The organism is Streptosporangium sp. H13245, assembly GCF_055690525.1.
In genome coordinates, this window is record NZ_JBSZKT010000002.1 from 628836 (window position 1) to 686506 (window position 57671).

Annotated in this window: 47 protein-coding genes and 2 pseudogenes (2 of these 49 cut by a window edge); 20 read left to right on the forward strand and 29 right to left on the reverse strand. The window is 71.5% G+C overall.

Annotated elements, in window-relative coordinates; genetic code table 11:
- Positions 1-1261: the 3' portion of a peptidase domain-containing ABC transporter gene (locus tag ACW9TB_RS06745; RefSeq protein ID WP_472747048.1), read on the forward strand. 878 nt of this gene lie to the left of the window's left edge; 1261 of the gene's 2139 nt are visible here — the last part of the coding sequence; its start codon lies off the left edge, out of view; the stop codon is at positions 1259-1261.
- A 14-nt stretch (positions 1262-1275) separates the two neighbouring features.
- On the opposite strand, the gene ACW9TB_RS06750 is transcribed toward ACW9TB_RS06745, so the two are convergent.
- From ACW9TB_RS06750 to ACW9TB_RS06760, 3 genes are all read right to left on the reverse strand, one after another.
- The gene (locus ACW9TB_RS06750; protein WP_472747049.1) at positions 1276-4521 is read right to left on the reverse strand and encodes a S8 family serine peptidase; all 3246 of its coding nucleotides are present in this window, start codon (positions 4519-4521) and stop codon (positions 1276-1278) included.
- A gap of 88 nt (positions 4522-4609) precedes the next feature.
- Positions 4610-5509, reverse strand: coding sequence for a hypothetical protein (locus tag ACW9TB_RS06755; RefSeq protein ID WP_472747050.1), 900 nt, complete (start codon positions 5507-5509; stop codon positions 4610-4612).
- Positions 5506-6057, reverse strand: coding sequence for an RNA polymerase sigma factor (locus ACW9TB_RS06760; protein ID WP_472747051.1), 552 nt, complete (start codon positions 6055-6057; stop codon positions 5506-5508). The genes ACW9TB_RS06755 and ACW9TB_RS06760 overlap by 4 nt, the downstream gene beginning before the upstream one ends.
- A gap of 309 nt (positions 6058-6366) precedes the next feature.
- Here ACW9TB_RS06760 and ACW9TB_RS06765 point away from each other — a divergent pair, with 309 nt between their 5' ends.
- The 4 genes from ACW9TB_RS06765 to ACW9TB_RS06780 all read left to right on the forward strand — a co-directional run bounded on the left by ACW9TB_RS06765 (position 6367) and on the right by ACW9TB_RS06780 (position 9916).
- Positions 6367-7956, forward strand: coding sequence for a hypothetical protein (locus tag ACW9TB_RS06765; RefSeq protein WP_472747052.1), 1590 nt, complete (start codon positions 6367-6369; stop codon positions 7954-7956).
- A 124-nt stretch (positions 7957-8080) separates the two neighbouring features.
- Positions 8081-9280, forward strand: coding sequence for a helix-turn-helix domain-containing protein (locus ACW9TB_RS06770; RefSeq protein ID WP_472747053.1), 1200 nt, complete (start codon positions 8081-8083; stop codon positions 9278-9280).
- 94 nt (positions 9281-9374) lie between these two features.
- Complete coding sequence (locus ACW9TB_RS06775) at positions 9375-9614, forward strand: hypothetical protein (protein ID WP_472747054.1); 240 nt, start codon at positions 9375-9377, stop codon at positions 9612-9614.
- On the forward strand, positions 9611-9916 hold the full coding sequence (locus ACW9TB_RS06780; protein WP_472747055.1) for a hypothetical protein: 306 nt from the start codon (positions 9611-9613) through the stop codon (positions 9914-9916). The genes ACW9TB_RS06775 and ACW9TB_RS06780 overlap by 4 nt, the downstream gene beginning before the upstream one ends.
- Before the next feature lie 350 nt (positions 9917-10266).
- On the opposite strand, the gene tgmC is transcribed toward ACW9TB_RS06780, so the two are convergent.
- The 4 genes and pseudogenes from tgmC to ACW9TB_RS06800 all read right to left on the reverse strand — a co-directional run.
- On the reverse strand, positions 10267-11397 hold the full coding sequence (gene tgmC, locus ACW9TB_RS06785; protein WP_472747056.1) for an ATP-grasp peptide maturase system methyltransferase: 1131 nt from the start codon (positions 11395-11397) through the stop codon (positions 10267-10269).
- Positions 11394-12353 carry an ATP-grasp ribosomal peptide maturase gene (gene tgmB, locus ACW9TB_RS06790; protein WP_472747057.1) on the reverse strand — a complete coding sequence of 320 codons (960 nt, stop codon included), beginning with the start codon at positions 12351-12353 and terminating at the stop codon, positions 11394-11396. The genes tgmC and tgmB overlap by 4 nt, the downstream gene beginning before the upstream one ends.
- 28 nt (positions 12354-12381) lie before the next feature.
- A complete protein-coding gene (tgmA, locus tag ACW9TB_RS06795) occupies positions 12382-12654 on the reverse strand; it encodes a putative ATP-grasp-modified RiPP (protein ID WP_472747058.1) in 273 nt (90 codons plus the stop codon).
- Between the two features lie 200 nt (positions 12655-12854).
- Positions 12855-13028: pseudogene (locus ACW9TB_RS06800) on the reverse strand (DUF397 domain-containing protein); the annotation flags it as partial.
- A 158-nt stretch (positions 13029-13186) separates the two neighbouring features.
- Between ACW9TB_RS06800 and ACW9TB_RS06805 the strand changes: the two are divergent.
- Positions 13187-13321 (forward strand): annotated as a pseudogene (locus tag ACW9TB_RS06805) (IS30 family transposase); the annotation flags it as partial.
- Positions 13322-13494: 173 nt separating this feature from the next.
- On the opposite strand, the gene gatB reads toward ACW9TB_RS06805, so the two are convergent.
- The 5 genes from gatB to gatC form a co-directional block, all read right to left on the reverse strand.
- On the reverse strand, positions 13495-15000 hold the full coding sequence (gene gatB, locus ACW9TB_RS06810; protein ID WP_472747059.1) for an Asp-tRNA(Asn)/Glu-tRNA(Gln) amidotransferase subunit GatB: 1506 nt from the start codon (positions 14998-15000) through the stop codon (positions 13495-13497).
- Positions 15001-15045: 45 nt separating this feature from the next.
- Positions 15046-15615, reverse strand: a complete 570-nt coding sequence (locus ACW9TB_RS06815; RefSeq protein WP_472747060.1) for a hypothetical protein — start codon at positions 15613-15615, stop codon at positions 15046-15048.
- On the reverse strand, positions 15612-16700 hold the full coding sequence (locus ACW9TB_RS06820) for an AAA family ATPase (protein ID WP_472747061.1): 1089 nt from the start codon (positions 16698-16700) through the stop codon (positions 15612-15614). Before ACW9TB_RS06820 ends, ACW9TB_RS06815 begins: the two co-directional genes overlap by 4 nt.
- A 61-nt stretch (positions 16701-16761) precedes the next feature.
- Positions 16762-18252, reverse strand: a complete 1491-nt coding sequence (gene gatA / locus ACW9TB_RS06825; RefSeq protein WP_472747062.1) for an Asp-tRNA(Asn)/Glu-tRNA(Gln) amidotransferase subunit GatA — start codon at positions 18250-18252, stop codon at positions 16762-16764.
- A complete protein-coding gene (gene gatC, locus ACW9TB_RS06830; RefSeq protein WP_329085297.1) occupies positions 18249-18548 on the reverse strand; it encodes an Asp-tRNA(Asn)/Glu-tRNA(Gln) amidotransferase subunit GatC in 300 nt (99 codons plus the stop codon). Before gatC ends, gatA begins: the two co-directional genes overlap by 4 nt.
- A gap of 442 nt (positions 18549-18990) precedes the next feature.
- On the opposite strand from gatC, the gene ACW9TB_RS06835 reads away from it, so the two are divergent.
- A complete protein-coding gene (locus ACW9TB_RS06835) occupies positions 18991-20439 on the forward strand; it encodes an ATP-binding protein (RefSeq protein WP_472747063.1) in 1449 nt (482 codons plus the stop codon).
- 20 nt (positions 20440-20459) lie between these two features.
- On the opposite strand, the gene ACW9TB_RS06840 is transcribed toward ACW9TB_RS06835, so the two are convergent.
- The 3 genes from ACW9TB_RS06840 to ACW9TB_RS06850 form a co-directional block, all read right to left on the reverse strand.
- Positions 20460-22541: a putative bifunctional diguanylate cyclase/phosphodiesterase gene (locus ACW9TB_RS06840; RefSeq protein WP_472747064.1), complete on the reverse strand. Its 2082-nt coding sequence runs from the start codon at positions 22539-22541 to the stop codon at positions 20460-20462.
- A gap of 127 nt (positions 22542-22668) precedes the next feature.
- On the reverse strand, positions 22669-24849 hold the full coding sequence (gene ligA, locus ACW9TB_RS06845; protein WP_472747065.1) for an NAD-dependent DNA ligase LigA: 2181 nt from the start codon (positions 24847-24849) through the stop codon (positions 22669-22671).
- A gap of 175 nt (positions 24850-25024) precedes the next feature.
- On the reverse strand, positions 25025-26029 hold the full coding sequence (locus tag ACW9TB_RS06850) for a methionine synthase (RefSeq protein ID WP_472747066.1): 1005 nt from the start codon (positions 26027-26029) through the stop codon (positions 25025-25027).
- Positions 26030-26294: 265 nt separating this feature from the next.
- On the opposite strand from ACW9TB_RS06850, the gene ACW9TB_RS06855 reads away from it, so the two are divergent.
- The 3 genes from ACW9TB_RS06855 (at position 26295) to ACW9TB_RS06865 (ending at position 30236) form a co-directional block, all read left to right on the forward strand.
- Positions 26295-27467: a S8 family serine peptidase gene (locus tag ACW9TB_RS06855; RefSeq protein ID WP_472747067.1), complete on the forward strand. Its 1173-nt coding sequence runs from the start codon at positions 26295-26297 to the stop codon at positions 27465-27467.
- A gap of 148 nt (positions 27468-27615) precedes the next feature.
- Complete coding sequence (locus ACW9TB_RS06860) at positions 27616-29877, forward strand: serine/threonine protein kinase (RefSeq protein ID WP_472747068.1); 2262 nt, start codon at positions 27616-27618, stop codon at positions 29875-29877.
- A 29-nt stretch (positions 29878-29906) separates the two neighbouring features.
- Positions 29907-30236, forward strand: a complete 330-nt coding sequence (locus ACW9TB_RS06865; RefSeq protein ID WP_472747069.1) for a YbaB/EbfC family nucleoid-associated protein — start codon at positions 29907-29909, stop codon at positions 30234-30236.
- A 100-nt stretch (positions 30237-30336) separates the two neighbouring features.
- Here the strand turns inward: ACW9TB_RS06865 and ACW9TB_RS06870 are convergent, their stop codons facing one another.
- From ACW9TB_RS06870 to eccCa, 3 genes are all read right to left on the reverse strand, one after another.
- Complete coding sequence (locus tag ACW9TB_RS06870) at positions 30337-31260, reverse strand: WXG100-like domain-containing protein (RefSeq protein ID WP_472747070.1); 924 nt, start codon at positions 31258-31260, stop codon at positions 30337-30339.
- A complete protein-coding gene (locus ACW9TB_RS06875) occupies positions 31257-31640 on the reverse strand; it encodes a hypothetical protein (protein WP_472747071.1) in 384 nt (127 codons plus the stop codon). Before ACW9TB_RS06875 ends, ACW9TB_RS06870 begins: the two co-directional genes overlap by 4 nt.
- A gap of 87 nt (positions 31641-31727) precedes the next feature.
- On the reverse strand, positions 31728-35693 hold the full coding sequence (gene eccCa / locus ACW9TB_RS06880; RefSeq protein WP_472747072.1) for a type VII secretion protein EccCa: 3966 nt from the start codon (positions 35691-35693) through the stop codon (positions 31728-31730).
- 364 nt (positions 35694-36057) lie between these two features.
- Here eccCa and eccD point away from each other — a divergent pair, with 364 nt between their 5' ends.
- On the forward strand, positions 36058-37443 hold the full coding sequence (eccD, locus tag ACW9TB_RS06885) for a type VII secretion integral membrane protein EccD (RefSeq protein WP_472747073.1): 1386 nt from the start codon (positions 36058-36060) through the stop codon (positions 37441-37443).
- Between the two features lie 52 nt (positions 37444-37495).
- Here the strand turns inward: eccD and ACW9TB_RS06890 are convergent, their stop codons facing one another.
- The 3 genes from ACW9TB_RS06890 to ACW9TB_RS06900 form a co-directional block, all read right to left on the reverse strand.
- On the reverse strand, positions 37496-37903 hold the full coding sequence (locus ACW9TB_RS06890; RefSeq protein WP_472747074.1) for a YbaB/EbfC family nucleoid-associated protein: 408 nt from the start codon (positions 37901-37903) through the stop codon (positions 37496-37498).
- Entirely contained in the window at positions 37900-38709 is an 810-nt protein-coding gene (locus tag ACW9TB_RS06895; protein ID WP_472747075.1) for a hypothetical protein, read from the reverse strand. The genes ACW9TB_RS06890 and ACW9TB_RS06895 overlap by 4 nt, the downstream gene beginning before the upstream one ends.
- Before the next feature lie 80 nt (positions 38710-38789).
- The gene (locus tag ACW9TB_RS06900; RefSeq protein WP_472747076.1) at positions 38790-39092 is read right to left on the reverse strand and encodes a hypothetical protein; all 303 of its coding nucleotides are present in this window, start codon (positions 39090-39092) and stop codon (positions 38790-38792) included.
- 204 nt (positions 39093-39296) lie between these two features.
- Between ACW9TB_RS06900 and eccB the strand changes: the two genes are divergently transcribed.
- The 5 genes from eccB (at position 39297) to ACW9TB_RS06925 (ending at position 43387) form a co-directional block, all read left to right on the forward strand.
- Positions 39297-40724 carry a type VII secretion protein EccB gene (gene eccB / locus ACW9TB_RS06905; protein WP_472747077.1) on the forward strand — a complete coding sequence of 476 codons (1428 nt, stop codon included), beginning with the start codon at positions 39297-39299 and terminating at the stop codon, positions 40722-40724.
- A 108-nt stretch (positions 40725-40832) separates the two neighbouring features.
- The gene (locus tag ACW9TB_RS06910) at positions 40833-41147 is read left to right on the forward strand and encodes a WXG100 family type VII secretion target (protein WP_472747078.1); all 315 of its coding nucleotides are present in this window, start codon (positions 40833-40835) and stop codon (positions 41145-41147) included.
- Between the two features lie 22 nt (positions 41148-41169).
- On the forward strand, positions 41170-41478 hold the full coding sequence (locus ACW9TB_RS06915; protein ID WP_472747079.1) for a WXG100 family type VII secretion target: 309 nt from the start codon (positions 41170-41172) through the stop codon (positions 41476-41478).
- 117 nt (positions 41479-41595) lie between these two features.
- A complete protein-coding gene (locus tag ACW9TB_RS06920; protein ID WP_472747080.1) occupies positions 41596-41967 on the forward strand; it encodes a hypothetical protein in 372 nt (123 codons plus the stop codon).
- 4 nt (positions 41968-41971) lie between these two features.
- On the forward strand, positions 41972-43387 hold the full coding sequence (locus tag ACW9TB_RS06925) for a hypothetical protein (RefSeq protein WP_472747081.1): 1416 nt from the start codon (positions 41972-41974) through the stop codon (positions 43385-43387).
- Positions 43388-43548: 161 nt separating this feature from the next.
- Here the strand turns inward: ACW9TB_RS06925 and ACW9TB_RS06930 are convergent, their stop codons facing one another.
- A complete protein-coding gene (locus ACW9TB_RS06930; RefSeq protein WP_472747082.1) occupies positions 43549-43962 on the reverse strand; it encodes a nuclear transport factor 2 family protein in 414 nt (137 codons plus the stop codon).
- Positions 43963-44052: 90 nt separating this feature from the next.
- On the opposite strand from ACW9TB_RS06930, the gene ACW9TB_RS06935 reads away from it, so the two are divergent.
- Both ACW9TB_RS06935 and ACW9TB_RS06940 read left to right on the forward strand, forming a co-directional pair.
- Positions 44053-44580, forward strand: coding sequence for a MarR family winged helix-turn-helix transcriptional regulator (locus ACW9TB_RS06935; RefSeq protein ID WP_472747083.1), 528 nt, complete (start codon positions 44053-44055; stop codon positions 44578-44580).
- Between the two features lie 25 nt (positions 44581-44605).
- Entirely contained in the window at positions 44606-45247 is a 642-nt protein-coding gene (locus tag ACW9TB_RS06940) for an MBL fold metallo-hydrolase (protein ID WP_472747084.1), read from the forward strand.
- Positions 45248-45335: 88 nt separating this feature from the next.
- Here ACW9TB_RS06940 and mnmA read toward each other — a convergent pair whose 3' ends face one another.
- Positions 45336-46406 (reverse strand): tRNA 2-thiouridine(34) synthase MnmA, encoded by a 1071-nt coding sequence (mnmA, locus tag ACW9TB_RS06945; protein ID WP_472747085.1) that lies wholly within the window; start codon positions 46404-46406, stop codon positions 45336-45338.
- Between the two features lie 198 nt (positions 46407-46604).
- On the reverse strand, positions 46605-47768 hold the full coding sequence (locus tag ACW9TB_RS06950; RefSeq protein WP_472747086.1) for a cysteine desulfurase family protein: 1164 nt from the start codon (positions 47766-47768) through the stop codon (positions 46605-46607).
- 111 nt (positions 47769-47879) lie between these two features.
- On the opposite strand from ACW9TB_RS06950, the gene ACW9TB_RS06955 reads away from it, so the two are divergent.
- Positions 47880-48386 carry a TetR/AcrR family transcriptional regulator gene (locus ACW9TB_RS06955; protein ID WP_472747087.1) on the forward strand — a complete coding sequence of 169 codons (507 nt, stop codon included), beginning with the start codon at positions 47880-47882 and terminating at the stop codon, positions 48384-48386.
- A 184-nt stretch (positions 48387-48570) separates the two neighbouring features.
- Positions 48571-49761, forward strand: a complete 1191-nt coding sequence (locus ACW9TB_RS06960) for an MFS transporter (protein WP_472747088.1) — start codon at positions 48571-48573, stop codon at positions 49759-49761.
- Positions 49762-49852: 91 nt separating this feature from the next.
- Here the strand turns inward: ACW9TB_RS06960 and ACW9TB_RS06965 are convergent, their stop codons facing one another.
- The 5 genes from ACW9TB_RS06965 to ACW9TB_RS06985 all read right to left on the reverse strand — a co-directional run.
- On the reverse strand, positions 49853-50806 hold the full coding sequence (locus tag ACW9TB_RS06965) for an electron transfer flavoprotein subunit alpha/FixB family protein (RefSeq protein ID WP_472747089.1): 954 nt from the start codon (positions 50804-50806) through the stop codon (positions 49853-49855).
- 18 nt (positions 50807-50824) lie between these two features.
- Positions 50825-51607 (reverse strand): electron transfer flavoprotein subunit beta/FixA family protein, encoded by a 783-nt coding sequence (locus ACW9TB_RS06970; protein ID WP_472747090.1) that lies wholly within the window; start codon positions 51605-51607, stop codon positions 50825-50827.
- 328 nt (positions 51608-51935) lie between these two features.
- On the reverse strand, positions 51936-53339 hold the full coding sequence (locus tag ACW9TB_RS06975; protein ID WP_472747091.1) for a serine/threonine-protein kinase: 1404 nt from the start codon (positions 53337-53339) through the stop codon (positions 51936-51938).
- Between the two features lie 86 nt (positions 53340-53425).
- Complete coding sequence (locus ACW9TB_RS06980; RefSeq protein WP_472747092.1) at positions 53426-55393, reverse strand: serine/threonine-protein kinase; 1968 nt, start codon at positions 55391-55393, stop codon at positions 53426-53428.
- Positions 55393-57671: the 3' portion of a serine/threonine-protein kinase gene (locus ACW9TB_RS06985; protein ID WP_472747093.1), read on the reverse strand. Its footprint extends 70 nt past the window's final position; only the last 2279 of its 2349 coding nucleotides appear in the window; its start codon lies off the right edge, out of view; it ends in the stop codon at positions 55393-55395. Before ACW9TB_RS06985 ends, ACW9TB_RS06980 begins: the two co-directional genes overlap by 1 nt.

The window sequence follows — 57671 nt, forward strand, 5'->3', positions numbered from 1 at the left end:
CGTGTACGTCTGGGATCCCGTCTTCGGGCTGGCGCTGACCGGGGTGGTCGCGGCCCAGGGGCTCCTGGTCCTGTCCACCACCCGGCGGATCAACCTGCTCACCCAGCAGGAGCTGGCCGCCTTCTCCGCGTCGCAGAGCAGCCTCATCCAGGCGATCACCGGCATCGAGACGCTGAAGGCGTCCGGCGCGGAGAGCCGGGCGGTGGAGCAGTGGTCGGCCCACTTCACCCAGCAGCTCAACGCCGACGTACGCAGCGGCCTCACCCAGGGCCTGGTGGAGGCCGCGCTGTCCGCGATCCGGGTGGTCGCCCCCCTCGGCCTGCTGTGGCTCGGCACGTGGCGGGTCCTCGACGGGGAGCTGACCGTGGGCGCGCTGATCGCGCTCAACGCCATCGCGCTCGGCGCCCTGACCCCGCTGGGCTCGCTGATGACCGGCCTGCAGAGCCTGCAGCAGGCGGGCGCGCACTTCGACCGCCTGTCCGACATCCTGGCCTCGGAGCCCGAGCCCAGCGACGGCATCGAGGTGCTGCGGCTGCGCGGCGCGGTGGAACTGCGCGGCGTGGGCTTCCGGCACGACCCCCGGGGCCCGTGGGTGGTGCGGGACGTCTCGGTCTCCATCCGGCCTGGGCAGAAGGTCGCGCTGGTGGGCGCCTCGGGGTCGGGCAAGAGCACGCTGGCCAGGCTGCTGCTCACCCTGCACGCCCCGGTGGAGGGCGAGATCCTGTACGACGGCGTCCCGGCCTCCGAGCTCAACCTGCGCAGCCTGCGCCGCCAGTTCGGCGTGGTCGGCCAGGACCCCGCCCTGTTCAGCGGCTCGATCCGGGAGAACATCGCGCTGAACTTCCCCGACGCGCCCCTGGATCGGGTGGTCGCCGCGGCCGAGGTGGCGGCGCTGCACGAGGAGATCATGGCCATGCCGATGAAGTACGAGACGATGCTGACCGACGGCGGCGGTCTCTCCGGCGGCCAGCGCCAGCGGCTCTCACTGGCCCGCGCCATCCTGCCGAGGCCGAAGATCCTGCTGCTCGACGAGGCCACCAGCAGCCTGGACAGCGCCACCGAGGCGACCATCGAGTCCAACCTGTTCTGGCTCACCCAGACCCGGATCGTGATCGCCCATCGGCTGAGCACGATCCGGGACGCGGATCTTATCCTGGTGGTCGACTCCGGCCGCGTCGTCGAACGCGGCACCCACGACGAGCTGATGGCCGTCGGCGGCACGTACGCCAACCTCGTCGCAACCCAGGCCACCCCCGCCTGACGAGGGTTACGTGCTCACCCGACGGCGTAGGCGCGGGTGATCGTCTGGGTGAGGCCGGCGCCGGAGGTGTCGGTCACCGTCGCCCGCAGCGAGACGAATCCCGGCGTGTTCGGGTTGGGCACCGTGGCGGTCCATCCCGAGGCGGCGGGAACGACCGGAATCCGGTGCCAGCTCACGCCGTCGTCGGAGGACATCTCCAGCCGGACGGATCTCACCGCCGCCTTGGCGGCGCCCGGGTTGCGCTCGATCCACATGGGCAGCCTGGTCCGCGCGCCGGGCTTGGCGTGGTTGAGGTCGTCGAGCCCGTCGGGGGCGTAGCGGACCGCCATCAGCGGCAGCGGCCGTTCTTTGGCGGTGTTCGCCGAACGGAACGTCCAGGTGGCGTCCACGGCCGTCGACAGCGTCGAGTGCGGCACCTGCCTGCGCATCGACGCGCTCAGCGTGTACGCGGCGGATTCCGCGGGCAGGTCGGCGCGGAGCTCGCACGTCTCCGGCCGGTAGTGGGCGCACTCGGCGAGGTCGCTCTCGGCGATCACCTGCCCGTTCCTGGCGAGGGTGGCGGTACCGGTGGCCGCGCTGTCGGTCCCGGTCCTGCCGGCGGCGCCGTCGGCGAAGAGCGTGCCGGCGGAGAGGGTCAGCTCGTCGCCGGTACGGCTGCCACCGGGCATGGCGAACGAGGGGCCGGTGACCGCGGCGTTCCACGTCTCCCGGGTGTGCCCGCGCCTCAGGGTTCTGCCGCTGTCGGCCAGCACGGACGTGCCGACCTCAAGCATGCTTTCCCAGACCTGTCCCGGCGTCCGGTACTGGATGAGCGTGCCGGGCAGGCTCATATTCCGCCGAAGCGCCGTGAGCATCGCGCCGTACGTGCTGTCGGTGTCACGGAACCGGGGCCCGGCGAGCGGGGTGCCCTGGGCCGCCACCCCGGACGCCCGGTAGGTCGCCGTCACCTTCGCGAGATCCCGCTGCCTGGCGGCGTACGTGGGATCCTCGGGGATCCCGTCGGTCCGGCGGTCGACGAGGTGGTAGACGTACGGGCTCGGCGACACGTCCTTGCTCTCCCAGACGGTGTCGAGCATGTAGCTCAGTCCCGCCTTGCGTACGGGAACGACGGAGACCTTCGCTTCGGCGGAACCCGTGAGGAACAACCAGCTGAGCGTCCACGGCCCGTAGCCCATCTGGAACCCGAGGTAACCTCGGGGCGCCGCGGTCGGGTCGTCGAGCGTGAACCGCGCCCGCTTTCCCTGACGTGCGTCCACCGTCACCCGCTGGTCGGCGTCGTCGACCTTCACCGTGGTGTGGCTGATCGTGATCCCGGCCGTCCGCTCGTCGATGTCCGCGTAGAGGTTCCACTCGCCCTTGGGCAGCCGGGCCCTGCCCACTCCGTCCCTGAAGACCAGTGCACGGGTGGCACCGGTGCCCGGGTCGTAGAGCTGGGCGTATGCGTCGACGGGCTGGCCCTGACTGTCGAGAGCGGTGACGGTCACGTCGTGGGACTCCGGCTCGACGTACGCGCCGGCCAGGGTGCGGATCACGGTCTCGCCCGATCGGGCGGTGACGGTCCCGGGGTAGTCGCCCGGAGCCTTGCCGCTCGCGTCGATGGTGAGCGTGACCGACGTCTGTCCTGCCGCGGGCACCTCGATCCGCTGGGCCGACAGCTTCAGCACCTCACTCTCGGCGGTGAGGTCGAGGGTGACCGGGGCGTCGCCGGAGTTGGCGTAGGTGATGGTCCTGGTCGCCGTCCGCCCATCCTGTTCATCCTGGCTGTCCCGGCGGTCTTGGCCGTCCTGCCTGTTTTGCCTGTCCTGGCCGTCCTGGCCGTTCCAGGGGAAGGCGGCCCACACGTTGCCCGGTTCGGCCACGACGGGCTGGGCGAGCGCACGCACCAGGTCCACCCGCCCGGCGCCCTGCTGGTAGGTCGTGGTGCCGGGTGAAGGGGCGGCGCTGCCGATGAGGGCGGCCTTGAGCCGCTCACCGCTCCAGCCGGGGTGGCGCTGGGCGAGGATCGCGGCGGCCCCGGCCACGTGCGGGGAGGCCATCGAGGTGCCGCTCATCGCGACGTGGGAGCCCTCGGCGGTGCCCGCGGCAGCCGCGGCCACGATGTCCACCCCCGGCGCCGTGACGTCCGGCTTGATCGCGTGGTCGCCCTCGCGGGGGCCGGTGCTGGAGAAACCGGCCAGCCGGTCCTCACGGTCGACGGCGCCGACCGTGAGGGCCGCGTCGGCGCTGCCGGGACTGCCCACCGCGTTCGCGCCTCTGTTTCCCGCGGCCACGACGAACAGCGTGCCGGTCTGGGCCGACAGCGTGTTCACCGCCTGCTCCACGGGATCGATCTCCACCGTGTCCGGCGCACCGAGGCTCATGTTGACGACCTTGGCCTTGACCTCGACGGCGGCCCATTCCATCCCGGCCAGGATGGCGGAGTCGGTGGCGCCGAGGAAGGTGCCCACCTTTCCGATGGCGAGTTTCGCGTCCGGCGCCACGCCCCGGTACCTCTCCCCGGCCCCGGCGACGGTCGAGGCGACATGGGTGCCGTGGCCGACGGTGTCGCGGATGTCGGGATCCTCGGTGAAGTTGCGCTCCTGCGCCACCACGCCCTTCAGGTCGGGGTGGTCGGGGTCGTAGCCGGAGTCGAGCACGGCGACCGTGACACCCTTACCGGTCATCCCCTGCTTCCACGCCTCGGTGGCACCGATCTGCTTGACGCTCCGGTCGAGGCTGAAGGACCGGCGGCCGTCCAGCCAGATCTTCGTCGTCCCCGCTGCCAGGGCGCGGGCACCGCCCGTCAGGTCCTTCCACGCCTGGCCCGCGCTCGCCTTGGGCACGCGCAGCGCGCTCACCCCGAGGGAGACGAGCCGCCGGGTCTGCCGCGCCCCCGGCGGCAGGGGAGCCGTCCCCTCGGGCGACTGGGCGATCAGCGGGATGTCGGCCGTGTCGGCGTCGCCGTAGCGCCACGCCAGCAGCTGGGTGACGTCGAACAGCCGCCGGTCCAGCACCCCCTCGGCGACCAGCGCCCTGGCGTCGGACGGGATCACGTACAGATGGCCCTCGCGCACCTGCTTCATGAACCCGACCTGCCTGCCGGGGCCGGGCTCCACGCGATACCCGCCACCGGTGACCACGACCCGGTCACCGGTGATCAGGGTCACGCTGCTCGCTTTTTCCTTCTCCGGTGGCTGGGCACCGGCCTGCCGGCCTTGCGCCGGTGTGATGCCGAGCGTTCCCGCCAGCAGGGCGGCGGCGAGTACGTTGCCTAAAATCATGAACTTCCTCTTCGGTAGCAGAGAGTGATTCACTTCTCGGGCTGTTTCAGGGGCTGCGTCATCCCTCCGGGACCCGGGGCTCACCGGGTCAGCCCGTCGCGCAGCCCTGCTTCTCGTTCAGAATCTTCACCCTCTCGGCGGGCATCGGCGCGTCGGCGACCAGGAGGGAGGTCTTGCCAAACTCGCTCAGAAAGCCGTTGGTCACGTACATGGAGCCGGGCACCGACGTCCTGGCCTCCGGGTCCTGACCCCGCTTGTCGGGGTCGGGGTCGACGACCAGGAACTCGTCGACGACCAGTCCGCGCTGCTTCAGCGTCGCCAGCACCTCGCTCACGAGTTTGTTGCGGAACGGCACGCAGTGCATGGGTTCGCCGCGGAAGTCGAAGTTGGTGATGACCTGGTACTTCTCGCCGGGACGGCCTTCTCTGCCGAGAATGACCTCCACCGAGCCGGTGAAGTTCTTGAGGACCTTCACACCGATCGGACAACCGGCCGGCTTCTCGCACTGTCCGGACCGGTCAATGGTCTTGATCTTGTCCTGGTGGACGAAGCCGTCCCGGAGGTCGCCGCCGGGCGGCCTGGGGACGATGTCGCCATCGGGCGAGTTCTGGACGATGTCGCCGACACTGCTCGGCGACACGGGCACGACCCTCAGCGAGATGTCGAGACCGGCACCTCGAAGCTGGCTCTCATACACCTCAGGCTTGGTGTACAGGTCCTTGACCTCGATGACGTAGTAGTCGCCCTCCTCCTTGATGTCGAGCGCGGAGGCGGGCGTGGTGCTCAGGATCGAGGGGATCGCCCAGCCCGCCGCCATGACCGCCGCGGCGAGCGGGAGGGCGAGGAGCGGGCGCCACCTCCCGCGGGGAGTGGCGGGTACGGGCTCCGCGTCCATGATCATGCTCATCATCTCCCGCGCGGCCGGGGTCAGGCCGGGGCCCGGGTCGGGGGCGAGACGCTTGACGACTTCGCCGACGTCGGTGTTCACGTGTTCTCCCCTGCGAGGCTGACGGCTCGCGAGCCGTATTTGTTGAGATCGACGTCGGCGGCTGCCAGCTCGACGGCGAAACGCTTGCGGGCGCGATGCAGGCGCTGCCGTACGGCCATCCGCGAGCAGCCCAGCACCCTGGCGATCTCGGCAGTGTCGAGCCCCTCCCAGCCGACGAGCGACAGCAGCTCCCTGTCGTCGCCGGACAGGCGCATGAAGGCTTCGCGGGTGACCTCGGGTGCCTGGTTCACCACCGAGCCGGTCCAGGCGGTGAGTTCCTCGCGCAGGCGCAGCGTCAGGGCCGTCCTGCGTGACTCGCCCCGGCGGTGGTTGGCCAGGGTGCGCCTGGCCACGCCGTACAGCCAGAGTCTGGCCCCGTCACCGGACGGCACGTCGGCGAGCCGCCTCCACGCCGTCGTGAACGTTTCCGCGATCACGTCGGCGGTGGCGTCGGGGTGGTCGGTGCGCCGCCGGACGTAGCTGGAGACTGCCGCGTAGTGCTCCGTGTAGATCTCCTCGAAGCGCCGCCGGGACTCCGGTACTCCCACGTCGTCGTCCTTCCGGTACAGGAATGTCACATGAGAGCAGATGTCCGGATATTTCATGTTGTGACAGCAATTCAGGCAGGCAACAGCAAGCACCGAGGATGCGCGTCACCTCAGCGGCGGACCCGCCCGGCACCTGCGGACGATCGGTGCCGCTCCCGGCGGGATCGGCACGTTCGCCGAGGCGCTGCCGGAACGGGGAACGGTTCTCGCCGTCGGCCCGTGTGGGGCGGCCCATGATTGCGATCCGGACGCCCGATAGGTCATCATGGCGGGCATGACCTACAGGAAGGGCGGCCACCGCCCCAGCCGGTGAACCCCGGCACGTGGAAGCTGGGCGACGATCCTCTCGGCGATCGCCCCACCTTCCTCGCTCACGCACTCGCGATGTCCCTGCGGTACGGCCCCGGCCCGTGGCCCGAGGACGCCCACCGGCTCCCCGACGACCAGCCCCGCCCCACCGGCGACGAGCCGTTCATCAGCGGCGTCGTCATGGACGGCATCCAGACCCATCACTTCGGCGTCAAGCCCGACGGCGACGCCGTCATCGAGATCTCCGACCTGCTCGACAGGCTCGTCACCGGCGACCCCGCCCACGACGAGCTACTGCGGCTGCACGATCGGCTGAGCGCCGTCTCGGCGCTCGGCATCGCCGACGATCTCATCGACCGGATCCGGCGACGACGACTTCCCCGAGACAGGATCGGCGCGGTCGGACGGCATCTGGCCGAGTACGGCACCCACCGCGACGCCGTCAAGATCGGCATTGTGCTTCTCGGCGCCTGCGGGGACGAGCGGGACCGCGAGCTGCTGCTCCTGCTCGGCACGCTGGAGGAACTCACCCTGTACGCGGCGGTGGCGCTGCGGCGCACCCAGCCCGACCGCCAGCGCGTCACCTACGAACTGGCCCGCCGAGTGCGGGGCTGGGGTCGCGTCCACGCGGTGGAACGGCTCAAGGGGTGCGACGATCCGCAGATCAGGGCCTGGTTGCTCCGCGACGGCTTCCGCAACGGGATCATGAACGAGTACCTGGCCCACCTCGCGGCCACGACCGGTGACCTGTACTCGGCCCTGCTGGAACCGGAGGTCGACGACGCCTTGCTGGACGGCGCCGCGGACATCCTGGCCGCCCTGGCGTTGGGTGGCCCGGCCGAGGACATGGGCGACTACGACGACGCCGTACCGGCCATGCGTCGCCTCGCCGACCTCCTCACCGACCGGCGGGCCACGCTCGGCAGGCTGGACGCCGTACTGAGAATCCTGGCCTTCCTGCGCGAGCCCGGCGACGATCCGCCCTGGCCGTCCGACGCGATCGCGCGGCTCCGCCACCGCTACGAGGAACTCGTCGCCCGGCCCCGGTGGAACGACCTCGTACTGGAGTGCCTGGCCGATCCGCACCATGCCGATTTCGGCCGTGCGATGTGGGTCGCCGACGTACTCCACCTGCCGGTGGTCGCGCAGATCGTCGCCCGCCTGACGACCGATCCACTGGACGAGTTCGCCTGGCACCACGCCATGCGGCTCGCCACCGCCGAGGAGGCCGAACAGCTCGTCCACCTGGCCGGACGGCTCCTCCCCCTGGCCGAACTGTCCAATATGGCCGGTACGGCCGATGGGCCGGGGGATCACCTCGGCATCGGCGAGGAGTACCGGCCGGACAGGGCTCTGGAGTCCGTCGTGCGCGGGCTGGAGTCCTTCCCCGGCACCGGCCCGGCACTGATCGACGTGGCACTGCGCAACCGGGTCACCAGGGTCCGGCGCGCGGCCCTGACCACGCTGACCACCTGGCCGCCCTCGGCCGTACCGGACGAGGCGAGACAGTGGGTACGGCGGGCGGCATCGGTCGAACCACACGAGGAGACCAGGTCCGAGATGATCGATTTCCTTCGACATCGGCCCTGACGCGAAGGCCCGAACGCAGCCCGATCACCCTGGGCCCGGGGAGTCGTGACCGCACATGCCCGCGCGCGTCCTCGCACGGCGCGTACCGTGGGAGTGCTGCCGGAACTACCCACGAAGGCCGATCATGACCGCACCTGCTGACGACGGGGCACGGCGAATCGGCGAGAACGTTCGCGTCGCACGCCGTGCCAGGGGCACCAGCCTGGAGACGCTCGCCGGACTCGTCGGGCGCTCCAAGGGCTGGCTGGGCAAGATCGAAAATGGCCGGGTGCGGCTCGAACGGCGCTCGGACATCGCGGCACTGGCCGAAGCGCTCCAGGTCTCCGCCGATTTCCTCCTCGGCGGGCCCGCCCCGGAAGTCCGGCCGGAACGGCGCCACTACAACCTCGTACCGCTCCAGAGAACCCTGCTGGACTTCGCGCCCGACGATCCTCCCGACGTGCCCGCGCGCCCCGTCGAAATCCTCCGTACCGAGGTCGGCGAGGCCGACATGGCCCTGCGCCGGGGTGACTACGCGACGATGGCCCGGCTCCTGCCCGCCGTCGTCGGGGAGTTGTACGTCCACGTGGCGACCGGCGTCGAGCCCGCGAGAAGCGAGGCGCTGAAACTGCTCGTGATGGCCTGCGGGTCTGACGGAACGTGCATGCTGCGACACCTGGGAGAGACGAACCTCGCCTACATCAGCGGCGAGCGCGGGCAGCAGGCGGCCGACCTGCTCGGCGACCCGGTGTGGCGGGGGGCCGCCGCGTTCGGCCGGGCACACGCCCGAAGCTCGGCGAACAAGCCGAAACCCCTCATGGTCGCACCACGAATCGCCGACGAGGTGGAACCCCACATCGGCGATGATCTGTTCGCCCACCAGGTGCACGGCATGCTCCGGCTGAGCGCGGCCCTCTCGTACGAGATCCAGGGCGACCATCTGGGCGCCGACGACCAGGCCCGCGAGGCCGCCCGGCTCGCCGAGCCACTGGGCGACGCCCCCGACGCCTTCGAGCTGTTCGGGGTCGCCAACGTGGGCGTGTGGCGAACCTCCCTGGCCGTCGAAGCGGGCCGGCCGGGTGACGCGCTGGAGCACGCGGCGAGGGTCGATCCACGCGCGCTGGCCTCCGACAACCGGCGGGCCGCCCTGCGGATGGAGAAGGCACGCGCCCACGCGATGCTCGACCGCGACGCCGACGCCGTACGGGAGCTGCGGAAGGCCGAGCGGCTCGCTCCCACACAGGTGCACAACCACCCCCTGATCCGGGACCTGGTCGCCGACCTGCTCGACCGCTCGGGAGGCCGCGACCTGCGCGGCCTGGCATGGCGCATGAGCCTGATCTGACGAGGGTTTCCGAACGGAAACAACCCGCCTCTCGTTCGGACCTACCGTGTCGGTCGCACTACTCAACGTGACGCGACGCGGGAGGTCAACGACCATGCCGGACATCGAGAGTCCGCCTCTCCTGCTGACCCCGGACCAAACCGACGCGCTCGCTCACGCGTTCCCGTCCTGGACAATTTGGCAGGCCAACGGCATCTGGTACGCCACCGGCCCGTGCCCGGTGCCGGGGTGCGTCTGCACCCGTACGCTGCACGCCCCCGCCCCGAGCGGCCTGTGCCGCCAGTTCGACGAGCACGAACGGCGAGCCGGGGCCCTGCGGGAGGCTTCGCGGTGACAGGTCCGGAGGGACCCGCCCCGCGAGGGCCGCAGTTCTCCGAGGAGGCGGCGGAACTGGCCGAACGACGGCTCGCCGCGCTCCGGCAGTCCTATCCCGGCTGGGAGATCGTCTGCGTGGCCGACCTCGGCGTCCCCGTCTGGTACGCCACCTTGCGCGCCGCGATCACCCAGCGGCAGCGGCGGGCCGGTGTCCGGGAGGCGTTCATGCGCTTCTCCCCCGAGGCGCTCGCCTCGGAGCTGTCCGTCCAGGTCGAAAGGCTGCACAGCGCGCGGGCCCTGCACACCTTCACAGCCCCGTGAACGGCTTCGACGACACGGAGTCGTACCGACCTCCCGCGAGCGGTGGTGCGCACACCAGGGGCCGCTCGCGGGTCATGCGCGACCGGACAGCGCTCCGGGTCTGACGCCGTCGTACGCCGGTCGCGGCGGTGCCCCCGCCAGGAGGGGCGGGGGCACCGTTCACATCGTCAGCGCCTCCCCCAGGGAAGATCGCCTGAGAGGCAGGCCCGGAGCCGGGGCGGCGAGGATCTGCGCGAGGGCCCCGGAAAAGCTCCCGCCGGGAATCCCGGCTCCCCGAAACCCGGCGCAGGTTTCCCGCGTACAGCGAACGGCGAAAAGGCCCCGCCGGGGGCTTTGTATTGCTCGGTTGCCTATCCTGGAAGGTCCCAGCTCGGCCCGGTGGGGTCACCGAGCCAGACATGCTGGCGTTCCTGTGTGACGGTGAGCCCGAACCCGGACTGGTGCGGGCTCCCGGCGTCCTGCCAGGTCAGGATGACGTCTTCGACCGCGTCCCACAGCTTGACCGGCCCGTGCTGATGCACCGTCCAGCCGCCAGCGGGATCCGGCCTGACATCGGCCCGTGACCCTGTGCCAACGTCCAACAGGATCGTCGTGTCCTCACTTGACGCCCGCTGCGCGGCCGGTACGGCGAGCTGGGCGGCGAAGAGAGCGGCCTCCTCGTTCAGGATATTCGGATCGATCAGGCTCGCTCTGGCGTCTCCGATACCGGTCATGACGGGTGGTCGCGGTGGCGGGAGGTGCGATCGGGCGGTCATGAAGTAGAGGTCGTTCTCCAGGAAACGCCCGCTGGCGCTACCGTCGACGGCCATCGTCAGGTGCGCGAAGGCGACCCCGCCCATCCAGCCCCACATCGGCGCGGTGATGGTTCCCCCGTCGTGTACCTGCCACATCCACGCCGGAGGGATCACGCGCACCGAGCACGTCGCGATGAGCCGGTCGTATTCAGCGTTTTCTTCGTAGCCGTGGAGGCCCTCACCAACAACCAAGGTCGGCGTGTACCCAGCCTCGACGATCGCCTTCCCGGCACGAGCGGCAACCTCCTGGTCGTACTCGATCGAGGTGACGGCTTCTTGACCAAGCCGATGACACATCAGCGATGTGGAGTACCCGGTGCCCGTACCGATTTCCAGTACGGTGTCCCCCTCGGCGATCTGGGCGGCCTCCAACATCAGCACCACGAGGCTGGGATAGGTGGAGGAGGAACTGGGCGATCCCTTCACAACGCCGGTCGCCTCGTCCGCGAGAACGCCCCCGACCTGGGTCACCCACGTCTCGTCGGCGTAGGCCAAGGCGAGCCATTCGTCCTCGCCGACCTCGGCGCGGCGGACGGGTGCCCACAGATCACCGCGGGTCTTGTCGGGCCGGTAGACGGCGTCGCCCAGGAACAGCTCACGCGGCGTCGCCTCCAGCGCCTGCCGCCAGCCGGGAGAGCCGATACTGTCCGCCAGCGCCTGGCGGCGGAGTCTGGCCGTATCTGTCACGGCCACCATCCTTTCAACAGCACCTCGGCGAAGGCGTCTGCCATCGCGTCGGAGTCGGGCAGCCAGCCCCACTGCCCGTTGGGGTTGCACTCGATGAAGGTCCAGCGGTATTGCTCGGCGCTGTCGCTGGCCGGTTCGAGGGCGAAGTCGAAGCAGCCGAAGACCAGCCCGAAGTGGTCGAGATACGCGTAAAGGCGGTTCTTGATCACCGAGGACACGTCAATGGCCTCGTAGGCCAGCTCGTCCCAGTCACCCATGCGCCAGTCAAGCGCGCCATCGGGTGTGGTGATCCTGCTGGCGAACACACGCCGACCGATCACGGTCACCCTGGCGTCGGCGACCTTGTCCACCTCCTGTTGAAACAGGTGGGCCGTCATCGACAACGAGTCGTCAAGGTCTTGCTGGGTGATCCGCTGTGTCCATATCGCAGCGACGTATCCATCCAGCGAGGGCGGGGCACCCCGGAACGACTTGTAGATGGCCGGCTCGTGCTCAACGACGAACTTTCTGATCGCGTCCAGATCGTTCGAGATCAGCGTCGCAGGCACGGTAAACCCCACCTGTGCGGCCACCTGCAATTGTGCGGGTTTGAGATCACTTTTGGTGAGATTGGCAGGATGATTGACGTAGTGGCAGTTCGGCAGGTTGGTGAGCAAGCCGCTCAGGCCGTACCGGGCTTCGGTGACAGCGAAGTCGCGCGCTTGCGGCTCCAGTTCCTTGAACCGCCACGGAGACGGACGGCGGTAATACACCGCGCGCACATGCTCCAGGACGATGTCCCGGCTTGGGGTGCGCAATTGTCCAGACCACTGCGTCTCGTCCCCGCCCATCTGGGCACTGAACAGCAGATCGGACCCGATATCGGCGGGATCGACCCGGGCAACCGGCACCCGGCGCTCATTCAGCGCTTCGATGACCAGGTTGGCGGTGACATCCTCCGCCGAAGTGATCACCATTACACAGTTTCGCGCGGACCGCATCACACTAGTCCGGCGTGGTGTCGCCGTTGGAGTCGTCCGCCTCCTGCGCAGCCCCGCTGGACCCATCTCCGCCGCCGCCCTTGGACATGGTGACGGTAACGAACTTTCTGCTGGTGGCGTCCTTGCCCATGTCCACGATCGCGCCGTTGGCGTCGTAGAAGGTCGTGAGCTGGGTTTCGGGGTCGAGCTTGAAGGTCTCGTACGGCGCCGGGCCTTCCGGAAGACGTGCGGTCATCCGTGACAAGCCCCAAGGTCGCATGATCCGAGCGTTCGGCATGTCAGGCGCTCCTTCGGCAGGCGGCGCGCGAGGCGCCGATGAACAGGTCCCCGTGTGGGGAACCGATCTCCACCGAGGTTAGGCGTGAGCAACTGGACAGGCTAGATGTCGGCCGTGTCTGTCCTATGGCAGACAGTTGTGCGATCCAACAAAAGGCCCCCGGAAGTAGGGCGCCGGGGGCCTTTTCAGTTCGAGGAGGGTTAGAAGTCGAACTCGCCCTTCTTGGCGCCGTCCATGAAGGCGTCCCAGACGCCAGGGCTTACTACGAAGGGAGCCTTCTCCGGTGCTTCGGTGTCGCGGATGCCTACTCGGCCGCCGGACAGCGGGGCGACCTCGATGCAGTTGCCGTCGTTCGATCCGCTCTTGGTGGCCTTGCGCCAGGCAGCGGTCGCTAGTTCAGCGGGTCAGGTCGTCCATACCTTCACCATCGTCTCTCGTATGAGCTGGGCCCTACCGGGGGCACAACGCAAAAATGCCCCCGGCCGGCTTCCGTTCTAGTAGTCGTCGCAACACCCCAGCTTGAAAGGGTGCGATGGACTTCGAGATCCGGAAGGGCCGGGGACCACAGGGGCCACGAGCCCTGATTCGTGAGCGGGAGGAATACTTCCGGCTCATGGATCAGGGCTTCAGTACGCGCGAGGCGGCCCGGATCGTGGGAATCAACCTGTGAACCGGCAAGAAGCTGCCGAACTCAACAGCCGCCCACGCAAAACGCTCGGCTGGGAAACCCCAGCCGAGCGTCTCGCTATGCCGCTGACCGCAGCCGGTTGATCAACCAGTGTTGCAACGCCCCCTGGAATGCGCCGAGTGGCAGGGCCTTTTCGGGTGAGCCGTGGCGAGCTACCCGGAGACGCCGAGGCGCTCCAGGATGAGTTCGCGGGCGCGGCCCGCGTCGGCCTTGCCCCTGCTCGCCTTCATGACGCCGCCGACCAGGGCGCCGACGGCGGCGACCTTGCCGTTGCGCACCTTGTCGGCCGCGTCGGCGTTGCTCGCCAGGACCTGGTCGATGATCTCCATCAGCTCGCCCTCGTCGTTGACGATCTGCAGGCCGCGGGCGGCCACCACCTCGTCGGGAGAGCCCTCGCCGTTCAGCACGCCCTCAAGCACCTGGCGGGCCAGCTTGTCGTTCAGCGCTCCCCCGGCGACCATCGCGCACACCCTGGCGATCTGGTCGGGGGTGATGCTCAGCGCGCTCAGCGGGAGCCCGGCCTCGTTGGCGCGGCGGGCCAGCTCGCCCATCCACCACTTGCGGGCGTCCGCGGGCGGGGCGCCCGCGGCGACCGTCGCCTCGACCAGGGCGATGGCGTCGGCGTTGTGCATCGCCGCCATGTCCAGGTCGGAGACGCCCCACTCCTGCTGGAGCCGCTTGCGGCGGGTGCCCGGCAGCTCGGGAAGGGCGGCCTTGAGCGTGGCGACCCACGCCGGGTCGGGGGCGATCGGCACCAGGTCGGGCTCGGGGAAGTAGCGGTAGTCCTGCGCCTCCTCCTTGGACCGTCCCGAGGTGGTGGTGCCGGTGTTCTCGTGGAAGTGGCGGGTCTCCTGGATGATCCGGCCGCCGTCGGCCAGGATCGCGGCCTGGCGCTCGATCTCACCCCGTACGGAACGCTCGACGCTGCGCAGCGAGTTGACGTTCTTGGTCTCGGTGCGGGTGCCCCACTCCGAGGAGCCGCGCGGCATGAGGGAGACGTTCACGTCGAAGCGCATGGAGCCCTCCTCCATGCGGACGTCCGAGACGCCGAGGCCGCGCACCAGCTCGCGCAGCTCGATGCCGTAGGCGCGGGCGACCTCGGGGGCGAGCCTGTCGGTCCCCGGGATCGGCTTGGTGACGATCTCCACCAGCGGGATGCCCGCCCGGTTGTAGTCGACGATCGAGTAGTCGGCGCCGTGGATGCGGCCGGTCGCGCCGCCCACGTGGGTGGACTTGCCGGTGTCCTCTTCCAGGTGGACCCGCTCGATCTCGATCCTGACGATCTTGCCGTCGACCTCGACGTCGAGGTAACCGTCGAAGCAGAGCGGCTCGTCGTACTGGCTGATCTGGTAGTTCTTCGGCATGTCCGGATAGAAGTAGTTCTTCCGGGCGAAGCGGCACCACTCGGCGATGGAGCAGTTGAGCGCCAGGCCGATGCGGATGGTCGCCTCGATCGCGGCGGCGTTGGCCGTCGGCAGCGAGCCGGGCAGCGCCAGGCAGACCGGGCAGACGTGCGTGTTCGGCGGGGCGCCGAACGTGGTCGGGCAGCCGCAGAACATCTTCGACGCCGTACCCAGCTCGACGTGCGTCTCCAGGCCCAGCACCGGCTCGAAGCGCTCCAGCGCCTCGTCGTACGGCATCAACGTCTCAGCGCTCACTGTCGTTCACCACTCCCTGCTTCATGGAAGACGTCGTAGAAAACGTCATAGATAACCAAGTCCCTTCAACGCGTTTCTCGTCTCGGCCACCCAGTTCGCGTAGGCGGGCACCTGGGCCAGAACGGCGAGGTCGATGTTGCGTCCTATGTACTCGAAGTAGTCGCGGGCGGGCTTGCCACGCTGGGGGACGGTGGTGGCCAGCACCCCGGCGGGGTCGGAGATCCTCTCGACGTCGCGGGGCCGTGCGGGCAGCCTGCTGAGGTCGCTGCCCTCCAGTTTCGCCCACGCGGCGGGGTCGGCGAGCATCCAGCCCTCCGTCTCGCCCAGCCCGAGCACCGGCACCAGGTAGTGCGAGTGGTAGCGGACGCCGTCCCTGCGGCGGCGCTCCCGCTCGTCGTCGTGCGTGAAGAGCAGGTGGCAGTCGGCCGCGAGCTCCTCCAGCGCGGTGACCATGTGCTCCCGGTCGCAGGAGACGACCTCCGTCGCCTCGACGTCGACGGCGTACGGCGACATCCAGGTCAGCTCGCGCAGCTGCCTGGAGATCACGATGCCGAGGAAGCCCTCGTCGGCCTCCCCCTCCGCGATGAGTCCCGGGACCAGCGGGCGGCTGCTCATGCCGCCGCGCCCAGGTACTTGCGGACCTGCCGGGGCGAGACGAACGTGCCCGGCTCGCCGTCCGGCTGGATCGGCTTGGCCACGGTCACCCGCGACACCCGGTCGTTGTCGGGGTCGACGCGGACCGCGGTGTCGAGGAACGTCAGCGCGTCCGGCTCGGTCCGGTAGACCTCCGCGACGACGATCGGGGACTGGCTGGTGAGGATGAGCTGCCGCAGCGGCTCGGGACCCCCCGGCGCGGTGACCCGGCGGCGCACCCGCCGGAGCAGCTCGCCGAGGCGGGCGGGATGGACGCCGTTCTCGATCTCCTCCACCAGCAGCGTGCCCGGGTGGTCGGGGTCGTGCAGGGCGGCGAGCAGGCCGAGGATCCGCAGGGTGCCGTCGGACAGCAGCGCCGCCGGGACCACCCCCTGGCCGTCGACGAGCAGGTCGAAGGAGCACTCCCCGCGCTCGACGCGCGGCACCAGGCCGGTGACGTCGGGGACCACCCCGGCGAGGTCGGCCGCGAGGTCGGACAGCGCCTCCGTACCGGCCATCCGCCCGAGCACCGCGGCCAGGTTCGCGCCGTCGGCCGCGAGCGGCCCCCGGTTCGCCGAGGGGCACCGGCGGCGCATCGCCGCCGGTGACGGCGAGTATCGGCGCCACGACTGGACCGTACGGCGCGGCGTGCCCTCCGGGTCGGGGTCCTCGACCATGAGCTCCAGCAGCTCGTCGGGGATCCGCTGGACCACGTGGCTGACGACGGCCCCGCTGGACCTGGGGATCTTCAGCACCATCTCCGCGCCCACGTCGAACCTGATCGGCACCACGGAGCCCGGCTCCGGGGTGACCAGCGCCTCCACCGAGACGACGAACCCGGGCACCGCCGAACCGTGGGCGACCCGGTGGAACTGCTCGCCCGGCAGCCCGCGGGTCGCCCCGAACAGCCCGCCGGAACCTTCGATCTCGGCCGCCACGAACCCCACGGCGTCGAAGAGGTTCGACTTGCCGCTCGCGTTGGGACCGACCAGCGCGAGGAAGGGCGGCACATCGAGATCGAAGCTCAAGAAGGACTTGAACCCGTCGATCTCGATCCGAGTGATCATGCCGCCGTTCTCCCTGTCACCTGTCGCCCCCTCGCCCTCGCCCCACGATCCCGGAAAAGCCCTACAGCTCCGGGGCTCTGGACAGCAGGTCGCCGCCCCACCGGCTCTGGAGGGCCTTCTCGACCGCGGCGCCGACCCGGTAGCAGCGGTCGTCGCCGAGCACCGGGGCCATGATCTGCAGCCCGACCGGCAGGCCGTCCTCGTCCGCCAGGCCGCACGGCACCGAGATGGCCGCATTGCCCGCCAGGTTGGTCGGGATGGTGCACAGGTCGGCGAGGTACATCGCCATGGGGTCGTCGGCGCGCTCGCCGATCGGGAACGCCGTGGTGGGCGTCGTCGGCGAGATGAGCACGTCCACCTGCTGGAAGGCGGCCTCGAAGTCGCGCGCGATGAGCGTGCGGACCTTCTGCGCCTGCCCGTAGTAGGCGTCGTAGTAACCGCTGGACAGCGCGTACGTGCCGAGGATGATGCGGCGCTTGACCTCGGGGCCGAAGCCCTGGGCCCTGGTCAGGGCCATGACCTCCTCGGCGCTGCGCGTGCCGTCGTCGCCGACGCGCAAGCCGTACCGCATGGCGTCGAAGCGGGCCAGGTTGGAGGAGCACTCCGAGGGGGCGATGAGGTAGTACGCCGGGAGGGCGGTGGTGAACGACGGGCAGGAGACCTCGAAGACCTTCGCGCCCAGCGACTCCAGCAGCTCCACGGTCTCGTGGAAGCGCGCGAGCACGCCCGCCTGGTAGCCGTCGCCGCCGAACTCCTTGACCACGCCGATGCGCAGCCCCGCCACGTCGCCGTTGCGCGCCGCCTCGACGACCGAGGGCACCGGGGCGTCGACGGAGGTGGAGTCCATGACGTCGTGCCCGGAGAACGCCTCGTGCAGCAGCGCCGCGTCGAGCACGTTGCGGGCGAACGGGCCGGGGGTGTCGAGCGAGCTGGCGAAGGCGATCAGCCCGTATCGGGACGAGCCGCCGTAGGTGGGCTTCATGCCCACGATGCCGGTGACCGCGGCGGGCTGGCGGATCGAGCCGCCGGTGTCGGTGCCGGTGGACAGCGGGGCCTCGTACGCGGCGACCGCGGCGGAGGAGCCGCCGGAGGAGCCGCCGGGGATGCGCGACAGGTCCCACGGGTTGTGGGTGACGCCGTACGCCGAGTTCTCGGTGGAGGAGCCCATCGCGAACTCGTCGAGGTTGGTCTTGCCGAGGATCACCAGCCCGGCCTCGCGCAGGCGGCGGGTCACGGTCGCGTCGTACGGCGGCTTCCAGCCCTGGAGGATCTTCGATCCGGCCGTGGTCGGCATGTCCCTGGTGGTGAAGACGTCCTTGTGCGCGATCGGCACCCCGGCCAGCGGGCCGAGCTCCTCGCCGGAGGCCCTGCGGGCGTCGACGGCGCGCGCCTGCTCCAGGGTCGTCTCGGCGTCGATGTGGAGGAAGGCGTTGACCTTCGGCTCGACGGCGGCCATCCGGTCGAGGTGGGCCTGGGCGACCTCGACGGCGGAGACCTCGCCGCTCGTGATCAGCGCGCCCAGGTCGGCGGCGGACTTGCGGATGAGGCTCATGCTTCCTCCCCGAGGATGCGCGGGACGCGGAAGCGGCCGTCCTCGACCGCGGGGGCGCCGGACAGCGCCTCCTCCGGGGTCAGGCTGGGCCGTACCTCGTCGGGGCGGTAGACGTTGGTGAGCGGGAGCGCGTGCGAGGAGGGCGGGATGTCGTCGGCCGCCACCTCGGCGACGCGGGCGACCGCACCGATGATCACATCGAGCTGGGCGGCGAAGTGGTCGAGCTCCTCGTCGGCCAGCGCCAGCCGGGACAGCCGGGCGAGGTGAGCGACCTCGTCGCGGGTTATGGCGGACATGAGTCGTTGAACCCGTTTCGTGGAATGGCAATTGGACACTGTCATCCTATGGCTCGCGACCTGAGGGTCCCGACTCATTAACACCGCCGCAACCAAGCGAAGATCTCTTACTCAAAGCGGTCAGACCGCCTCCGGGCCGTCGAACCCGGAGAAAGCGCCCCCGAAGCCACCCCGGCGGCCCCGGACGGGCCCGCGATGATCCCCGGCCGGTGAATCACCTTCCAGCGCGGACCGTACGCGCCGACGGACGCCGTCGCTCCCGGACGGTCTCTCACCCGGGTTCTTCCACCGGCTCCGAGGAAGATCCGCGGGCCGTACTCCGGCCGCCGCGGATATAGAAGCGTACTTCTAAGAAGTACGCTTCTATATTCACTGGAGATACTATCGCTGGCGATAGTATCTCTGGCAGAAGTATCGCTGCTGGAAGTATTCGGAGGAGCGCGTGGGCCAGTTCATCGGCAGGGAGCACGAGCTGGCGGCCCTGAGCTCCCTGCTCGACCGCGTCCGGGCGGAGGCGGCGACCGGACGTCCCGGGCAGTGCGTGCTGATCCGGGGACGCAGAAGAATCGGCAAGTCGGCCCTGGCCGAGGAGTTCATCGGCCGCAGCGGCCTGCCGTCGCTCTTCTACACCTCGGCGCGGGCGGACGCCCAGAGCGAGCTCCACCAGCTCACGGCGGATGTCGCGATGTCGGACCTGCCGGGCCGGAACGCGTTCTCCGAGATGGCGCCCAGCACCTGGAACGGAGCACTGCAACTGCTGGCGGACGCCCTTCCCGACGACAGCCCGTCCATCGTCGTGATCGACGAGGTTCCCTATCTCATGGACCGCGTGGACGCCTTCGAGGGACTGCTCCAGCGCGCCTGGGACCGGTTCCTCAGCCGCAAGCCCGTCCTGCTGATCCTCATCGGATCCGACCTGTCCATGATGGAGGCGCTGAACAGCTACGAGCGGCCCTTCCACCAGCGCGGCACCGAGATGGTCGTCGGGCCGCTCAACCCCCGTGAGATCCAGCAGATGCTCCGTCTCACGGCCGCCGACGCGTTCGACGCGGCCCTCGTCACCGGCGGCCTTCCGCTCGTCTGCGGGGAGTGGCCTCGCGGGGCGTCGCTGTGGGAATACCTGCACGTCGCGCTGACGAACCCGGTCTCGGCCCTTCTGGTGTCCGCCGAGCGCTCCCTCGCTGCCGAATTCCCCTCCACCGCCCAGGCGGGTGAGGTGCTGCGGGCCATCGGCAGCGGCGAGCGCACGTTCACCAACATCGCCAGAAGCGCGGGCGGGATTTCCCACAGCACCCTCTCCAGGGCGGCCGAGCTTCTGACCTCCAAGGGAATCGTGACCGGTGAGCTGCCGCTGTCCACCCGCCCTTCCAAGGACCGCCGATACCGCGTGACCGACGCCTACCTGCGTTTCTGGCTCCACTTCCTCCGGCCGCACATGCCCGAGATAGAGCGCCGCAGGGGTGACCTGACCGTGCGGCGGGTCGCCTCGCAGTGGAGCACCTGGCGGGGCCGGGCCGTGGAGCCTCTCATCCGCGAGTCACTGGCCCGGCTGCTCCCCGACGACAGGTTGCCGGAGGCACCCGCGATCGGCTCCTACTGGACCAGGAGCAACAACGTGGAGATCGACATCGTGGGCGCGGACAGGGGGCCGATCGCCCGGCGGCTGTGCTTCCTGGGATCGATCAAGTGGCTGGAGAACGCCGCGTTCGACGACCGCGACCTCGCCGCGCTGGCCAGGCACCGGGCGGCCCTGACGGACGAACTGGTCCCGCTCGTCGCGGTCTCGCGCGCGGGGGTCTCCTGCTCCGGCCTCACCGCCGCGTACGGCCCCGACGATCTCATCCGGGCGTGGAACCAACCGCCTCGGCCCGGGGCCGAGCCGAGCGCCTGAACGTCCGGACGGTATGACCGCTAGGCCCTCTGCGGGTCGAGGATCTCGGTGGGGCGTAGGAAGCCGAAGTCGTGCGTGGCGAGGGCCCGATGTTTGCGCAACCATACGGTCGCGTCGGCGGCGCACATGGGCTCGGCGAACAGCCAGCCCTGGCCCAGGTCGCAGCCCATGGCGGCCAGGCGTTCGGCCACCTCCGCCGACTCGACGCCCTCGGCGACCGAGCGCAGGCCGAGGGAGCGGACCAGGTCGACGATGGAGCGGACGATCCGCTCGTCGTCCTTGGACTCGCCGATGCGGCGGACGAACGAGGAGTCGATCTTGACCTCGGCGACCGGCAGGCGCTGCAGGCGGACCAGCGAGGAGTAGCCGGTGCCGAAGTCGTCCAGCGCGAGCGGCACCCCCAGCGCGGTCAGGGCCCGTACGGCGCCGTCGGTGTAGGCCTGGTCGGTCATCAGGATGCGCTCGGTGACCTCCAGCTGGATCGCCTTGGGCGGCAGCCGGTATCGCGCCAGGCCCTCTCCCAGCTGGTCGGAGAGAGCGCAGTCGAGCAGGTCGCGGGCCGAGACGTTGACGGAGATCTGCTCGTGCAGGCCGGTGTGCCACCAGTGGGCGGCCTGCTCCAGCGCGGCGTCGATGACGTATCCGGTGAGGTGGCGCATCAGGTAGGACTGCTCGGCCATCGGCACGAACTCCTCGGGGGAGATCATTCCCCGCTCCGGATGGCGCCACCGCAGCAGCGCCTCCACGCCCCGGACCTGCCCTCCGGTCAGGTCGAGCTTGGGCTGGTAGTGCAGCCGCAGCTCGGAGCGGTCGATGGCCCTGCGCAGGTCGCCGAGGAGGTTGAGCCGCTCGGGACTGTTGCGGTCCTTGTCGGCGGCGTAGATCTCGACCCCGGTCCTGCCCTCCTTCGCGAGGTACATCGCCACGTCGGAGCGCTGCAGGAGCATCTCGAAGTCGGGCGCGTGGTCCGGGTAGATGGCGATGCCGAACGAGGCGTCCAGGTCGAAGCTCATGCCCTCCAGCCGGACCGGCTCGGTGATCGCCACCCGCAGGCGCGCCGCCACCTCCCTGGCCGCCGCGGCGTCCCTGACCGAGGGCAGCAGGACGGCGAACTCGTCGCCGCCGAGCCTGGCCACCACGTCGCCGGGACGGACGCTGTGGGTGAGCCGGTGCGCGACCAGCTGCAGGAGCCGGTCGCCGACCGGGTGCCCGAGGGTGTCGTTGATCTCCTTGAACCGGTCGAGGTCGAGCAGGAACAGGCCGACCCGCTCGCCGTCCCTCGCCTCGGCGAGCGCCTCCTCCGTGCTGAGCACGAGCATCTTGCGGTTGGGCAGCCCGGTCAGCCCGTCGTGCATCGCCTGGTGGTCGCGGCGGACCGACATGGTGGCGGTGAAGTAGACCGCCACCATCGGCGCCAGGAACAGCGGCACCAGGGCCGGTGAGTGGTTCATCACCACCACGACGAGCGGGGCCAGGCCGAGCAGCCCGGCGTAGACGAGGCTCTGGTGGCCGATCGTGGTCTTGATCACCCGGTGGATCGACCTGCGCTCGTGCAGGGCCACCGCGCCGGAGACCAGCAGGGCCCGGACCACGAAGTAGGCGAGCCCGGCCAGGCCGATCACCAGCAGGTCGGACCCCTCCGGCACCCCGGAGGTCACCGTGACGGGCCGGTCGCCGAACAACCCGAGCAGCAGCCCGGCCGCGCCGCAGGCCAGCGTCACCTGGGCGATGTTGAACATGACCCGGTGGCACGCCTTGCGGGTGACGGCCCCGTTGACGACCATCGCGACCGCCTGCATCAGCACGGCGACCGGCAGGCCGTAGTGGAGCAGCGCGGCGAAGGTGAACATGGTCGACGGGTAGGTGCCGCCCACCGTCATCGACGACGACAGGACCACCGGCCGCAGCTCGCCCAGCACGACCAGGGCCGCGAGCATCCAGAACAGCGGGCTGCGGACGAGCTCCGCGGCCTCGGCCACGTCTATGCGCAGCTGGGACACGACGAGGGCGGTGAACCCGATCGTGATGACCGCGGCGAGGTAGGCCCACAGGGGCGTTCCCGGTCGCGGTCCGGTGTCGCGGGTGTCGGTTGGGTCGGCCATGAGTAACAAAACCCCCATTAGTTCACTATGGGAGAGTACGGCCTACGGGCCACTTCGCGAAACCGATTGCGCACGTTCTGTCACTGACAATTCGCACGTTTTTGAGACACAAGCATGTGACGGTCCGCTACTCCTCGGGCCTCACCGTAACCGCCGACGCCGCCTCGGGTCCCTCACTCAGCAGGACCCGCAGCCCGGCCTCGTCGAGGATCGGCACGCCGAGCTTCACCGCCTTGTCGAACTTGGAACCGGCGTTCTCCCCCACCACCACGAAGGACGTCTTCTTCGACACCGACGCCGAGACCTTGCCGCCCCGCCCGGCCAGGGCCTCGCCCGCCTCGTCGCGGGTGAGGTCGGCGAGCGTGCCGGTCACCACGAAGGTCAGCCCGGCCAGGGTCTGCGGGAGCTGCTCGGCCGGGGGGTCGTCGACCATCCGGACCCCGGCGGCGGCCCACCGGTCGACGATCTCCCGGTGCCAGCCGACCGTGAACCAGTCGTGGATCGCCGCGGCCACCCGCGGGCCGACGCCCTCGACCGCGGCGAGCTCCTCCTCGGAGGCCGCCGCGATCGCGGGGATCGAGCGGAACTCACCGGCGATCGCCTGGGCCGTCGGGGGGCCGACGTGCCGGATGGAGAGCGCGACGAGCACCCGCCAGACCGGCTGGTCCTTGGCCTTCTCCAGCTGCTCCAGCATCTTCTCGGCGTTCTTGCTCGGCTCGCCGCTCTGGTTGGCGAAGAAGGTGACGACCTTCCGCTCACCGCTCTCGGGATCGGACTTGGGCAGGCCGGTGTCGGGGTCGCGGACCACCGACCTGATCGGCAGCAGCTGCTCCATCGTCAGGTCGAACAGGTCCGCCTCGGTGCGGACCGGCGGCTCCTGCGGCGGCAGCGGCTGGGTCAGCGCGGTGGCCGCCACGTAGCCCAGCCCCTCGATGTCGAACGCCCTGCGCCCGGCCGCGAAGAAGATGCGCTCGCGGAGCTGCGCGGGGCACGCCATGGTGTTGGGGCAGCGCAGGTCGGCGTCGCCCTCCTTCTCGTACGCCAGCCCGGTGTCGCACTCCGGGCAGCGCTCCGGCATCACGAACTCGCGCTCGGTGCCGTCGCGCAGGTCGGCGACCGGGCCGACGATCTCGGGAATGACGTCGCCCGCCTTGCGCAGCACCACGGTGTCGCCGATCAGCACGCCCTTGCGCGCCACCTCGGAGGCGTTGTGCAGCGTGGCCCGCTCGACCGTGGACCCGGCCACGACGATCGGCTCCATCACGCCGTACGGGGTGACCCTGCCGGTGCGGCCCACCGCGACCTGGATGTCGAGGAGCCTGGTGTTGACCTCCTCCGGCGGGTATTTGTAGGCGATCGCCCAGCGCGGGGCCCGGCTGGTGGAGCCCAGGTTGTTCTGCAGCTCGATGCGGTCGACCTTGACCACGACACCGTCGATCTCGTAGGCCGGGTCGTGGCGGTGCTCGCGGTAGAACTCGATGAAGGCGTTGATGCCGTCGAGGTCGTCGACGACCTTGTAGAGGTCGCTGACCGGCAGGCCGAACCCCCTGAGCCGCTCGTAGACCTCCGACTGGGTGCGGGGCGCGGCGGCGCCCTCCCACCTGCCGATCCCGTGAACGATCATGTACAGCGGGCGCTGCGCGGTGACGCGCGGGTCCTTCTGCCGCAGGGAGCCCGCGGCGGAGTTGCGCGGGTTGGCGAACGGCGCCTTGCCCGCCTCGACCAGCTGCTCGTTGAGCTTCCCGAACTCCTCGACGGGGATGTAGACCTCGCCCCTGACCTCCACCACGTCGGGCACGTCGTCGCCGGTCAGGCGGTGCGGGATGTTGGCGATCGTGCGGACGTTGGCCGTCACGTCGTCTCCGACGCGGCCGTCGCCCCTGGTCGCGCCCCTGGTCAGGCGCCCCTTCTCGTAGAGCAGCGCGATCGCCAGGCCGTCGATCTTCAGCTCGCACAGGTAGGGGGCGGGGTCGCGCTCGGCCAGCCGCTCGGCCCTCGCCTGCCAGGAGGCGAGGTCGTCGGCGTCGAAGGCGTTGTCGAGGCTCTCCATGCGCTGCAGGTGCTTGACCGGGGTGAAGTCGCTGGAGATCGGCGCGCCGATCTTCTGGGTGGGCGAGTCGGGCGTGCGGAGAGTCGGGCTCTCCTCCTCCAGCTCGCGCAGCTCGCGCATCCACCCGTCGTACTGGGCGTCGCTCACGGTGGGCGAGTCGAGCACGTGGTAGCGCCAGTTGGCCTCCTCGACCAGCTCGCTCAGCTCCGCGTGCCGCTCCAGCGCCGACACCGGCACACCCTCGACCTCAGCGCCCATCGTCCGCTTCTCCCATCGTCGTGGCCCAGGACAAACGTATCTTCGAACACCGACAACGCGACCCCGCCATTGCTCCGAGTTGGACAAGCCCACGCCGCTCCCGTACGGCACCGCCCGGGCGGCCCCGCGGCAGGCGGCCGGAGCGGCGCGGGTGGTCACACGGCGGCGTACGGGGTCACTCGCCCGGGTCGTCCTGCAGCACCCGGGCGGCCTTGCGGCAGGCGGCGAGGGCCGCCCTGGCGTAGGCGGGCGAGGCCCCGGCCAGGCCGCAGGCGGGGGTGAGCACGACCTGCGAGGCCAGGGTCGAGGCGGGGAAGCCGAGGCGGCGCCAGAGCCCGACGGCGGGTTCCGCGACCACGTCGACGTCCGGGATCCTGGAGTCCGTCCCCGGTACGACACCGAGGAACAGGGCGGTCCCGGCCTCGACGGTCTCGCCGATCGCGTCCTCGTCGCGCCTCCTCATGAGGTGGGTGTCCAGCGAGACGCCCCCCACGCCCGCCGTGCGCAGAACCCCGAAGGGCACGCCGGGGGCGCAGCAGTGCACGATCGTGAACGTCCCCTCGGGGAGCACCGCCCCGAGCCGGTCGGCGACGATCTGGCGGTCGACGGCGGCCAGCCGCCCGAAGCCCGAGGCGGTCGGCACCGTGCCCATCAGGACGCCGGGCAGCCCCGGCTCGTCGATCTGGACCACGATCCGCGACGCGCCCGGCACCCTGCGGCGCACGTCGGCGACGTGCGCGGCGATCCCCTCGGTCAGGGAGTCCACCAGGTCGCGCACCGCCCCCGGGTCGGCGAGCGTCTTGTCGCCGTACCGGAGCTCGATCGCCCCCGCCAGCGTCCACGGCCCGCACACCTGGATCTTGAAGGGCCCCACGTACCCCTGGGCCACCTCCTCCAGCCCGTCGAGGTCGCGGACGAGGTGGTCGCGGGCGCGCTTGAAGTCGCGGCCGGGCCGGTCGGCGAACCGCCAGCCCGACGGCTGCACCTCGACGGGCAGTTCCAGCAGGAGCGACGCGGTGCGCCCGATCATGTCGGCGCCGACACCACGGGCGGGCAGCTCCGGCAGGTACGGCAGCGCGGGCGACTCCCCGAAGGCGACCCTGACCGCCTCGGCGTGGTCCTCCCCCGGATGCGACCCGATGCCGGTCGCGGTCGCCTCGCCCCATGGGTACTGGCTCAAGACTGCTCCTGGTTTCGCGTCGGGACGTGGGCGGGAACCACCGGCGCCTGCCCGGTTCGCCCGCCCACGCCAGCTTAGGACCGCCGGATCGCGCCTCCGGCCGGGGGAATCCCGCCGCGCCGTGACGGCGTGCGATCAAGCTGAGTAGGGTGCTGCCCGGTATTCACCCTTTTCTGGGGCCTCATCGCTCCGGAGGCGTCGCGGCGTGGGGGCCGTCTCGCTCGGGGACCTTTTGTTCTGGCTTGTTCTGTTCTGGGGGCGTTTCGTGATCGGTCGGATGCTCGTCACGGTGCTGGTGCTGGCGGCGGTCACGGCGCCACCGGCCGTGGCGAAGGTTACGGGAGCGGAGACGGCGGGGACGGCCGCGCCCGTCAGGTGCAATCCCAAGCGCGGCACGACCAGCATCGGGGAGTCCTGGGCCCAGCGGCGGCTCAGCCTCTCCGAGGTGTGGGAGCTGACCAAGGGGGCCGGAGTGACCGTCGCGGTCGTCGACAGCGGGGTGGACACCGGGCACCCCCAGCTGAGGAGGACCCGGTCGATCGACCTGACCGCCACCGGGACCCGCGACTGCCTCGGCCACGGTACGGCGGTGGCGGGCATCATCGCGGCGGCCGAGATGAAGGGGGTGCCCTTCACCGGGGTCGCGCCGAGGGCGAGGCTGATCTCCATCAAGCAGACCTCGGACGGCACCGGCGACGTGGCCCGGCTGGCCGCGGCCATCGTGCGGGCCGCCGAGCTGGGCGCCGACGTGATCAACGTGTCGGTCCAGGCGAGCGACCAGGCCGACCTGCGCAACGCGGTCAACTACGCCCTCGCCATGGACGCGGTCGTGGTGGCCGCGGCCGGCAACGTGCAGAAGGAGGACGGCACCCCGGCACCCGCCTACCCGGCCGCCTACGAGGGGGTCCTCTCGGTCGGGGCCGCCGGTCCCGACGGGGCGAGGGCCGACTCCTCCAACGCCGTCACCCCCGTCTCCGTCCTGGCCCCCGGCCGGAACGTCACGAGCACCTGGGCCGGTCGGGCCTACCGGGAGGACCTGGAGGGCACCAGCTTCGCCGCCCCGTACGTGGCCGGGGTGGTCGCGCTGGTCCGCGCCCGCCACCCCGGGCTGGACAACGTGCGGGTACGGCGGCGCGTCGAGCTGACCGCCGACGGCGGCGCGGGGACGGGCACCGGGGCGGGGATGGTCAACCCCCTACTGGCGGTCTCGGCGATCCTGCCGTCCGAGCAGGTGGCGCTCGCGCCGCGCCAGGCGGCTCCGCTGCCCGGGAACGCGGTGCGGCCCGCGCCCCCCGAGGACTCCCGGGCCATCTCGATCTCGCTCTGGGTCGCGATGGGAGCACTCGTCGTGGGCGTCCTGGTCACCGTGGCGGGAATCGCCGTCCCGATGGGGCGCCGCAGGGGCTGGCGACCCGGCTCCGTCGAGAACCAAACGTAACGAACGGGACTAAAAATACGATCCGGTGCGCCAAATTTGGTTGGATGGTGCCCGATTAGCTTAAAGCGGCTTTATTGACAGCTGTGCTGGAAGGAATGCAATGGGGTATTTGCACCCATTACTGCCTGAAGATCCCAAGCGTATCGGTGTGCACATCCTGGTCGGCCGGCTCGACCCGGATCCAGGACACGCCGTCTACCTGGGACATCTTCCCGACGACGACACCATCCGCGTCATCCGCCTCCTCGCCGCCGAGCCGGAGTCTCCCGACCCCCGGACCCGGGAGCGGATCACCAACGAGCTGCACGCCGCCAAGCGCGCGTCCGGGGCGCACACCGCGAGGCTGCTGGAGGTCGGCTGGTTCGACGACCGCCCGTACGTGGTCCGCGAGCACGTCGAGGGGCCCACGCTGCGGCAGGCGGTGGCCTCGGACGGACCGCTCACCGGGGACGCGCTGGAGCGGTTCGCCACCGGCACGCTCACCGCGCTGACCGCGCTCCACCTGTCCGGCCTCGCCCACGGCTCCCTCACCCCCGACACCGTGCTGCTCGGCCCGGACGGTCCCCGCGTCTTCGACATCGGGCTCGAACCGGTCACGGGCGAGCGGGAGCCGGACTACCGCGCCCCCGAGCAGATCCGCGAGGAGGCCGCCTCCGGCACCGCCTCGGCGGAGGCGGGCAGGCCCGCCGACCTCTTCTCCTGGGCGGCCACGGTCGTCTACGCGGCCACCGGGCGCCCGCCCTTCGACGGACGGCCGGAGAAGGTCCTGGAAGGTCCCGCGGACCTGACCGGCCTGCCCGCCGACCTGCGGTCCCTCCTCGCCTCCTGCCTGGACAAGCGGTCGCAGGAACGCCCGGACGCCAAGGCCGCGATGCTGCGCCTGCTGGGCGAGCCCGAGGTCCCGGACGCGCCCGCTCTCCCGCTTCCCGGACTTGTCTCCGGCGTTCCCGATGTCCCCGGCACCGTCTCGGGTACCGGAACGGACCTCGGGGCGCAGGGCACCGGCGTGGAGGCACGGCCGGACACGGGGACCACGGGGACCACGGGCGGGGACGACTCGCCACGGGGTGAGAACATCCCGGACGTCGCCGTACCGCGGCAGGCGGGGCCCGCGACGTCGGTCTGGGGGGCTCCGCAGCTTCCCCAGGGCGCGTCCCCCGCTCCCGGAGCCACGGACCCGGCACCCGCGAAGGCCGTCAGGGACCGCCCGAGGACGGGCAACTTCTCGATGGCGCTCGCCGCCTGCGTCGGCGTGATCGTCCTGCTCTCCGGGCTCGGGCTGTGGGCCGCCGGGCGGTACACCGCCCTGAGCGACCTGGAGCGGGCCTCCGCCAACGGCGCGCTGCCCGAGGTGTCGCTCGGGCTGGCCGACCAGTCGCGAGACGCGCCGCAGGGGCAGGACCCGGTGCAGGACACCGGGAACAACCCCTCGGGCAAGGTGACCGTCCCCTGGGGGACGACGCCCGCCCCCGAGGTCGCGGAGGTGGGACCGCTGCAGCTGCCCAGCGACGCGCCCACCGGGCTGCCCCAGGTCCCGACCATCGGCCCGTACACCAACCCTCCGCCCGTGCCGACGACGCCGTTCACCACGGCTCCGGCCGTGCCCGGGACGCCGACTCCCACGGCCGGGGTGCCCTCCGCCACCTCGCCGGTCCAGCCGACCCCGACGCCGACGCCGACCCCGTCGTTGACCGTCGAGCCGGAAGGGCCTCCGAGCGGGACCCCGACCCCGACGCCGACCCCCACCCCGGCACCGCCGGGCACCCCGGAGCCCACTCCGACGCCGACGCCCACCCTGACGCCGACGCCGACGCCGCCCCCGGGAACCCCCGGCCCGACTCCCACGCCCACCCCCACGCCGACGCCGACTCCGACCCCCACGCCGACGGCGACCTCGACGCGGCAGGCCGCGAAGCCGACGTCGTCACCGACCAGGCCGTCCTGGAGGCCCTCTCACACGGCGAGGCCTTCTCACACGGCGAGGCCCTCGCAGCCCGCCAGGCCCTCGTGGACGGCCCGGCCGACCGTCAGGCCGACGATCTCCCCCACGTCCACGAGGCCGTCGTCGCCCCCTCCCACGCAGCGCACCAACCCCTACACCCCGGAGAAGGTCTGCGGGCCGGGCTTCTCGGTGCAGCGGCAGGCCCCGTTCAACGGCGGGACGACCTACCAGCTCTTCAACAGCGCCACGAAGAGCACCTGCGTGGTCGCCCTGAAGAGCGCGAACGTGGGAGTCTCGTCCCCGCTCTGGGCCACCCTTGAGGTCCAGGGCAGCCCGCCCAAGACCGACCGGGGCAACTACGAGTACTACGCGGGCCCGGTCGTCCTTTCCTCCCAGGGCAAGTGCGTGCGCTTCAACGGTGGCGGCCCGGCCGGGACCTCCGCCCTCGATTGGGGGAACTGCGGGTAATGCGCGGCGAGCGAGGGAGCACGCCGGGCATGCCTGGCGAACCGTACTCACCCACCGGGGATCCGGAGGCCGACCGGCTCCTCGCGGTGATCGGTGAGCAGACGACCCGGATGGAGGAGGTCGGCCAGGAACTGGCCGAGGCCAGGGGCCGCGGTGAGGCGGCCGGTGGCCACGTGTCGGTGGAGGTGCTGGCCAGCGGCGCGCTGGCGGCGCTCCGCATCGACCCGCGCGCCCTCCGCCTGGGCTCCGAGGCTCTCGCGGAGGCGATCCTGGAGGCCTCGGCTGTGGCCACCAGGGACGCGGCCGCGCAGACCGGCGAGTTGCTGAACTCGCTCCTGGAGGACCCCTTCCGGTACTGACCGGCCTCCCCCGAGCGCAGAATCCGGCCCCGGGCTTTCGCCCGGGGCCGGACTTCGTGGAGATTCTCGCCCCGACGGGCCCGGACCGCTCCCGGCCGGTTCAGGAGGGCGGTCTGGCCGTACGGGAGCCGTGCACGATGAGTTTGGAGACCCACTGCTCCCAGGTGGGGAGGTCGGGGTTTCCCTGGAGCGTGTTGTCGGTGACGGTGTACGTCCCTGAGCCCGCCAGCCGGGACATCAGGTTGCCCACCGCGTTGGGCGGGAAGGCCCTGCCCCAGGGGCCGATCTTGGTCAGGTCGTAGACGCCGTTGAAGGCCATGTTGGCGGCGAAGCCCCGGCCGAACTGCTTGGCGTTCTCCCCCGCGCCGGTGACGTCGTTGCCGGTGAGGTCCTTCTCGACCCCGGCCAGCTCGAAGACGCTCCACTGGATCACCTGCTGGCCGCCCGCGTAGAGGAGGCTGTCGCCCAGGTAGTAGAACGAGTTATAGATGATCTTCTCGACGCTGATCTTGAAGAGCTTCTTCTGCAGGACGGCGCGTCCCTTGAGGAACCTGTCCATGATCTGCTTCTGCACGGCCGCGCCGACGCCCGCGGTGGCCCAGGCCCACGCGACCGTGTAGACCATGTTCACCCAGGCCTGGACGGCGAGCACGATGAGCACGTACTGGGTGATCTCCACGGCGCGGGCGTACTCGCGGCAGGCCGTGGCGATCGCGCGGCAGTAGGTGGCGACGTTGCCGGGATAGGGCCGGAAGGTCTCCGTCCACAGTTTCCGGAACTCCTCCACGGCCTGGCCGCTGTTCTGTTTCCAGACCTGTTCGGCGATGCCGTTCGCGTCGCCCCCGGTACGGTCGATGGCGTCGGCCAGGCCGTCCCAGATGTCCGCGGCCTTGCGCAGCTTGTCCGGGTCGCCGTCCGGCCAGGCCACGCCGAGCATCGCCGTGACGAACCCCGCGGCGCCGAGGGAACCGGCGCCCATCGCGGTCTTGACCGGGTTGGCCCTGACAAACCCCAGCACGCTCATTCGAGTTCCGCCTTGGTGGCGGGAACGCTGATCTCGGGGCCGGTGATCGCGGTGACCAGCGCCCCGACCGTGGACCAGTTGGCCCCGGTGAGGTTGTCACCGGCCAGGGCGAGGTTGTCGCCGATCTTGTCGTAGCCCTCCCTGATGTGCTCGACGTGGGTCTTGGCCTCGTCCCTGGCGGCGAAGTAACCCGTGCCGCCCTCGGTGCCCGCGAACTTCTGCCCGGCCTCGTCGGTGCCCCAGAAGTTACCCAGGCCGTCGAGGGCGGCCATGGCGTCGGTGAAGGCCTTGGCGAGTTCGTCGCGCTCGCCGTGGAAGTCTTCCTTGCGTTTCTTCAGATTGGATGGGCTGACGTCCGTCGGCTCCGGAGGTATTGACAAGAGAGCCCCCTAAACGTGACACACGTTAAGGGGGTGACGCTAGCCATCCATTGTTACGAGAAACCACTCTCTATTGTTTATTTCCGTTCACTTCGCGGAGTCGGGCTGGGGAACGAAAGCGGTCTGGACGAGGCGCACGCCGTTCCTCCGGTCGGAGAGATAGGCGCGTCCCGGCGGCAGCGGGTGCGGGCGCACCCCGAACAGCACGCCCTCGTCCTTGTGGCCCGACATCATGACGGCCGGGGTGGCCATGTCCTTGAGCCGCTGGAGCACCGGGTCGAACATGGCCCGTCCCGCGCCGCCCATCGCGCGGGCCAGCACCAGGTGCAGGCCGATGTCGCGGGCCTGGGGCAGCAGGTCGAGCAGCGCCCCGAGCGGGTTGGCCCCCGAGGCCACCACGTCGTAGTCGTCGACCACGATGTAGATGTCCGCCCCCTTCCACCAGCCGCGCGACCGCAGCTCCTCGGGTGAGAGGTTCGCCGGGGGGAGCCGCTTGACCAGCGACTCCCTCAGCTCGCCGATGAACTCGGCGGCGGCGGTCGAGGAGGCCGCGTACCCGATGCGGTGCTCGGTGTAGGCGGCGTCCAGCAGTGAGCGGCGGTAGTCGATGACGACGAGGCGGGCCTCCACGGGCTGGTGCCGGGCCACGACCCCCTCGGCCACCAGGCGCAGCAGGTTGGACTTGCCGCTCTCGTTGTCGCCGATGACGACCAGGTGCGGGTCCGCGTCGAAGTCGGCGAACACCGGCGACAGGGTGCTCTCGTCGATGCCCAGCGGGATGCGCGCGCCGGACTCCTCGGGTCCCGGCAGGCTCTCGGGCGCGAGCACCGAGGGCAGCAGGCGCACCCTGGGGGCGGGCGGCCCCTGCCAGGCCGTGGCGACGGACTCGATCATCGCCCGGGTGGCGACGGGCAGGTCGTCGCTCTGGCCGCCGCCGTCGACGCGCGGCAGCGCGCTCAGGAAGTGCAGGCCGTCGCGGGTCAGGCCGCGCCCCGGCACGCCCTCGGGAACCGCCATCGCGGTCCTGCGGTTCACCTCGGACTCGTAGGCGTCGCCCAGCCTCAGCTCCACGCGGGAGCCGAACAGGTCGCGGATGGACGGCCGGAACTCCGACCACTTGTTGGTCGCGGCGACCACGTGGATGCCGTAGCTCAGCCCCCGGGCGGCCAGCTCGGTGATCACGGGCTCCAGCGACTCGAACTCCTGGCGGACCGTGAGCCAGCCGTCGACCACGAGGAACACGTCCCCGAAGCCGCCGGGGTCCACGGTCCCCCCGGCGATCTGGCGCCGGTAGGTGGTGATCGAGTCGATGCCCCGCTCGGCGAACTCCCGCTCCCGCCGCGCGAGCAGCGCGGTGACCTCGGCGACCGTACGGCGGACCCGGTCGGCGTCCAGCCGGTTGGCCACCCCGCCGACGTGCGGCAGCCCCTCCAGCGAGGCGAGGGCGCCGCCGCCGAAGTCCAGGCAGTAGAACTGCACCTCGGCGGGGGTGTGGGTGAGGGCGAGACCGGCGATCAGCGTGCGCAGCACGGTGCTCTTGCCGCTCTGCGGGCTCCCGGCCACGGCCAGGTGCCCGGCGGCGCCCGACAGGTCGAGCCAGTACGGGTCGCGCCGCTGCTCGAAGGGGCGGTCGACGACGCCGAGCAGCGCGTGCAGCCGCCCGCGCCCCTGCCACTGCGCGGTCGTCAGCCCGTGCTCGGGGGTGACCGAGAGGGGCGGGAGCAGCTGGTCCAGCGAGGGCGGCTCGGCCAGCGGCGGCAGCCAGATCCGGTGCGCGGGCGGGCCCTGCCCGCCCAGCTTGCGGACCACGACGTCGAGCAGCGTGTCGCGCCCCGTGGTGACGGCCTCGGGCTCCCCCTCGGGCTCGGCCTCGACGGGAGGCGCGATGTAGGCGGGACCGTAGGGGACGATCTGCCGCCCCTCGGCGCGCTCGCGCCGCACGACCCGCCGCTCGGGGGCGTAGGGCCCGGAGACGTACGCGGCCTTGAAGCGGACCATCCCGGTGGTGTCGAACTTCAGGAACGCGTTGCCCGGGGCCGAGGGCAGCTCGTAGGCATCGGTCACGCCGAGCACCACCCGGCTCTCCATCGCCGAGAAGGTCCGCAGGCCGATCCGGTACGAGAGGTGGGTGTCCAGGCCGCGCAGCCTGCCCTCCTCCAGCCGCTGCGAGGCCAGCAGCAGGTGCACCCCCAGCGACCTGCCGAGGCGGCCGATCATCACGAAGAGCTCGATGAACTCGGGCTTGGCCGACAGGAGCTCGCTGAACTCGTCCAGCACCACGAAGAGGGTCGGCATCGGGCGCAGGTCGGTCCCCTGCTCCCTGGCCTGCTCGTAGTCGCGCAGCGAGGCGTAGTTCCCTGCGGCGCGGAGCAGCTCCTGGCGCCGTACCATCTCGCCGTGCAGGGCGGCGTGCATGCGGTCGACCAGCGGCAGCTCGTCGGCGAGGTTGGTGATGACGGCCGCGACGTGCGGCAGGGAGTCCATGCCCAGGAAGGTCGCGCCGCCCTTGAAGTCGACGAGCACGAAGTTCAGGACCTCCGACGAGTGCGCGACGGCCAGGCCGAGCACCAGCGTGCGCAGCAGCTCGCTCTTTCCCGAGCCGGTGGCGCCGATGACCAGGCCGTGCGGGCCCATGCCGCCCTGTGCCGACTCCTTGATGTCCAGCTCGACCGGGCGCCCGTCGGTACCGACGCCGATCGGCACCCGCAGCCGGTTGCGCGGCGCCCTGGGACGCCAGAGCAGCGCCGGGTCCAGCCCCGCGGCGTCGCCGAGTCCCAGCAGCTCGGCCAGCGTGGTGTCGGCCGCGAGCGCGTCGCCGCCCCCCGCCCCGGCCGGGGAGCCGCGCAGCGGGGCCAGCCGCCTGGCGAGCCCGTCGGCCTGCAGGTACGAGAACCGGTCGGGCCTGCCGAGCGGGGTGACGACCTCCTTGCCCGCCTGGTCGGTGGTGACCCGGCTGAACAGGTCCTCGGTGACGCGCAGCCTGAGCATCGTCTTCTCGCCCGCCGGGGTGGTGGTCCCGTCGAGGTCGATGAGGGTGACCCCCTCGATCGCGTCCGCGCCCAGCGGGGAGTCCTGCGGGACGTGCCCGCCGTCGACGATCACGACGTGGTACGGGAGCGCCTCGGCGGAGACGCCCGGCCTGAACCGGGCCCGGTTCTTGAAGTCGGCGCCCAGCAGCCGGTCGAGCTCGCCCAGGTCGTCGGTCATGAGGCGGACGGGCCCCGCGGCGTCGGCCTCGTTCGGGTGCAGGGCGTGCGGGAGCCACTTGACCCACTCCCAGTGGGCCATCCACTCCTTCGAGGCGCACACCGCGATCCTGAGTTCGTCCGGCGAGTGGAAGACGGCCAGCTGGCCGACGAGCGCCCTGACCATGTCGCGGACGGCCGCCTCAGGGCCGGTGGGCCTGACCCTGGCGAAGGAGTGCAGCGAGATGGCGATGGGCAGGTCGGCCACCGTCGAGTGGGCGCGGACGAAGCGGCGCAGCGCCCCGGCGGACATGGCGTCCAGGTCCTCGACCGGCTTGGACTCCGGTGGTACGAGCTGGACGGCCAGGCGCTGGGAGCCGGTGCCCACCCGGACGGCGCCGAAGTCGGCGTCCGAGGGGCGCCGCTCCCACAGGCGGGCGCTCAGCGCGATCGCCCAGAGGGCGTCGGGGGCGGGGCCGTTCCAGTTGAGCGCCTCGCGCTGCCTGCCCGCCGCGCGCCTGACCTTGGCGCGGGTCTGGGACAGGTAGCGGAAGTAGTCGCGGCGCAGGCCGTTGATGCGCTGCTTGCGCTCCCCGCCCGCCCGGCCCATCTGGCCGATGGTCATGCCGACCATGGAGAGCGCGAACATGCCGCTGGCCACGTACATGATCGGGTTTCCGCCGCCGCCCCCGGCGAACATCAGCCCCATCGCGGCGCCACCGGCCACCATCGGCAGGTACATGAGCACCTGCGTGAACCCGGCCGAGGTGGTCTCCGGGATCTCCGGCGGCGACTCCAGGAGGATCTCACCGCGCGGTGACGCCGGAGGCGGACGCCTCTCGGGACGCCGGACGACCACGATGCCCACTTCGCCCCCGAATGTGAGTTAAACAAATATTGCCCCGTCCGGATTACCGTAGCGAAACCGTCCCTCACGGTCGACGGAATCCCCGGGAACGACTCGGCGTCGATTACCGGGCGGGCACGGGGGCGGCACGTGTGCCGCGACCGGGGGTGCGAGAACGTCGTGGACCGGGTGATCGCGAGGTGAACACCGCGGACACCGTGAACAGCGCGAACTCTCGTGACCCCGGCGGTGTCAGGTGACCACCGCGTGAACACGGCGGACTCCACGCCCCGGGACTTTTCCAGGTGATCACAAGGTGAACACGGCGTCCCTTACGGACCCCGCCGGGTGCCGGGTGATCGCGGAGGTGGCTACCATGCGCCCTGTGAACCAGGTGACCGCAATCCCCCTGTGCCGCATCACCGTCGTCACCCCGCACCGCCGGGTCGACCTGGCGGTGCCCTCGGACCTGCCCCTCTCCCACCTGCTGCCCGACCTGCTCGCCGCCACCGGCGAGAGCGCCGAGGAGGTCGCGCCGACCGGCGGCTGGGTGCTCCAGCGAATCGGCGCGGCCCCCATGCCCCCCGGCGCGGGCCTGAACGAGCTGGGCATCAGGGACGGCGAGGTCCTCTACCTGCTGCCCCGCTCCTCCCAGCTGCCCGAGGCGGTCTTCGACGACGTCGCCGACACCGTGGCGACCGGCGTCAAGGAGCGGACCGGCCGCTGGCGGACCGCGCACACCAGGGGTACGGGACTGGGCGCCGCGGCGCTGTCGATGGTCGCCGCGGTCGCGGTGCTCGCGGCGAGCGGGCCGCCCTGGGCGCCGGTCGTCGCCTTCGCCGGGGCGTGCGCGATCCTCGCCGTCGTGGCGGGCGCCGCGCTCTCCAGGGCGGTCGGCGACGGCCGGGCCGGGGCGACCATCGGCTACACCGCGCTGCCCCACGCCTTCCTGGCCGGGGCCTGCGTCCCCGCTCCCCCCGCCGGTCCCGCCGTGTTCGGGGCGCCCAACCTGCTGGCCGGGTTCGCGGTGACCGCGCTGGTCGCCACCGTGACCGGCTGGATCGTCGCCGAGGGACTGCCCAACTTCTTCGGCGTCGGCCTGGCCGCGGTGATCGGGACGATCTGCGCGGCGGTCGTCATGTTCACCGGGGCGCCCGCGCCCGGGGTGGCCGCGGTGGCCGCCGCGGTGACCCTGGCCTGCGCGCCGCTCATCCCGACGGTGTCCTTCCGGCTGGCGCGGCTGCCGATGCCCACGCTGCCGGCCAACGCCGAGGAACTGCGCGGCGACACCGAGGACATCGACGGCGCGGACATCCGGCGGCGCGCGACGGAGGCCGAGCGGTTCGCGACCGGCCTGACCGCGGGCGTCGCCCTCGTCGCCCTGGGCACGCTGCCGGTGGTGCTCACCGCGAGCGGATGGACCGCGCCGGCGACCGTGATCACGCTCTCGCTGGCGCTGCTGATGCGCGCCCGCGTCTTCCAGGGGACCGGGCAGCGGCTCTGGCTGCTCGGCTCGGGGCTGGCCGGGCTGCTCGCGCTGACCCTGGGCGTGGCGTTCACCGTGCCGGGCTCTGCTCCCGCGGTGACGATCGGCCTGGTGTGCGCGGCGGCGCTGACGGGCGGCATGGCGCTGTTCCTGCCCCAGCGGCGGCCCTCCCCGTTCTGGGGACGCGCGGGGGACATCCTGGAGTTCTGCCTGATCCTGGGACTGATCCCGCTCGCCCTCGGGGTGATGGACGTGTACGCGGCCATCAGGGGCCTGTCTGGCTGACCCGGGCTGACCGGACGGGACGCCGGGTGGAGCGCGGGCTCCACCCGGACGGTCAGTCGCGCCTCAGGTCCTCCAGAGTACGGATCAGGTCCTGGCCGATGTCCTCGAAGCGGCGGCGGGCCTCGCCCATGTCCAGCGGGGGCGCGTCGCCGGTGGCGGCGCGCAGCAGCTCCTCGTTCGCGCGCCCGGCGGCCTCCTGCGCGGCGCGGACCGCCTCGGTCACCGCCTCGGCGACGGCCTGGCTGTCCAGGCGCATGATGCGCGGCTCAAGGGTGACCTCCTTGATCCGCCCGGTGCCGTCCACCACGGCGCGGGCCAGGCCGTCGGCGCCGGACCCCTCACCGGTGACGGTCTCCAGGTCGACGAAGACCCCGCTGAGGCGCCGCAGCGTCTCCTCGCTCTGCCGTACGACGGCGTCCAGGTCGTCCAGGCGCAGGTTCTCGGGGTTGGGATCGCTCACTTGTACGGCTCCGGCATCTCTTTCTTGGGTGACAGCCACTCGAACGTCCCGCCCTTGGGCAGCTGGGCGGGCTGTCCGGGGGCCGGGGCGGGCACGGCGTGGTAGGGCAGCAGCGAGGGGTCGATCCTCGCCTTGGTGAAGTCGACCTTGGCCGAGCCGGTGGGCTCCAGGTTGAACGACTGGACCCACGCCTTGCCGGAGAAGTAGACCGACATGCTTCCGGCCGCCGAGGCCACCAGCTTGCCCAGCGCGCCGGTCGAGAGGGCGATGACATGGCTGGCCATGGTGCCCAGCATCTTCAGGTTGACCGTGGCGGTGGCCGCGTACGGGGTCGCCAGCATCGCCGCCGCGATCGTGGCGAGGACCAGCAGGGTTCCCGCGACCTTGGCGATGGCCAGCCAGTACGCGCGGTAGGCGTCTCCCATCTCGTCGACGATCCCGGCGACGTTCTTGACGTAGGCGCGCAGGCTCTCCAGCGCCTCCTGCATCCGCTGGACGGCGTCGTCGAACGCCTCCCTGTCCTCGGCGATCCAGCCGTCCTTCCCCTTGGTGAGCAGGATGGCGACGTAGCTCTTCACCATGGTGTCCAGGCGCGAGTGGATGGACTCCCAGTTGTTGTAGGCGTCGGCCATGCCCGGCACGTTCGCCACGGCGGTGCCCGCGATCGCCACGCCCGCCCACGCGGTGGGCGCGAGCCTGGCGCCGCCCTTGAGGGTGGACAGGACCTTGGTGGAGTTCGTGATCACCCCCTTGGCACTCCTGCCCGCCGTCAGCGGGCTCGGCCTTCCCCCTGGTCTCGCGGTCATGTCAAACCCTCTTCCCCCTGCTCACCGGTACCCGAAGAACGCCGCGGACGGACGGGCCACCGGCGCCGTCCCCTCCCCGCTCACTGGTACACGACGGTGCTGCTGTCTTCCGCCGTCCGCCAGTTGGTGCGGGCGGTGGTCAGCGCGACCGTCCACGACTCCAGCACCTCCACGGCCTCGTCGAACTTGTCCCCGACGTCCTGCCGCACGTTCCGGTAGCGCAGCCCGATCGCGACCTCGCCGACGGCGCCCCAGCCGGGGAAGCCGACCGCCGTGTCGGCCAGCATCGCGTGAAGCTCCTTCATCTTCGGGATGACGTCCTCGTCGATCTCCTTGCGAATACCCTCGATCGCCTTGGAGGTGACGTACCTCTCCTGGGTCATGCGGCCTCCGTGATCACATGTTCTGGGACATCTCCTACCATCTCCCCCTGGCCCCTCCGCCCGTCTCGAAGGCCTGTTCACCGGCTCGCCGACGACTGGAAACACCGGGGACCTCCGCCGTTCACAACCGGCACCCCCCTGCCCGGTGAGTCGATCACGCTTCTATGCTGTCGGCGACCGAGCATCCGGCGAGGCGGAGGTGGGATGCAGACCCGTCGTGATCTCTATCAGGCGCACAGGCTGATGACCCAGCGTCTGGGCATGGCCCTGCTCCAGGGCGAACCCGACGTACCCGAGTCGCCGATGCGCCGGCACAACGTCGCGACGTTCTGCGGCGTGCTGGTCGCGGTGCTGGTCGCGGTGGCGTTCGGCATCTACGGGCTGCTGAAGCCCGGCGGCGCCACCGCGCTCACCGCGCCGGGGACGGTGATCGTCGAGGAGGAGTCGGGCGCGACCTTCGTCTACAGCGCGACGCGGGGCCAGATGATCCCGGTCGCCAACGTGACCTCGGCCCGGCTGCTGCTCGGCGGCGGGCAGGGCGTGGCGGTCCGCGCGGTCACCACGGCGTCCCTCGCGCGCTTCCCCCGCGGGCTCATGGTCGGCATCCCCGGCGCCCCCGAGTCGCTGCCGCCCCACGACCGGCTGGTCCGCGCCCCCTGGTCGGCCTGCGTGGTCGAGGGCGTGGACGCGACCGGTACGCGCTCCCCGCACACCTCGCTGATCGGCGGCTTCAAGGTCGGCGGCACCCCGATCGGGCAGGGCACCGCGATGGTCGTGGAGGAGGGCTCGCAGACCTGGCTGCTCTGGTCCGACCGGCGGATGCGGGTGCCGCAGGAGAGCCTGCGGGCGCTGACCGAGGCGCAGCCCCGGCAGGTTCCGGCGGCCTGGCTCAACGCGCTGCCCATCGGCCCCGACTTCAGCGCCCCGGCGCTCGCCGCCCGGGGCAGGGTGGTGCGCGGTCCCGACGGCAGGCGTTCCGTCGCGGGCCGGATCTACACCGTGCGGGCCGTGTCGGGCGGCGCGGCCAAGTGGTACGTCCTGCTCCCCGACGGCCTGGCCGCGCTCACCACCGCCCAGGCCGAGCTCCTGCTCCAGGACCCGGCCAGCAAGAAGGCGTACGGCAGGGCCCCGGTGCGCGCCGTGGAGATCGACGCGGCGACCGCGAACGGGATGCGGCGCTCGGCCACCCGCTTCGACTCGGCGGGGCTTCCCGAGACCATGCCGCGGATCGTCACCCCCGACCCGGCCTCGCCGGTGTGCGCGGTCTACGCCGACACCGAGCGCGGTTCGACCCGGGCGCGGCTGACCGTCGGCGGCACCATGCGCATCCCCGCGCCGCCCGCGGGCCGGTACGACCAGGACTCGGTGGACCAGGTCGTGCTCCCCCCGGGCACCGCGTCGCTGGTGGGCGTGCTGCCGGGGAACGGCAGGCTGGACGGGGTCACCTCGGTCTTCCTGATCAGCGACCAGGGACGGCGGCACGCGATCACCGCGACGGAGGCGCTGGAGAGCCTCGGCTACACCGCCGCGGACGTCGCGCCGCTGCCCGCGCACATCGTGCACCTGATCCCGCAGGGCCCGGCACTCAACCGGACGGCGGCGGGAGTCCCGGTGCCCGTGGGACAACCGTGACCCCCGTTACCAACGGTATATCTGTTCGTTATTGGTGAGAGACGTAACGGCTGTCCACTTTGTAATGATCGAAACCCTCATGCCAGCAGAGCACCCTGGAGGTGTCACGTGGTCCAGAAGACCTCCGCGTACCATTCGCGGCTCAGTGAGTCATCACAGAAGACCGACGAGGCCAAGGTCACGATCAACCAGATCAAGACCCAGCTCGAAGGCCACCGGGGCGAGCTGCGCGCCGGCTGGGACGGCCAGTCCGCGGTCTCCTTCGACGGCGTGTTCAACGCCTGGAACATCGAGATGACCAAGATCCTGCGCGAGCTCGAGGACCTGTCCATCAAGCTCAAGAACATCCAGAAGAACTACGAGGCGACCCAGGAGGCCCAGACCGCCGTCACCAGCCGCCTCGGCGCCGACATCAACAGCTGACGAACTCAGAACGGGGATCACCATGGCTAACGACGACTTCGACCGCACTCTTGTCGACTTCGGCCAGATGGACCGCTCTGCCGGCGACTTCGCCCGGCAGTGGCAGATGATGGAAGGCACCCTCCAGAACCTGGAAGGGGACCTCGACCGGTTGCTCGGCGACTGGGAGGGCGACGCCCGCGCGGCCTACTACGGGGCCCGCACCCAGTGGGACGCCGCGTCCGGCCGGATGGCCGCGCTGCTCCAGCGCCTCGGTGGCGTCATCGAGATCGGCAGGGAGAACTTCGCGATGACCGAGAAGGTCAACGTCACGATGTTCGACGGGCGCTGATCCCGAAGCTGATCCCGGGGGCGAAGCGGCCACGGCGGTGCCGCGGCCTCTCGTCGCCGGGGAGAACCAACCGGGTCGCGGCGACACCGTGACCCCTCAGTAACGGGGAGAAGAGGCATGCCACCTCCCGAAGAACCAACGGGTCCCGTCTGGCCCGGCCTCGACAAGAACCGCCCGACCGTCGAGCTCAAGCGCGACCGGATCAAGCAGCTCCTCAAGGCCCTGGAGGAGGACGTCGAGCTCCTTGAGGGCTCGAACGAGGGATCGCTGCAGGACATGCGGGCCCTGACCAACCTGACCGAGGCTCAGTTCGGCACCTGGGACACCGCCAAGGACGTCGCCAGGACCGCGCAGAAGGCCCACATGAAGATCGGCACCGTCTACCAGGACACGATCGTCAAGTACCGGGCGGCGATCAACCTGCTGCGGGTCGTCGCCTACAACTACGAGGACGCCGAGCAGGCCAGCACCACGAACAGGACGGTGTGACGTCATGGGCAACGACCATGCGGTCCACCACATCAAGTTCGACGGCGAGAGCGCGCCGCAGGTCGGCAGCCGCGACCACTACAGCGGCTACAGCGCGACCGAGATCAGGACGATGCTCGAGTCCACCAACCCGCGGGCCATCGAGGACGCGGGGCACGCCTACGCCTCCGCGAAGACCATGCTGGGCGGCACCGAGAGCCTGATCAGGGTGGTCGCCGGAGAGCTGTCGGGCGTCTGGAGCGGTGACGCCTCGATCGAGGCGCAGAAGGCGCTCCAGCTCGTCCACAAGACGGTCCAGGAACTGGCCACCCGCTGCGGCCAGCTCGGACCCCCACTGACCTACTACGGCAAGGAGATCCTTCCCTCCTACATCCAGAACTCCGCCAAGAGCGGCTGGTTCGAGTTCGACGACGGGATCGACGTCATCCCGGGCGACAACTTCAACCTGGGCACGGTCGGCGGGATCATCTTCACCGACAAGTCGGAGAACGACCTCGCCCGCGAGGACCTGATGGCTCTCAACAAGGAGCTGATCACCGTCTACGACAACATCCCCGCGACCGTGGAGAAGGACCTGCCCAGGCTGAACGACCCGGCCGCCCCCCCGCTCACCGACCAGAACTATCCGCCGGGCGGCACGGGGAACTACACCGGCGGGTCGGGATACCCCGGCGGCGGCCTGCCCGGTTTCTCGGGCGGCACCGGCTTCCCCGGTGGCGGCTCCGGCTACCCCGGCGGCGGCAGTGGCGGCATGCCCGGCTTCCCCGGCGGCTACCCCGGCGGTCCCGGCACGGGCGGTCCCGGTACCGGCCTGCCGGGCGGGGGCGAGTATCCGGGCGGCTCCAACCCGGCCTACCCCGGGCTCCCCGGTACCGGCGACCCCGGCGCCGGTCTGCCCGGTACGAATCTGCCCGGCACCGGCGGGCCGGGCACCGGCGGCCTGCCGGGGGGCGGCACCATCCCCGCCGCGAACCCCCTCGACCCGACGGGGCTGAACCCGAACGACCCGCGCAACACCCAATTGGCCGGTTTCGAGCCCACCCTGCCGGGTGGTCCTGGTACCGGCCCGGGTGCCGGTCTCGGTCCGGGGACAGGCCCCGGAACAGGTCCGGGTACCGGCCTGCCCCCCTACACCGGCGGCGGTGGAGGTGGTGGCGGTCCGGTCACCACCGCCGGCCCGAGTTCCTGGGTCGGCAACGGCGGCACCACCGGGACCGGCGGCGGCTTCGGCGCCGGGGCCGGAGGTCTGCGGGCCGACGGCCGCAACGGCACGGGAATGGGCATGGGCGGCATGCCCTTCATGCCGATGGGCGGCGGGCAGGGTGAGGGCAACCAGGATCGCGAGCGCTCCACCTGGCTCACCGAGGACGAGGACGTCTGGGGTGGTGACGGCGGCACGGCGCCGCCCGTGATCACCTGACCGGACCTCGCGCGGGGGTGGCGCCGCCTTCCCGCGGCGGCCCCCCGCGCGAGTTCCGTACATCCCCCGCCCTTGGCCCACCCGCTCCGGAAACCCCCGGAGCCGGAAACCATAGCCCGGGAATCCTTTGGAGCCGGAGGCCCCGCCCGGGAACATCCGCCTCAGGCCGTCTCATCGCCCCAGAAGGCGTCGACCTCGTACTGGTTCCGGCTGTGGAACCAGCCCTCGGCGATCCTGCCGTCGCGCATCGTCATGACGTGGGCGAGGTTGTTCTCCAGCGGAAGGTCGCGGTCGGGCCGGGAGGCCGTGTAGGTCGTCAGGGCCACGGCCGTCTCGTCGTCCGACAGCACGCGGTGCACGGTCAGCTTGAGGGTGCCGCCGGTGGTGGCGAACGCGTGGGCGACGAACCCGAGGACGGCGTCGCGGCCGACGTACTCGCCGGTGTTGGCACCTCGCCCCGGGACGTGCAGGACCGAGTCGTCGGTGAGCGCCCTCCCCGCGCGCTCCAGGTCCCCCGCGCCGAGGGCGTCGTAGAGATCCCGTACGGCCTGTGCGTTGCGCTGCGCGTCGTTCATGATGATCCTCTCAAAGAATTTCGACGTAGAAATACTTGCACTCAGGTATTTCGATGTCAAACTATTGGGACCGAGACGTGAGGAGCGCGCATGGAAGACCCGGACGCCGGTGTCCAGCGGATGATCGAGCAGTGGAACAGGGAGATGCCCGACGTGGACCCCCGGCCGATGGCCCTGTTCGGCCGCCTCACCCGTGCCGACACCCTCGCGGGCACCGCCATCGCCGCGACCCTGCGCGCCCACGGCCTCAACCGGGGGGAGTTCGACGTGCTCGCCACCCTGTACCGCTCCGGAGTCCCCGAGGGGCTGTCGGCCGGGGCCCTGTCCTCCTCGATGCTGCTCTCGCCCGCCGCGACCACCAACCGCGTCGACCGCCTGGAGTCGGCGGGCCTGCTGGTCCGCACCCCCGACCCCTCCGACGGCCGGGGCGTACGGGTACGGCTCACCTCCGGGGGACGCGACCTCGTCGGCGGCGCGGTGGGCGACCACCTCCGCGGCATGGAACGGATGCTCTCCGGCCTGTCGGCGGCCGAGCGCGAGCAGCTCTCCGGCCTGCTGGCGAGGCTGCTCCAGAGCATCGCCGCCGGGGACCGGGCCGAGGGCGCCGCGGGATCATGATCCGGCACGCTCGTAGGGTGAGGGGATGAGACTCACGAAATTCGGGCACGCGTGTGTCCGCCTGGAGAAGGACGACTCCGTCCTCGTGATCGACCCGGGCTCCCTCAGCGAGGAGTCCGCGCTCGACAGGGCACGGGCCGTGCTCATCACCCACGAGCACTTCGACCACGTGGACGCCGACCGGCTGCGCCGGGCGGCCGGGGCGAACCCGTCCCTGGAGATCTGGACCAACGAGGGCGTGGCCGCCACGCTCGCCGACGTTCCCGCGAAGATCCAGGTGGTACGGCACGGCGACACCTTCGACACGGCCGGTTTCGGGGTGAGGGTCGTCGGTGAGTGGCACGCCCCCAACCACCCGGACCTGCCGATCGTGCGCAACGTCGGCTTCCTGGTGGACGAGGAGGTCTTCTACCCGGGTGACGCGTTCACCCCGCCGGGTGTCGAGGTGCCCACGCTCCTGGTGCCGACCAACGCGCCGTGGATGAAGGCGTCGGAGATGGTGGAGTATCTCCGCCAGGTCCGTCCCGCCCGCGCCTTCTCCACCCACGACGGCCTGCTCAACGACACCGGGCTCCGCCTGATCGACATGTGGCTGGAGATGGAGTCGGGCAAGCAGCGGGCCGACATGCGCCGCCTCAAGCCCGGCGAGTCGGTCACCCTGCCCTAGAAGCCCTAAGAACCCTGAGGCCCTCGGAGCCCTGAGAACCTTAAGAACCCTGAGGCCCTGGGAGCCCTGGAGCTCTCAAAAGACGGCCTCAGGAGGCCGAGGCGATGGTGGCCGAGCCGATCACGGTGTCGCCGAGATAGAGCACGGCCGCCTGCCCCGCCGCGACCCCGGTGGCCGGGCCGTCCAGCGTGATGTGGACCTCCCCGCCGGAAAGCTGGGCACGGCAGCCGTACACCTCGCCGTGGGCGCGGAGCTGGACCGTGCAGGCCAGCGGCTCGCGCGGCTCGTCCACCGGGCCGTTCCAGACCGGCCGCTCCGCGACGATGGTCGTGACCTGGAGGGACGAGCGCGGGCCGACGGTGACCGTGTTGGAGACCGGCTCGATGGACAGCACGTAGCGCGGGCGGCCGTCGGGGGCCGGGCGGTCGATGCGCAGGCCCTTGCGCTGGCCGATCGTGAAGCCGTAGGCGCCCTCGTGGCCGCCCACGACCTCGCCGGACTCGTCGACGATCGGGCCCCGCTCCGCACCGAGGCGCTCGGCGAGGAAGCCCCGGGTGTCGCCGTCGGCGATGAAGCAGATGTCGTGACTGTCGGGCTTGTCGGCCACCAGGAGACCGCGCCGCGCGGCCTCCTCGCGGACCTGGGCCTTGGTGGAGTCGCCCAGCGGGAAGATCGCGTGACCGAGCTGCTCCCTGGTGAGCACGCCCAGGACGTAGGACTGGTCCTTGCCCTGGTCGGGGCTGCGGCTCAGGACGCCGTCCGCGACCCGCGCGTGGTGCCCGGTGGCCACCGCGTCGAAGCCCAGCGCGAGGGCCCGGTCGAGCACCGCCTCGAACTTGATCTTCTCGTTGCAGCGCAGGCACGGGTTGGGCGTGCGGCCGGCGGCGTACTCGCTGACGAAGTCCTCGACCACGTCGCGGTGGAACCGCTCGGCCATGTCCCATATGTAGAAGGGGATGCCGATCACGTCGGCGGCCCTGCGGGCGTCTCGCGAGTCCTCGACCGTGCAGCACCCGCGGGCGCCGGTCCGATAGGACTGGGGGTTGGCGGAGAGGGCGAGGTGGACACCGGTGACGTCATGGCCCGCCTCGGCGATGCGGGCGGCCGCCACGGCGGAGTCGACGCCACCGGACATGGCGGCAAGCACACGAAGACTCATAACCCCCTGAGCGTACCCGCGTCGGCGCCCACCCCGTCGGCCCGCCCGGAACGAGGCCCGTGCCGTACGGGACCGGCCGCCCAGGTCCACCCGGCGGGCACCCTCACCGCGCCGATCACCCGGGACCCGCCCGGCCCGCGCCCGTACGGCACGGACCGGCTCAGGCCCGCTCAGCTCAGGCTCACGCGACGGGCCCGCTCAGCTCAGGCCCGCGCGACGGGCGCGCTCGACGACGTGGCCGATCACCTCGGCCAGCCGGTCCACGTCCGCCTCGGTCGAGGTGTGCCCCAGGGAGAAGCGCAGCGAGCCGCGCGCCCGGACCCCGTCGGCGCCCATCGCGAGCAGCACGTGGGAGGGCTGGGCCACCCCGGCCGAGCAGGCCGACCCTGTCGAGCACTCCACGCCCTTGGCGTCCAGGAGCATGAGCAGGGCGTCGCCCTCGCAGCCGGGGAAGGAGAAGTGGGCGTTGCCGGGAAGGCGGTTCACCGGGTCGCCGTTGAGGATCACGCCGGGCACCGCCTGGCGGACCCGGTGGATGAGGTCGTCGCGGAGCCCGGTCAGCCGGGCCGAGGTCTCGGCCTGCCGGGCCACCGCGGCCCGTACCGCCATCGCGAAACCGGCGACGGAGGGGGCGTCGAGCGTCCCGGAGCGGACGTCGCGCTCCTGGCCGCCGCCGTGCAGCACCGGCACCGGGTCGACGCCCCGGGCGAGCAGCAGGGCGCCGACGCCCATCGGGCCGCCGACCTTGTGACCGGAGAGCGTCAGCGCGTCGACCCCCGAGTCGGCGAAGAGCACGGGAAGCTGGCCGACGGCCTGGACCGCGTCGGTGTGGAAGGGGACGCCGTGCTCCCCGGCGATCGCGGCGAGCTCCCGGACCGGCTGGACGGTGCCGACCTCGTTGTTGGCCCACATGACGCTGACCAGGGCGACACTCTCCGGGTCGCGCTCGATGGCGTCGCGGAGGGTCCGCGGGTGCACCCGGCCGAGCTCGTCGACGTCGAGCAGCTCGACGGTCGCGCCCTGGTGGGCGCTCAGCCAGTGCGCGGGGTCCAGGGCGGCGTGGTGCTCCACCGCGCTGATCAGGATCCTGCTCGCCCCCCCGGCGCGGCGGGCCCAGTACAGGCCCTTGACCGCGAGGTTGTCCGCCTCGGTGCCGCCCGCGGTGAAGACGACCTCGCTCGGCCTGGCGCCGAGCGCGGCGGCGATGGTCTCCCTCGACTCCTCCACGACCTGGCGGGTGCGGCGGCCGGCGGCGTGCAGGGAGGACGCGTTGCCGACCTGGCCGAGTTGGGCTGTCATCGCCTCGATCGCCTCGGGAAGCATCGGCGTGGTCGCCGCGTGATCGAGATAGGCGGACTTCACGACCGCATTCCCCTCCCCAACTCGCTGTCAACCTTCCAAGCGTATCCGCGCCCGCGCGGGACCCGATCCCCGAGTTGACCACTAAACCGTCCAGACGGTACAGTAACCGGCATGAGACGAGAGGAGCTGTTGGACGCGGCAGAGGATCTGCTCTGCGACCAGGGCTCCCAGGCGCTCACCCTGGCGACCGTCGCCGAGCGCGCCGGATGCAGCAAGGGCGGCCTTCTCTATCACTTCGGCACGAAGGAAGCCCTGATCAAGGGCATGGTCGAGCGGCTGATCGAAGAGTTCGACGAACTCGTCGCCGCTCAGGGCCACGACACCTACACCAAGAACTATCTGGCGGCCACGTTCGCCGCCGTACGGAGCGGCAGGCTGCGGCGCTGGGCCGTGGTGACGGGAGCCTCCGGCAACCTCTATCTTCTGGCGCCGCTGCGGGTGGCGATGGCCCGGTGGCACCGCGAGGGGCTCGACAGCGAGCCCGACCCGGGGGCGGCGCAGATCGTGCGCCTGGCCTGCGAGGGGCTGTGGGACGTGGCGAGCCACGACCCCGATCTCTACGACGCCGAGCACTTCGAGAGCCTGAAACAGCGTCTGCTCGCCCTGCTGCCCGCCTGATCGTCCCGCCTGCGTGATCACCCCGGCGCCACCACGCGCCGACCGGCGGACATCCGCCCAATCATCCACCTGACCAGGGGAAACACCCACAAAGATTGGTGGTCGCTTTCGCACGCGCGAAAGCGACCGTCTTTGGCATGCCCGTTCCCCCGTTTGTCAAAACATTTATTGAAGGGATTGAGTCATGACCCGCGACCTGAGAGCGGCTCGAACCGGGGCGGTTCTCACATTCGTGCTCGCCGGGCTGCTGTGCGGATCGATGACCGTACGCATTCCGGCGCTCTCCGACAAACTCGGCCTGTCCGAGGCGTCGGTGGGCGTCACCCTCCTCGTGTGGGGGCTGGGAGCGCTCGTCACCATGCAGTCGATGCGCGGGGTGATGGCACGCTTCGGCAGCCGGAGCATCCTGCGGGTCGCGGCCCCCCTGACCGCGATCACCCTGGCGCTGCTCGCGGTGGCGCCGTCGTTCCCCCTGGCCCTGGCCGCGAGCGGCCTGTTCGGCATGGCGTTCGGCGCGGTGGACGTCGCGATGAACGCGCAGGGGTCGGCGGTCGAGCGCGCCTACGGCCGCCCGCTGATGAACGGCATGCACGCGGGCTGGTGCGTGGGAGCGATCTCCGCGGGCCTGCTGGGCACCGCGGCGATCGCGGCGGGACTCTCGATCACGGTCCACCTGGCCCTGGTCGCCCTGCTCGCGCTCCCCGTGGCGGTCCTCGTCAGCCGCTCCTACCTGCCCGACCCGGTGAACCGGAGCGGCACCTCCTCGGCACCTCGCCGCCGGATGCCCCCGGTGGTCTACCTCCTCGGCGTGATCGCCTTCTGCGCGTTCATGGTGGAGGGTACGGTCGCCGACTGGAACGGCCTGTACCTGCGGGACGCGCTGGGGGCGCCGGAGGCGCTCGCCGCCCTGGGCTATCCGATCTTCGAGGCGGGCATGCTGGCCGGGCGCCTCGCCGGTGACCGCGTCCGGGTCCGCTTCGGTGCCCGCGGCATGATGGTCACCTCGGGCCTGGCCACCGCCGTGACCTTCGGCGTGGTCCTCACGGCCCCCACGGCGCCGGTCGCCATCTCGGCCATGCTGTTCGTGGGCGTGGCCGTGGCGACGGTCTCGCCGATGGCGATGTCCCTGGCGGGCGGCGCGACCGGCGACCCCGGACCGGCCATCGCCCAGACCGGCGCGATGGGCTACGCGGGACTGCTGCTCGGCCCGGTGATCATCGGTTTCCTCTCCGATCTGGTCACGCTCAGGGTGGGCCTCGGCATCGCCGTGGTGCTCGGCGTCCTGATCGCCGCGGTCGCGTGGTTCCTGCCCCGCTCCCGCGCGGTCACCGTCCCGCTGGAGACCCCCAGGCGCGAACTCTCCATGGCGGCCTGACCCCGCCGGTGAGAGCCGCGACGAGGGAGGGCACCGCACGGCGTGCGGTGCCCTCCCTCGTTCCTGTGCGAGTACGCCGTGACCCGGCCGGTCACTTGCGCTTGGTGACCTCCTGGGTCAGCTGCGGGACGATCTGGTGCAGGTCGCCCACGACGCCGTAGTCGGCGAGCTCGAAGATCGGCGCCTCGGGGTCCTTGTTGATCGCGACGATCGTCTTGGCGGTCTGCATTCCGGCCCGGTGCTGGATGGCCCCGGAGATGCCCGCCGCGATGTACAGCTGCGGCGAGACGGTCTTGCCGGTCTGGCCGACCTGGAACTGGTGGGGGTACCAGCCGGCGTCGGTGGCGGCGCGGGAGGCGCCGACGGCCGCGCCGAGCGAGTCGGCCAGCTCCTCGATGATCGAGAACTTCTCGGCCGAGCCGACACCCCGGCCACCGGAGACCACGATCGCGGCCTCGGTGAGCTCCGGGCGCGCGCCCTTCTCCTCCTTGACCCGCTCCACGATCCTGGCGCCCTTGGCGGCGTCGGACACGGTGAAGGTGACGCGCTCCTCGGTGCCCGCGCCCTCGGCGGCCTCGACGGGCGTGGCGTTGGGGCGTACCGCGACGATCGGGGTGCCCTTGGTCACCCGCGACCGGACGTTGATGCCGCCGCCGAAGATGGACTGGTCGGCGACCAGGCCGTCCTCGATCCCCACGACGTCGGTGAGCACACCGGAGTCGATCTTGATGGCGAGGCGGCCGGCGATCTCCTTCGCCTCGGCCGTCGCGGCGACGAGCACCGCGACCGGCGACCTCTCGGCCACGAGATGGGCCAGCAGCTCCGCCTTGGGAGCCACGACGTAGTCGCTGACCTCGGCGGAGTCGGCCAGGTAGATCTTCTCCGCGCCGTACTCGGCCAGCCTGGCCCGGGCCTCGGGAGAGTAGCCCTCGCCCGTCCAGACCGCCGCCGGGGTGCCCAGCTTCCTGGCGAGCGTCAGCAGCTCAAGGGTGACCTTCTTGACCTGGCCCTCGACGTGCTCGACCAGAACGAGAATCTCGGACATCTCAGCTAACCCCCGCTCTCAGACGAACTTCTTCGACGCGAGGAAGTCGGCGGCCTTCACGCCACCGTCGCCCTCGTCCTTGACGATCGTGCCCGCCGCGCGCGGCGGGGCGACCGCGAAGTCGGCGACCTCGCTCCAGGAGTTGGCCAGGCCCACCTGGGAGGCGTCGATGTCGGCGTCGGCGACGCCGAGCTTCTCGACCGGCTTCTTCTTGGCGGCCATGATGCCCTTGAAAGACGGGTAGCGCGGCTCGTTGATCTTCTCCACGACGGAGACGACGGCGGGCAGCGTGGCCTCGACCCTGTCGTAGCCGTAGTCGGTGACGCGCTGGATGGAGATGGAGCCCTTGCCGGAGATCTCCACCTGGTTGGCGAAGGTGAGCTGCGGCACGCCGAGGCGCTCGGCCAGCATGGCGGCGAGGACGCCGGTGCGGGCGTCCGTCGACTCCGAGCCGAGCACGACCAGATCGAAACCGATCTTCTTGAGGGTCTGTGCCAGGGCGTGGGAGGTGCCCAGGGCGTCCGAGCCGTGCAGTGCGTCGTCCACCAGGTGGACGGCCTTGTCGGCGCCCATGGCCAGGGCCTTGCGGATGGTGTCGCTCGCCTTGGCGGGACCCATGGTGAGGACGGTCACCTCACCGCCGTGAGCCTCCTTCAGGCGCAGCGCCTCCTCGACCGCGTATTCGCACAGCTCGTTGATGACGCCGTCGGCGGCGTCGCGGTCGAGCGTATTGTCATCGGACCTCAGCTTGCGCTCGGTCGCCGTGTCGGGGACCTGCTTCACGCAGACGACGATGTTCATGGCCGGTGGCCGACCTCCCGTGTTCGCGTACGCCACCGCGTCGCTGCGGTTGACGCCGGATGCGGTACGTGCACGCGGGGTACGTGCACGCGCTGCCAAGACTGCCAGGTGCCCTGGGGCGGTGTGGCAGTGGGTGGCCCGGTCGGTACGTGCCCGCCCCGGCCCCCCGTGATTATGTTACCCATCGGTAGCTTAGGTGCAAACCACCAGGTTGCGCGGCTCGCGCCGGACAGCCGTGATCTCCCCCGAGAACCATGCCCCTACCATACCGAACTATATTCCGGTATTCGCGTGCGGGCGCCACGCCACGCGCACGGCCCCGGCCCGCTCAGCTGGCCACCAGGATCGCGACCAGGACGAAGACGACGGTGCCCAGCGCCAGCGCCAGGGTGAACGTACTGAAGAACGTGCTCAGAGCTGCCCCCAGCGCGACGGCCCCGGCCCCCGAGGCCAGGTCGAGGATCATACGCCCCCGGTCCTTGCGGGCGAACAGGGCGATACCCGCGTCGACGAGCATCACCGAGCCGTACCCGGTCAGGAGCAGCAGCGCCACCTCGGGCAGCGGCTCCCTCGCGGTCGCGGCCATCAGGGCGACGAGCAGGCCGGTGCCGACGACCCAGCGGCGGTGCAGGACGGCCCTGCGGCGCTCGCGGGCCTCCTCCGGCGAGGGCCTGCCCGACGGGCGCGGCTGCCCCGGCCGCCACTCCTGGGTGCCCACGTCCCGCACTCCGGCGTCCGCGGCGTTCACGGCGTCCTGGGGCGGCCTGCTCCTCGGCACGGAAAGGTCCCGGGGCCCCGGGAACAGCCCGGCCTCCGGGAGGTCCGCCCTCGCGAACGGCGGGGGGTCGCGGAACTCGGCCGCCCGGTGCCGCTCGCCCTCGGCGGCGCCCCGGTGCCCGGCCGGTCGTACGGGCCGTCTGGCCTGTACGGCCTGTGCGGCCGGGGTGCCTTCCAGCCACTCCACGATCCGGTCCGCGGTCGGCCGGTCGGCCGGGACGCGCAGCAGGCACTTCTGGAGCGTCGGCTCCAGCCAGCCGGGAACGCCTTCGAGGTCGGGAGGATGATGGACCACGCGGTAGCCGATCGCCGACGCCGGGCCCGTGCCGTAGGGGTGCCGCCCGGTGGACGCGTACGCCAGGGTCGCCCCGAAGGCGAAGACGTCGGCCTCGGAACCGGACCCGGTGCCCTCCAGCACCTCGGGCGCCAGGTAACCGGGCGTGCCGAGCACGGCCCCCGAGGCGGTGACCGAGGGCGAGTCGAGCGCGAAGGCGATACCGAAGTCGATGACGACCGGCTCACCGTCGGTCAGGATCACGTTGGCGGGCTTGAGATCGCGGTGCACCACCCCGGCGGCGTGCACGGTGGCCAGGGCCTCGGCCAGGCCGCGCGCCAGCCGTACGAGATCGTCGTCGACGACCGGCCCGTCGGCGGCGACCACCGCGCCGAGCGGGCGGCCCTGCACATAACGGGTGACCAGATAGGGACGGGCCCCCTCCAGGGAGGCGTCCAGGACCTCGGCGACCCTCGGGCCCTGGACCAGCCGCATGGTCTCGACCTCGCGGGCCAGCCTGGTCAGGGCCGTCTCGTCCGCCGCGACGTGGGGATGCAGGATCTTGACCGCGACCGTGCGCCCCCCGGGGTCGAGCGCCAGATGGACCTCACCGAAACCCCCCGCGCCCAGTCTCGACAGCAGGCGGTAGGGGCCAAGACGTTCACCGTCCGCCGCACCCATGCGACTCCTTCCGGCCGGTCCCCTCCATCGTGCAGCAGAGAAGGCGATCGCGCACCGGCCCCCGGCCGGAAAACCCGCCGGGACCGCTACCTCCAGAACGTCAGGAACCCCAGGCCGAGACTCTTCATCAGCTCGTCGAAGAGACCTCCGACGAGGTCGAGCGCGCCCATCGCGCCCTCGTTCGCCGACTGCCGCCAGGCCGCCGTGAGCTCGTCGACGACCACGGTCGGGTTACGCCACGGGGAGAAGGAGGGGACCACGCTGAACGCCGCCATCACCGCGAAGAACGCCAGCGTGCCCAGCACGATCGTGGTCACCATGCCCGCGCCGGGGCTGCGGATGACCCCGCTCAGCGCACGGGCCACGGCCTTGCGGGGCTTGCCGCCGCCGGGAAGGACGAACAGCCCGGCCACGAAGGCCCCCGCGGCGTAGGCGGCCGCGAAGTTCTTGTTCATGTCTCCGGCGTAGACCAGGAAACCCCACACGCACATGCCGAACATCGCGGACAGCAACCCGGTGACCAGCGTCCCGAACGCGGACCTGATCAACGCCCACGGGGTGCCGAGCACCGCGAGCAGAGGGTCACTGGCGCTGCTGCCCCGGATGGAGCGCCGCTGGGCCAGGTCTCCGAAGAGGTGCTCACCCACCCGCAGGCAGAGCGCGGCGGCCAGCGCGAACACGCTCACCACCACGGGCAGCACACAGGCCAGCGCCACCAGGATCGTGAGCAGCAGCAGCGAGGCCAGCGGATGGGCGGCCCGGTAGCGCTCCTGCGGAGGGGTGCGGGGCGCGGGCCGCTCCTGGGCGGGGGCCTCCCGGCGCGCCTGGACCGGCGGCGGGTAGGGCCGCGCCTGGCCGGTGGGCGGCGGCGCCGGATATCCGGCCACCCGCTGGTCGGCGAAGGGCGGCGGCGCCGCGGCCCTGGCCTGCGCCGAGGGCGGCGCGGGGACGTAGGGCGGCGGCTTGGCGGCCGGGACGTACGGGGGCGGTGCCGTCGCGCCGGACCCCTGCCCCTGCTCCTGCCTGGACCTGCGCTCGCGCCGCTCCGGCTTGGCGTACTCGACCGGCGGGAGCAGGTCGGCGTAGCCGTCGTCCTGCGGCAGCGCGCGGGTGCCGTTGCGCGGCGGCGAGGACGGGGACGGCGGCGGGGGCGTGCCCTGGCCGTCCAGGACCCTGGTGCCGTCGGCGTTGAGGACCTTCGTCCCGGCGTCGAGGACCGCGGTGGGCGGCGTCTCCTGGAAGGCCGTCACCCTCGGGTCGAGGGCGCGGGCCATCCGGTGCAGCTCCGTCGCGGACGGCCGGGTGACGGGGTCGACGGAGAGGGCCCGCCGCAGCCAGCCCCGCAGCCACGCGGGGGCGAGGTCGACGTTGGCCCGGCCCTCCATGATGTTGAAGCAGACGACCTCGAAGCTGCCCGTGCCGAACGGCGGCTTGCCGGTCGCGCCGAAGAAGACCGTCGAGGCCAGCGCGTGCACGTCGGCCGCCTGGGTGATCTCGGAGTCGCGGATGATCTCCGGGGCGAGGTAGCCGGGGGTGCCGACGAACATGCCGGTCTGGGTGAGCCGGGTCGCGTTGACCAGGTGCGCGATGCCGAAGTCGATGACCAGCGGGTCACCGTTGACGATCATCACGTTGGACGGCTTGAAGTCGCGGTGGATGACGTCGGCGGCGTGGATCGCCACCAGCGCCGCGCACATGCCCTGCGCCAGCCGGATGATCTGGTCGGCGGGGAGCGGGCCGTCCTCAAGGACGGTCTCCTCCAGCGTGCGGCCCGGCGCGAACCGGGTCACGATGTAGGGCTGCTTCGCCGTCAGCTCGGCGTCGAGCACCTCGGCGACGTGCGGGCTGCGCACCCGCCGCATGGTCTCCACCTCGCGGGTGAGCCGGTCGCGGGCCTTGAGGTCGGCGGCCACGTGCGGGTGCAGGACCTTGACGGCCACCTCGCGCCCGTCCTCGTCGAGCCCGAGGTGGACGACGCCCATGCCGCCCTCGCCGATCTTCCTGAGCAGGCGGTACGGCCCCAGCCTCTCGGGCGCCCGCGTGTCCCCGGTCATCACGCCGCCTTCTTTCGTAGGTCCTTCAGTTCGTGCACCACCGTTCCGACATCGACCGGCGTCCACACCGCCCGTCGTGCTGCGTCTCCCACGGTGCCGATCGCCAGGTAGACCATCAGCGCCGCCACCGCGGCCAGCCCCGCGGCGGCGATGATGGCCGCGCCGCGCGACGGCAGCAGTGATGCCAGCGTACGTCTCATCTGGCGGCTGGGGCCTTCGACGCCGGGTCCGGCGCAGACCGTCCAGAGCGCGACGGCCACGCCCCAGCTCAGCGCGTTGGTCTCCGGCATGCCTCCGACCAGCACCGCGAGCAGGAGCGTCACCGGCAGGCCGAGGATCAGCGCGTACGGCACGAGGGCGATGGTGATGCCGATCGACTTCAGGAGCGCGGCCGGCTGGCCGAGCACCCGGAAGACGTCGGCCGCCGCCTCGCCCGCGGCCCTCCTGGCGTTGAGCGCGGGCTGGGCGATGTCGGCGGCGCGCAGCAGGATCGCCACCGGGATCGCCAGCGCGGCGACGACCACCGGGGCGATGACCGCCGCGACCGTCATGATGACCAGCATCAGCAGGCTCGCCACCCCGTACGCCTTGGAACGCTGCAACGCGTGACCCGGACGCTGGCCGGGGTGGAGCGCCGCGGGCACGGGCTGCTGAGGCTGCTGGTGATGCTGGGCGTGCTGCTGATGGTGCTGCTGCTGCGGTTGGGGGTGCGGGTAGGGGTAGGGCGGCGGCGTGGGGGTGCGGACGTGCGGGGTCTGCTGCTGGTCGGGCGGGGCCTGCCGCTGCGGGTAGGGCGGCGAGGGCTGGCCACCGGACCGCGGTGACTGACCCTGCTGGCCCTGCTGACCTGGCTGGCCGGGTTGGCCCGGCTGGCCCGGCTGGTTGGTGTACTGGCGGATGTACTCCTGCAGGTCCTGGGGGCGGACCCGCTGGGTGGGGATGTCCCCGTCCGAGACCGGCGCGGTGGCGCCCTGGTCGCGGGCGGCGGGGGTGGACGGGCCGGGCACCGGACCGGGGACGGCGCCCGGGGTGCGGGTGGGGACGTCCTCGGGGGCGAGCATGCCGGTGGGCAGGTCGTGCGCGGCCTGCTGGGCCGCCGCGGCCTGGCGCAGCTCCTCGGGCGTCACCCTGCGGGTGGGCCACGGGTCGGGCTGCTCCTCGCCGAGCAGCGAGACGTACTCGTGGGGCTGGGCCACGGGGGCGGGAGGCCAGGGGGTGGGCTGCTGGAGCGCGGGGCGCGAGGCCACCGGGGTCGGCACGTCGCCTGGCTCGTCGACCGCGGCGCCCTGGCGGCCGGGGGCGTGCGGGACCTGGGCGCCGGATCCCGTGGGCCCCTGACCTCCCTGGGCCACCTGGCGGCCGTGACCGCCCTGGCCGGTCCGCTCGCCCTGGCCCGACACGCCGGGAGCGCCGAACGGGCCGGGCCCGCCGAAGGCGCCGGGACGGCCGGACGCGCCCGAAGTACCCCGGCCGCCGAAGGCGCCCGGGGACCCCGGGGCGGGGTCGTCGAACTCCGCGACCGTGGTGACCTCGTCGGGCACCCGGGGCCTGCCGGAGGCGGGCAGCAGGCGTCCCACCTGCGTCGCCAGCTCGGCGGCGGCGGGCCGCCTGGCCGGGTCGCGCTGGAGGGCGGCCCGCAGGACCGGCTGGAGCGCCTGGGGGACCGCGTCGACGTTCGCCTTGCCCGCGGTGATGTTGTAGAAGATCATCTCCAGCGTGCCCTTGCCGAAGGGCGGCAGGCCGGTGGCGGCGAAGACCAGGGTCCCCGCCCAGGCGTGCACGTCGACCTCCGGCCCGGCCTCGTGCCCCTCGATGATCTCGGGGGCGAGGTAGCCGGGGGTGCCGATGAACATGCCGGTCTGGGTGAGCCGGGTGGCGTCGACGGCCTGCGCGATGCCGAAGTCGATGAGGACCGGCTCGCCGTCCAGGATGAGGACGTTGCCGGGCTTCAGGTCGCGGTGGATCACCCCGACCGAGTGGACGGCGGCCAGCGCCGACGCCACCCCGTGCGCGACCCGCAGCAGCGCGGGCAGCTCCATGGGGCCGTCCTGCTTGATGACCTCGTCCAGCGGCCTGCCCGCGACGTACCGCGTCACGATGTACGGGCGGTGGCCGGTCACGTCGGCGTCGAGGACCTCCGCGATGTACTCGCTGCGCACCCGCCGCATCGTCTCGACCTCGCGCGAAAGACGGCGGCGCGCGACGTCGTCGCCCGCCACCTCCGCGCGGAGGACCTTCACCGCCACCTGCCGCCCCTGCGGGTCGACGGCTAGGTGAA

Excerpts from the sequence above, each read along its gene's own strand:
- gatC (WP_329085297.1), bottom strand. The coding sequence starts at position 18,548 with ATGTCCGCCATAACCCGCGACGAGGTCGCTCACCTCGCCCGGCTGTCC.
- ACW9TB_RS06750 (WP_472747049.1), bottom strand. The coding sequence starts at position 4,521 with ATGATTTTAGGCAACGTACTCGCCGCCGCCCTGCTGGCGGGAACGCTC.
- ACW9TB_RS06970 (WP_472747090.1), bottom strand. The coding sequence starts at position 51,607 with ATGAACATCGTCGTCTGCGTGAAGCAGGTCCCCGACACGGCGACCGAG.
- tgmA (WP_472747058.1), bottom strand. The coding sequence starts at position 12,654 with ATGCCGAACGCTCGGATCATGCGACCTTGGGGCTTGTCACGGATGACC.
- ACW9TB_RS06925 (WP_472747081.1), top strand. The coding sequence starts at position 41,972 with ATGGGCAACGACCATGCGGTCCACCACATCAAGTTCGACGGCGAGAGC.
- ACW9TB_RS06870 (WP_472747070.1), bottom strand. The coding sequence starts at position 31,260 with ATGAGCGTGCTGGGGTTTGTCAGGGCCAACCCGGTCAAGACCGCGATG.
- ACW9TB_RS06935 (WP_472747083.1), top strand. The coding sequence starts at position 44,053 with ATGGAAGACCCGGACGCCGGTGTCCAGCGGATGATCGAGCAGTGGAAC.
- ACW9TB_RS06930 (WP_472747082.1), bottom strand. The coding sequence starts at position 43,962 with ATGAACGACGCGCAGCGCAACGCACAGGCCGTACGGGATCTCTACGAC.
- ACW9TB_RS06775 (WP_472747054.1), top strand. The coding sequence starts at position 9,375 with ATGCCGGACATCGAGAGTCCGCCTCTCCTGCTGACCCCGGACCAAACC.
- ACW9TB_RS06975 (WP_472747091.1), bottom strand. The coding sequence starts at position 53,339 with ATGGGTGCGGCGGACGGTGAACGTCTTGGCCCCTACCGCCTGCTGTCG.
- ACW9TB_RS06895 (WP_472747075.1), bottom strand. The coding sequence starts at position 38,709 with ATGACCGCGAGACCAGGGGGAAGGCCGAGCCCGCTGACGGCGGGCAGG.
- ACW9TB_RS06915 (WP_472747079.1), top strand. The coding sequence starts at position 41,170 with ATGGCTAACGACGACTTCGACCGCACTCTTGTCGACTTCGGCCAGATG.
- ligA (WP_472747065.1), bottom strand. The coding sequence starts at position 24,849 with ATGGGCGCTGAGGTCGAGGGTGTGCCGGTGTCGGCGCTGGAGCGGCAC.
- ACW9TB_RS06815 (WP_472747060.1), bottom strand. The coding sequence starts at position 15,615 with ATGAGCAGCCGCCCGCTGGTCCCGGGACTCATCGCGGAGGGGGAGGCC.
- ACW9TB_RS06920 (WP_472747080.1), top strand. The coding sequence starts at position 41,596 with ATGCCACCTCCCGAAGAACCAACGGGTCCCGTCTGGCCCGGCCTCGAC.
- ACW9TB_RS06840 (WP_472747064.1), bottom strand. The coding sequence starts at position 22,541 with ATGGCCGACCCAACCGACACCCGCGACACCGGACCGCGACCGGGAACG.
- tgmB (WP_472747057.1), bottom strand. The coding sequence starts at position 12,353 with ATGGTGATCACTTCGGCGGAGGATGTCACCGCCAACCTGGTCATCGAA.
- ACW9TB_RS06820 (WP_472747061.1), bottom strand. The coding sequence starts at position 16,700 with ATGATCACTCGGATCGAGATCGACGGGTTCAAGTCCTTCTTGAGCTTC.
- ACW9TB_RS06960 (WP_472747088.1), top strand. The coding sequence starts at position 48,571 with ATGACCCGCGACCTGAGAGCGGCTCGAACCGGGGCGGTTCTCACATTC.
- ACW9TB_RS06770 (WP_472747053.1), top strand. The coding sequence starts at position 8,081 with ATGACCGCACCTGCTGACGACGGGGCACGGCGAATCGGCGAGAACGTT.
- ACW9TB_RS06900 (WP_472747076.1), bottom strand. The coding sequence starts at position 39,092 with ATGACCCAGGAGAGGTACGTCACCTCCAAGGCGATCGAGGGTATTCGC.
- ACW9TB_RS06965 (WP_472747089.1), bottom strand. The coding sequence starts at position 50,806 with ATGTCCGAGATTCTCGTTCTGGTCGAGCACGTCGAGGGCCAGGTCAAG.
- gatA (WP_472747062.1), bottom strand. The coding sequence starts at position 18,252 with ATGAGCCTCATCCGCAAGTCCGCCGCCGACCTGGGCGCGCTGATCACG.
- ACW9TB_RS06980 (WP_472747092.1), bottom strand. The coding sequence starts at position 55,393 with ATGACCGGGGACACGCGGGCGCCCGAGAGGCTGGGGCCGTACCGCCTG.
- ACW9TB_RS06955 (WP_472747087.1), top strand. The coding sequence starts at position 47,880 with ATGAGACGAGAGGAGCTGTTGGACGCGGCAGAGGATCTGCTCTGCGAC.
- eccB (WP_472747077.1), top strand. The coding sequence starts at position 39,297 with ATGCAGACCCGTCGTGATCTCTATCAGGCGCACAGGCTGATGACCCAG.
- mnmA (WP_472747085.1), bottom strand. The coding sequence starts at position 46,406 with ATGAGTCTTCGTGTGCTTGCCGCCATGTCCGGTGGCGTCGACTCCGCC.
- ACW9TB_RS06940 (WP_472747084.1), top strand. The coding sequence starts at position 44,606 with ATGAGACTCACGAAATTCGGGCACGCGTGTGTCCGCCTGGAGAAGGAC.
- ACW9TB_RS06865 (WP_472747069.1), top strand. The coding sequence starts at position 29,907 with ATGCCTGGCGAACCGTACTCACCCACCGGGGATCCGGAGGCCGACCGG.